A 54,294-nucleotide genomic window follows, 5' to 3' on the forward strand; every position below is an offset into this window, starting at 1 on the left:
CACTAGTCACCACCTTGACGGGTGACGGATTATGCTGCCATCAACCTCGAGCTCGGCGGCGTGGACGAGCAACCGGACGGCGGGCGGGGCGACACGTCGCGTCTGCCGCTCCCGGAGGGTGAGCTCTCCGTCAAGGCGACGCGAGCTTGCTGGCGCGCAGGTGGGCGATGCCCATGTCCAGGGCGGCTTCCAGATGGTCGGTCTGGCCGGTGGACATCTGGATCAGTACGCCGCCCTGGATGCCGGCGAGCAGGGCGGCCGCCGCGCGGTCGGGGTCCAGGCCCGGGTCGATCTCACCGGCGTCCTGCATGTGCCGCACGCCGGTGGCGATCTCGGCCTGCCAGCGGTGCATCAGCTCGGTGACCACGGCCTGGGCGCCGGGCGTGCGGCTGCCCAGCTGTGACGTGACGGAGTTGAGCGGGCACAGGCGGCCCTGCCGCCGGTAGCGGTCGACGACCTTGTCGCGCCACGACTGCCAGGCGGGCCAGGAGGTGAGGTCGCCGAGCTGGGGCCGCTGGTCCTCCAGCACCCGGTCGGCCTCGAAGCGGGCCACGGCCAGCAGCAGCTCCTCCCGTCCGGTGGGGAAGTAGTGGAAGAGCTGGCTCTTGCTCGTCGCCGTCCTGGCCAGCACGTCGTCGAGCGTCATGTCGGCCACGCCGTGCTCGCGGATGTGCGCCGCCGCGCCCTCGAGAATGCGCTGCCGCGTCGCGGCCCCCTTGCGGGTCAGAGTGCGCATGACCGCCCTCCAGACTGGACTTGCCAGTCCATCGTAGCTGGAGTGCACATCAAGCGGGGCGCACATCGGCGAGCGGCGAACAGAAGCAGCCGCCCCCTGACTGAAAAAGGTCACGCCAGCAGGTCCGCCAGCCGGTCGATCTGCTCGATGTCGTCGGACCAGCAGCTGAGCATCACCTCGTGCGCTCCGAGGTCCCGATAGGCGGCGACGGTTTCCCGGATCTCCTTGGCGGTCGTCGCCATCGCCTGCAGGGACTGCGCGGCGAGCTCCGGTGCGAACGCGTAATAGCGCAGCAGTGACGCCCGCGCCTCCGCCACGGTGGACTCAGGCCCCAGCGCGACGTTGATCTGGGCGACGAGCAGCGGCTCACCCGGCCGGCCCGCGTCCTTCCACTGCCGTCTGACGAACTCGAACAACGCCCCCGCATATCCCGGCGGAGCCGGGCATATGTAACCGGCGCCCCAGCGAGCGACCCGGGCCAGCGCCGGCGGCGCGAAGCCGCCGAAGAGGAGCTCGGGACCGCCCGCCTTCACCGGGGACGGACCGACTGGTCCGAGGCTCGGGGCGACCGGTTCGCCGGCCCAGACCTGGCGCATGGTCGCCAGCTGCTCGTCCATCCGCCGCCCCCGGGAGGCATGATCGGCGCCCACGGCCTGGAAGTCGTCCTCCCGCGCGCCGACCCCGAGACCCAGGGTGAATCGGCCACCGGACAACCTGTCGAGTGTCGCGCTCTGCTTGGCCAGCAGCACCGGATCGCGCAGGGGCGCGAGCACCACCTCCGACTGCACCCGGATCCGCTCGGTCACCGCCGTCATCGCGCCCAGCATGACCATGGTCTCGGGATTGTCGTACACGATCCGGTCCGGCACACCGACCCTGCCGTACGGACCGGCGTCCGCGCGCCGCGCCCACGCGACCAACGCGGCAGGATCGACGAAGGGCACCGCGAGTCCGAGTGTCACGTGCGCTCAGCCTTCCGTGTCGCCGGACAGAACCGCGAGGGCGGCGTGCGCCTGGGCACGCATCGCGGGCACGAACTGCTGCGCGGGCTTCGGCAGGCCGGACAGGACGAGCTCGACCTCCTCCGGCGTGCCGACCTGGTCGAGGAAGCCCACGACCAGGTGCGCCGCCTCGGTCGGCGAGGTCGCGACGACCGCGCCCGAGAACGCCGTCCACTCGTCCGGTGAGATGTGTTCGCGCAATGCCGGGAACAGTAGCGGCTCTTCGTGCTCGAGATGCCGGTGCACCAGGGCACAGACCGCTTCGGCTGCCTGCTGGAGCCCCGGACGGTCACCGTCCTCGCGGATCGGCACGGCCTTGAGGGCGTCGAGCGCGGCGTCGAGTTCGTCGTGTTCCTCACTCAGTGCGGCGAGCGGTGCCGCCGCCTTCGGCGCCACCGCTGCGATCATCGGCCACAGCTGGTGGTCCTCGGTCTCGTGATGGTGGCGCAGGTTCTTGACGAGGAACTCGCGCAGCTCGGCCAGGGCCGAGAGGGGGACGGAGGGCCGGAGGGCGGCCTCGAACAACAACGTCGTGGCGCGCCGGTGGAATGCGTGAATGAGGCGGGTCTCAGTGACGGCCACGGCCTCAGCGTTGGTCGACATGCCGGGGAGCGTAGAAGCAACGGGAGGAGGTTTCGTTGACGAACGGTTGGCGTCTGAGGCAGGCGTCTATCTCAAACGTATACGTCCACTTGCCCGACGGCGCCGCACGATCAGCATTGACGAGCCCCGATATACGTTCCGCACACGCTGGTGAAACGTCGTATCCGGGCGCTTCGGTAGGGTCGCGGCAGGACTCGCGCGCGGCTGGGGGAGACAGCCGAGGACACCGAGGTAGGAGTGCCGCACCATGCCGCTTTTCGGACGGGAAGCCGAGCTGAAGGCACTGGCCGAGCTAGTCGACGACCCCGGAGACCGCAGCGGCGTTCTCATTCGGGGGGAGGCCGGCATCGGGAAGTCCGCGCTCGTGGCGGAGGCCGTCTCCGCGGCGTCGGCCGCGGGCCTGCGCGTGCTGACGACGACCGGCGTGGAGGCCGAGCAGAACCTCGTTTACGCCGGGTTGCACCAACTGCTGTATCCGGTCCGGGCAGGCGTGGACGCGCTGCCGGCCCCGCAGCGTGAGGCCCTGCGCAGCGCGTTGGGCCTCGCCGAAGCGGCCGAACCCAGCGTCTACCTCGTCGGCCTGGCCACGCTGACCCTGCTGGCCGAGGCGGCCGCCGTCCGGCCGTCGCTGGTCGTCGCCGAGGACGTGCACTGGCTCGATCGCGCCAGCGCCGACGTCCTCGCCTTCGTGGCGCGCCGGATCGAGTCCGAGCCCATAGTCATGGTCGCGACGCTCCGGGAAGGCGAGCGCTCGCATGTGCAGGATGCCGGCCTGTCCCCGATGCCCGTTGACCGGCTCTCCGACGAGGTCGCCGCCGAGCTCCTGGACTCGATCGCCCCCGGCCTCACCCCAGCGGTCCGGGTGCGGCTGCTGGAGGAGGCCGCCGGGAACCCGTTGGCGCTGACCGAGCTGTCGGCGGCCATGGGACACCACGGCGGCCCAGGCCCGGTGCTGTCGCTGAGCGATCGCCTGGGCGGGCTGGGTCCGGTGCTGCCGCTGAGCGAGCGTCTTGAGCGCGCGTTCACGTCCCGGGTAGCGGCCCTGCCGACTCCGGCCCGCACCGCCCTGCTGGTCGCGGCGCTCAACCAGAGCGATTCGGTCTCCGAAACGCTCGCGGCCACGGGCCTGATCCTGGGAACGACGGCCGAGCCGGAGATCCTCGCACCTGCCGCCGAGGTCCGGTTGATCGAGCTCGCCATCGACACGGTGACGTTCCGTCATCCCCTGATGCGGTCGGCCATCGCGGCGGCTTCGACGCTCGCCGAGCGCCGACAGGCCCACCTGGCTCTCGCAGAGACGCTGCACGAACAACCGGACCGGCGGGCCTGGCATCGGGCCGCCGCGACGGCCGGAGCCGACGAGGGCGTGGCGGCCGAGCTGGACTGCGCGGCCGACCGGGCCCGGCACCGGGGTGGGGTCGCCGCCGCGATCGCGGCGCTGGAGCAGGCGGCCCGGCTGAGCGAGGGGCAGGACCGGAAGGCGCTCAGGTTGCTGAGAGCGGCCGAGCTCGCGGTCGAATCCGGCAGCCGCGCCACGGCCGAGCGTCTGGTGGGCGACGCACAGGCCCTCGAACTCTCGCCGCGCCGGCGCGCCACTGCCGCCTGGTTGCTCAGCGGCTTCGAGGACGGGGTGCGCGAGGACGTCTCCCGCGTGTCAGAGCTGGCCGAGCTGGCCGCGTCGGTGGCCGCCGACGGGGAGGTGGAGCCGGCTGTCCGGATCCTGTGGGGCGCCGCAATGCGCTGCTTCTGGTCCGAACCGGGTCCGGCCGCGCGCCGCTCGCTGCTGGGCGTGGCCGACCGGCTGCCCGTTCCTGCCGACGATCCGCGCATGGTCGCGGTCGCCGCGTACGTCGCGCCGTTCGAGCGGGGCGGCATCGCGCTCGACCTGCTGCGCAAACTGGCCGGCGTGGCCGGCGCCGCCCCCGAGATCGATCGCTACCTGGGCAGCGCGGCACTGCAGGTCGGGGCGTTCGACCTGGCTGCCCGCTTCTCCGCGGCGGCCGCGCCCGGCCTGCGCGCCCAGGGCCGGCTCGGGCTGCTGCCCCGGGCGCTGGCCGTTCAGGCGTGGAGCCGGGTCCGGCTCGGCGACCTGGCCGCGGCCGTGCCGGTTGCGGCGGAGGCCGCCAAGCTCGCCCAGGAGACCGGTCAGTCGTTCATGTACGGGCTGGCCACGGCCGTCCAGGCCGAGATCGCCGCGCTGAGGGGCGACCATGGGCGGGCCAGAACACTCGCCGATGAGGCCGAACGGGTCGCACTTCCCGCCGGTGCCCGGCCCGTCCTGGCCACCGTCCAGCTCGCGCGCGGGCTCGCGGCCTTGAGCGAGGAGCGCTTCGGCGACGCGTTCGCTGCGCTGAGCCGGATGCTCGATCCCTCGGACCCCGCCTACCAACTGGCCCTGCGCGCTTACTGCCTCGCAGAGCTCACCGAGGCCGCCGTGCGTGCCGGGCGGATCGACACCATGCGGGACATCCTGCGCGACGTAGAGCCCCTGGCCGCATCGACGCCGTCACCGGCGTTGCACATCGGGTTGCGCTACGCGCGCGCCGTGCTCGCCCCGAACGGGGAGGCGGAGGAGCTGTTCACGGCCGCGCTGCGGGCGGACCTGACCGGGTGGCCCGCCGAACGCGGACGCCTCCATCTGGCGTTCGGCGAATGGTTGCGGCGGCGGCGCCGGGCCGCGGAATCCCGGACGCACCTGCGCACGGCCAGGGAGACCTTCGACGCGCTCGGCATGGCAGCATGGGGCGAGCGCGCACGACGGGAGCTGCGCAGTGCGGGGGAGTCGAGCCCGAACCGGGACCCCGACGCGCGCGAGAAGCTCACCCCGCAAGAGCTGAACATCGCGCAGTTGGCCGCCGAGGGGCTGACGAACCGGGAGATCGGACAACGGCTGTACCTTTCTCCCCGGACCGTCAGCACCCACCTGCACCGGATCTTCCCCAAGCTCGGGGTGAGCTCTCGGGCCGATCTCGCGCGGATGCTCAAGACCCTCGAGGAAAGGTCGTCCCGATAAGGGCTGTCTGTCGGCGATCACACCGCCAGACTGGGGTCCTGATCCTGCCTACGGCGTTGGCGGACGGGTGCGGCCCGTGGAGTGGCTCAGACGAGTGAGGCGTCGGCCGCCGTCCTGATCCGGGCGTACATCCCCCGCAGGCCGGGACCAGGCTCCAGTCCCAGATCATCGTCCAGCAGCCGGGCGATCCGGTGATAGGCCGACAGAGCCTCCACGCGGCGGCCGTCGCGATCGAGGGCCCACATCAGCAACTCCCACAACCGCTCGCGATAAGGCTCCCGCGCCGTCGCAAGCATCAGCTCGGCGATCGCCTCGCCACAGTCGCCCTGCGCGACGTCGAGCGCCCAGCGCTCCTCCATGGCTGACGCGCGCAGCTGCTCCAGCCAGGCGCGGCGGCCCTCGAAGAAGGCCCCGCTCAGCCCCTCGAACGCCGGTCCGCGCCACAGTGCCAGCGCGCCGCGCAGCAGCCGGGAGGCCTCTGCGACCTCCCCCCGCTCGCGGGTCTCCCGCGCGGCGGCGGTGGTCTGCCGGAACACCGTCACGTCGACCGCGCCGGGGTCCACGACCAGCTGGTAGCCGCCGCCCGCCGACCTGATCTCCGCCTCGGTGCCCAGCCCGGCGGCACCGCCGGCGGTCAGCACCCGGCGCAGACGGGAGACGTAGGTGCGGGTGCTCACGACGGCGCTGCGCGGCGCCTCCCGGCCCCACAACGCGCTCACGATCTCGTCGAGCGTGACCTGACGCCCCTCGCTCAGGAGCAGCAGGGCCAGCACTCCCCGCTGTTGCGGAGACCCGACCTCCAGATCTTCCCCACCGCTCCAGACCCTGATCGGACCCAACAACCCAAAGCTCACCCCGGCCATCGAGGTTCCCCCACCCTCTCGCGTAGCGCCGCGACCCGTCACCGATGCCCCCGAAGCAGTGCCCGGGCGTCTCTGGGACCCTACTGACGCTGCGTCGGGACTGTTGACGCATTGTCGGGCTTATCGGTGGTCTGTACGTTTTCCGGCATGTCTGTCCCGGACGCCGGCCATGCTCGCCCTGGAATGACGTACACGCACAGCGTCACGTGACGCTCGCGAAGGCGGTCCGGGCGAACCTACCTTCTTGGGATGTCCTACCGCAGGCCCGTACGAGGGGTCGGCCGCCGTGCACTCTCGCAAGGAAAGCGCCCCCGATCGTGATTGGACAGCCGAACGTCGTCTCGGCTCCCTGCAGGTTCACCGTTCTAGGACCGCCCGGTCTCCATTGCGGTGAGACGCGACTGGATCTCGGCGCACCGCAACAACAGGCCGTCCTGATGTTGCTACTGGCCAACAGCGGCAGCTTCGTGCGGATCGGTGAGCTGGTCGACGGCCTGTGGGGCGAGCGGGCACCGGCCACCGGCGAAGCCGTCATACGGACCTACATCTCCCGTACCCGGCGGCTGCTGTCCGAGCACGGACTGGGCTCGGCGATCAGCTCCCAGTCCGGGGGGTACATGCTCGATCCGTCGCTGTTCGCGCTGGACGCCACCGAGTTCGCCGATCTGCTCGAAACCGCCAGGCAGGAGCGCGCGAGTGGGCAGATCTCGGTGGCCGCGAATCGTATGGAGCAGGCGCTCGGCCTGTGGACGGGAACGGCGCTGGCGGGGGTCCCGGGCGAGGCCGCCGAACGTGAGCGGTTCCGGCTGGAACGACTGAAGCTGATCGCCACCCAGGAGTTGCTGCAGCTCCGCCTGGAACTGGGCGAGCACGCCGAGGTGGTGGCCGAGGTCCCGCTCCTCATCGAGCAGAACCGACTCGAAGAGCCGTTGTACGAGATCTATCTCCTCGCCCTGTACCGCAGCGGCAGGCGGGCAGAGGCACTCGAGATCTACCGGACGGTCTACGACCTGCTGGGCAAGGAACTGGGCGTCGGCCCGGGACCGCGGCTACGGGCGATCCACGACAAGATCCTCCGGGCCGACGCAGAACACGACGACGAATTCGCCCCCGCCCCATGGGCCGAGCGGCCCGCCGCACGCTCCCCACAGGAGTCCGCTTCGCCAGTGGACACGAAGCCGGAGCGGCCTCCCGGTGGGCAGTTCGTCGGCAGGGGCACGGAACGCGCCGCCTTCCAGGACCTGCTGAAGAGCCGTGGCGAACGTCTGGGTCTTCTCTTCGTCCGCGGACCCGCCGGCATCGGCAAATCGACGCTGCTGCGTAAACTCGCCGCCGACGCGACCGCCGCGGGCCGGCAGGTCTGGCACCTCCACGGCTCGGCGACCACGGAAGCGCGCGAACGCCTCGAGCGATTCGCGGAAGAGCTCTCCGGCGTCTCCGGCCCGGTTCTCCTCATCGACTCCTTCGAGGAACTGGGAGACCTCGAACCGTGGCTGCGCGACGAATACCTCCGCAAGCTGCCCGGCAACGCGATCATCGTGGTAGCGGGCCGGACCGGGCCGAGTGCCACCTGGCTCACCGATCCGGCCTGGTCCGGGACGATCGTGATCCGGCACCTCGAAGCCCTCACCGTCCAGGAGTCCACCGCGCTGGTCGAAGCCCGCGGCGTCGACCCCGGCCTCCGGAAGTCCATCGTGGACTTCGCCGCAGGCAACCCCTTTGCCCTGTCGCTCGCCGCAGAGGTCGGCAGGAGCATGTCGGCCACGGGACAGCCGTCGCGCCGTGACGCCGTACGGTACGTGGTCGACAACGTGCTCGCGCTCCTGGCCGGTAGCGTGCCGACGGATATGCACCGATGGGCGCTGTACGTGTGCGCGCACGCCCGCCACACCACCGAAGATCTCCTCAGCGCTGTGGTGCCGGGCGGTGAGGCGGTGGAACTGTTCGACTGGCTCCGAGCGCGACCATATGTCGAAACCGCCGCCCACGGCCTGGACGTCAACGGTGTGCTGCGCGAAGCCCTCGACTATCACCTGCGGTGGCGGGACCCCGTCGGCTATGAGCGGATGCACCGGCGGATTCGCCGTTACGTCATGGACGAGCTGCTGCGCGACGCCCGCGACCCGCACGCGTGCGTGGCGGTCATGCGGACCATCAGTCATCTGCGCCGGCGCGGCGGGGTCGTGTGCCGGTACGTCTCGAGGGTGGGTGAGGAGGATGTGCGGGCGTCTGGGGCGACCCCCGCCGACCACGATGAACTCGTCACCATGGCGCGCGAGAGCCACGGCGAGTCCACGGCCGCGTCCGTCCGGTTCTGGCTGGGCCGTCAGCCGGGGGCGTTCTCCCTGCTCCGGTGCCGCAAGAGCAACCGCCTGCGTGCTTTCATGAGCTGGCTGACCCTGCGGACGCCGGAGAGGGAAGGACTGGAGGCCGACCCTGTCGTGGGGGAGATCTGGCACGACGTGAGCCGGCGCATGGCGGTGCCCCCCGGGGCGCACATCGCGATCGCGCGGCATCTGATCTGTCCGGACTTCGAGGCCAAGCCGTCTCCCATCACGGACGTGTTCCATGCGCGGATGATGCGCGGCTGGCTGCACGAACCGAGGCTGGCGGCCTCGTACCTGGTCGTGGCGAACGGACAGTTGTGGCGGCCGTTGATGGATTATCTGGGCCAGTACGAGCTGGAGTGCGTGCGCGCGAACTATCCATACGCGATCTTCGGCCACGACTGGCTGGCCGACCCGCCAGAGCAATGGCGAGACCACCATCTGGAGGAGGAGCTGTGGGCGGAACGGGACCTGAACCTGTTCCTCCGCCAGGACGTGTCCGGCGTGGACGGCTGACGAAAGCGATGATCCCCGGCATCTCTTCGTCCACCGGGCTGCTGCCCAACCCCAGCGGCTTCCGCTACTACAGCGTGGCGGCCTCGGTGCCGAGGAAGACCGCGGCCGACTACCGGCTGGAGATAGGCGGCCTGGTCGAGCGCCCTGGGACGTACACGCTGGACGAGTTGCGCGCGCTGCGGCGAGGCGCGGTGCAGTGCGCCTCGAAGTCACCTGTCAAAATGGTGATGTGAAGCACGTGTTTCTGTGCGGCAACCCCGCGCTCGACCTCGCCTGCACGCTCCGCGCGCGCCGCACGGAACGCGTGGAGACGCTCGACGTCCCCGACCGACTCGACGCCTGGTACCTGGAGTCCGGCATCGTCGACGCCGTCACCCCCTGTCAGGAAGCGGATCTGGCCCAGGCGGTGGCGGTACGCGAGGCCATCTACGCGCTGGTCACCGCCCGGCTCGCCGGTGACGGATACGACGACGAGGCGCTCGCCCTGGTGAACGACATCGCGCGCAGGCCCTCGGCGGCGCCCCGGCTCACGGCCAAGGGGCGGTGGGTCGAGGCGACCCCCGTGCAGGCGCTGTCCACCGTGGCCCGGCACGCCATCGAGCTGCTCAGCGGGCCCGAGGTGCCGCTGATGAAGGAGTGCGCCAACCCCGAGTGCACCAAGATCTTCATCGATCGGTCGCGTGGCGGGCGCCGGGAGTGGTGCGGCATGGAGTCGTGCGGCAACAAGATCAAGGCGGCTGCTTACCGGGCGCGCAAGAAGGACGCTCAGGTGGCCGGCACGCGCTGATCCCGGCGGCTGCTATGGTGAAAGACGCTTGAGATCGGAAGCTAGGAGACCAGACGTGGCAGGTGACGACGACATCTCCGGGTGATACCGGAGATTGATCGGCCCCGGCAGGCGCACATGACCGCCGCCGATGTGGCCTTGGTCGTCGTTCCCCAAATCCCTGTCCCCTTGCCGGGCGGCTTCGGCGCGCCCGCGTTCTCGTACGAGGTCTTCTCGCATGTCCGACGCGTCCATCGTCTGCTCCAACCTGTCCTTCTCCTGGCCCGACGACACCCCGGTCTTCCGTGACCTGTCCTTCAGTGTGGGCGGCGGCCGTACCGGGCTCGTCGCCCCGAACGGCGCGGGCAAGAGCACGCTGCTCAAGCTGATCGTCGGCGAATACCGGCCTGGTGGCGGCAGCGTCACCGTTGAGGGTGTGCTCGGCTACCTGCCGCAGAGCCTGCCGCTCGCCGGCGGCCTGACCGTGGCCGAGGTCCTCGGCATCGCCCCGGTGATCGCCGCGCTGGACGCCATCGAATCGGGCGACGCCGGCGAGGAGCACTTCACCACGATCGGCAACGACTGGGACATCGAGGAGCGCACCCGTGCCCAGCTCGACCGGCTCGGGCTCGGCGACCTCGCGTTCGACCGCACGCTGGGCACGCTGAGCGGCGGCCAGGTCGTCTCGCTCGGCCTGGCCGCGCAGCTCCTCAAGCGGCCCGACGTCCTGCTGCTCGACGAGCCGACGAACAACCTCGACCTCGGCGCGCGCCGCAGGCTCTACGACGTGCTCGGCGACTGGAACGGCTGCCTGCTCGTGGTCAGCCACGACCGGGCCCTGCTCGACCGCATGGACCGCATCGCCGAGCTCGACCGGGGCGAGGTCCGCTTCTACGGCGGCGACTTCACCGCGTACGAGGAAGCCGTGCGCGCCGAGCGGGAGGCCGCCGAACGCAACGTACGCAGCGCCGAGCAGGAGCTCAAGCGCGAGAAGCGGGAGATGCAGCAGGCCCGCGAGCGCGCCGAGCGCCGGGCGAGCAACGCCGCCCGCAACCTCAAGAACGCAGGCCTGCCGCGGATCTTCGCAGGGAACATGAAGCGCGGCGCCCAGGAGTCGGCCGGGCGGGCGGGCCAGACGCACGCCGCCCGCGTCGGCGACGCCAAGGCCAGGCTCGACGAGGCGGGCCGCGCCGTACGCGACGAGCAGAAGATCGCGCTGCAACTGCCCGGGACCAACGTCCCCGCGGGGCGCACCGTCTTCCTCGGCGAACACCTGCAGGCCCGCGGCCTGTTCGCCGAGCCCGGCATCGACCTGACGATCCGCGGACCCGAGCGCATCGCGCTGACCGGCCCCAACGGCGCGGGCAAGTCCACTTTGCTGCGCCTGATCAGCGGCGACCTGGAGCCCGACGGCGGCACGACCAGGCGGGCCGACGGCCGGGTCGCCTACCTGTCGCAGCGGCTCGACCTGCTCGACGTCGAGCGCACCGTGGCCGAGAACCTGGCCGCGTTCGCCCCCGGCATGCTGGAACCGGAGCGGATGAACCTGCTGGCCCGCTTCCTGTTCCGCGGCGCGCGTGCGCACCTGCCGGTGGGCGTGTTGTCGGGCGGCGAACGGCTGCGCGCCACCCTGGCTTGCGTGTTGTGCGCCGAGCCGGCGCCCCAGCTCCTGCTGCTCGACGAGCCCACCAACAACCTCGACCTCGTCAGCGTGGGGCAGCTGGAGAGCGCGCTCGGCGCGTACGAGGGGGCGTTCGTGGTGGTCAGCCACGATGAACGGTTCCTCGCGGAGATCAAGGTGGAGCGCTGGCTGGAGCTGTCCGGCGGGCGGCTGCTGGAGACCGGGGGGCCCGCCGGTGAGTGACGCGCTGCTCGCCCGCGATCTCGTACGGACGCTGGGCGCGCGGCGCGTGCTCGACGGCGTCTCGCTCACCGCCGCACCCGGCCACCGGATCGGGCTGATCGGCGAGAACGGTGCGGGCAAGTCCACCCTGCTGCGGCTGCTGGCCGGAGTGGACGAGCCGGACTCCGGCACCGTCGTGCGGCCCGCCGACCTGGGCTTCCTGCATCAGGAGGCGCCGTTCGCCGGCGACGCCACGGTCGCTGACGTGCTCGACGACGCCCTGCGAGAGGCCCGTACGGACCTGGCCGAGCTCGACCGGCTCACCCGGGCGCTCACCGAGGCCCCGGACGACGCCGCTCTGCTCGAAGCGTACGGGGCCCGGCTCGACCAGGCGCAACAGCGCGACTCCTGGGACGCCGACCGGCGCGCAGAGATCATCCTCGGCCGGCTCGGCCTGGGGGGCGTGCCGCACGGGCGCGCGCTTGCGTCGTTGTCGGGCGGGCAGCGCGGGCGGCTCGCCCTGGCGGCGCTGCTGATCAGACGGCCCGCCGCGCTGCTGCTGGACGAGCCCACCAACCACCTGGACGATGCCGCCGCGGTGTTCGTAGAGGAGCAGCTCCGCGGCATGACGGGAGTGGTGGTCGTGGCGAGCCACGACCGGGCGTTCCTGGACGCGGTCTGCACGGACCTGGTCGATCTCGACCCGGCGGTGGACGGGCCCGTCCGGTACGGGGGCGGATACGGCGCGTACCTGGCCGAGAAGCGCGCCGAGCGCGAGCGCTGGGAGCGACGCCACGCGGAAGAGCAGGAGGAGCTCGGCGAGCTGCGCCACGCCGTCGCGGTGACGTCGCGGCAGGTGGCATTGGACGGGTTGCGACGCGACAACGAGAAGATGGGGTACGGGCACCGCGGAGGACGCGTGCAGCACCAGATCTCGCGGCGGGTGCGCAATGCCGCCCGCCGGCTCGCCGAGCTGGAACGCGAGCAGGTCCCCGCCCCCACCGCCCCCGCTCCGCTTCCGCCCCCGCACCCTGGTCACCGTCGCCGCCGATGTCGTGGGGGCCACCCACGCCACCCCCACCGCCGACGCCGCCGGTGTCGCGGAGGGCGTAGCCGCCCACTCCTGCGATCCCCACGACGAAACCTTGCTGTCACTGCGGGACGTGCGCGTGCCGGGACGGCTCTCGATCGACCGGCTCGACGTGGCGCCGGGGGAGCGGCTGCTGGTCACCGGGCCGAACGGTGCGGGCAAGTCCACGCTTCTGGCGGTGCTGGCCGGACGGCTGGACGCGGAGGGAGAGGTGCGGCGACGGCGCGGGCTGACCGTCGGACTGCTGGCCCAGGACACCGTGTTCGAGCGGCCGGACCGCACGGTCCGGGAGACGTACGAGCGGGCGCTCGGTCCGGAGCGCGCCGAGTCCGTGCCGCTGCGCTCGCTCGGCCTGATCGGCTCGCGTGACGAGGACCTGCGAGTGGGGGAGCTGTCGGTCGGCCAGCGCCGCCGGCTCGCGCTGGCGCTGCTGGTGGCCGATCCACCCGAGGTGCTCCTGCTCGACGAGCCCACCAACCACCTCTCACCCCGCCTCTCCGACGAGCTGGAAGAGGCCCTGGGCACCGACGGGCCCGGCGCGATTCTGATCGCCAGCCACGACCGCTGGTTGCGCGCCCGCTGGCAGGGCCGCCACATCCGCCTGCCATGAAACCCTTCGTGCGTCACCGCCTTGACAGGTGACGCATAGGCTTGCCAATATCGTCACCAGTTGAACCGGTGACGCACGATGCGTTCCCGGCGTGTTTCCACCTGCAGAAGGGAAAAAGCCATGGCTGTCAGCTACACCGGGGTCGTCACCGTCACGGGGGAGGGCCGCAATGGAGGCCGGGTCCAGGCCGACGACGGCCTCCTCGACACCACGCTCGCCATCCCGAAGGAGCTCGGGGGAGCGGGCGGGGCGACCAACCCCGAGCAGTTGTTCGCCGCGGGCTGGGGCTCCTGTTTCCTGGGCGCGGTCAGAAGGGCGGCGGCGCAGCGCAAGATCACGCTGAAGAGCACGGCCATCACAGCGGAGGTGACCCTGCACCACGGCGACGATGGCGAATTCAGCCTCAGCGCCGTGCTCAACCTGGAGCTCGGAGGCGTGGACCAGCAGACGGCCGACGAGCTCGGCGCCGCGGCCCACCAGATCTGCCCGTATTCCAAGGCGACCCGTGGCAACATCCCGGTCACCATCAACGCGAAAGCCGCCTGAGGTGCGGCCGGCGAAGGACGCCGCCGAGACCGCGAGGCATGCCCGCTTCGGCCGGCTGCCCGAGCGGGTCCGGCTCGAGGACACGGTCGAAGAGCGCGCAGCCACCGCGCCGGACCCCGCGCAGAGGGCCTACGACGCGGACGAATGGCTCGTGAGGTACTGCTTGTGAAACCGGAGGGGCATCGTGGTGCGCATACCCAAATCCCTGAGAGCGCTGGCGGTGGCCGCGATCGTGGTGGCCGTCGCGCTGGGGTGCCTGGCTCAAGTGTTCTGATCGGACGCCATCAGGCCGGTCACCGCAGCCCGGCGATTCGCTGAGCCATTGATCTCCGTAGGAGCGACACTCGACGCAGGACCACGGTGTGCCGGCCGCAAGAGCCGAACCGTGCTGAAGCGCACCATGTCGCCCTCGGCGACCCCGTCCTGCAGGAATGGAATGTTCGCCACACGGGCGGTGTCCCGACCCAAGCGCGCGGCCCAGAGCCCTTCGGTGTCGTAGGGAAGCCAGCCTTCTCGAGGCGTGAACTGGAACCACACCTTGATCAGGCCTGGCTCTGTGGGGAGGCGTTCCGAGGGGGTTGCAGAGACCATGCTTACATGATCGCGCAGTCTGCTAAGTGTCCCTGTGTTAGCAAGATCCCGGGATTGTCCTGACAAACACAAAGGCCCGCTCCCAGATTTCCCTGGTAGCGGGCCTTTCGAGTGAGCGCGGCCGAGAGGACTCGAACCCCTAACCTTCTGATCCGTAGTCAGATGCTCTATCCATTGAGCTACGGCCGCTCGCTGCGTAAGCAAGCATAGCGGACCCCGAGCCATGCCTCGAACCAGATTTTCGCGAATCCCCGGAAGCCCGCCCCCTGTGTACAACCTTTTGTGTATCCACAGGCAGGTCCCAGGGGTGAACTACTTCCCCATTCGCGATGATGAGATGGGGGGATGAGGCGAGACATCCTGGGAGCCGTAGGCGCGTTCGCCGTGGGTGTCGTCCTGCTCGTCGGCGGGGCCTACTACCACCGCAGCGGCGTCCCCGCCTGGTTCCCAGGGGTCCCGTTGGCGATCACCTGCGCCGGCGTCGCCGTACGGCGGAGCGCGCCCCTGATGTCGCTGGCACTCGGGGTGGTGGCGCTGAGCCTCGACGTCGCCTACAGCGGCCCTTCGCTGCCGACCGCGCTGGTGTTCACCGACAACCTCTACGCGGCCGCCCTGTACGGCCCCGCCCGATTGTCGCGCTGGCTGCTGGGGATCACCACGGCGGCTGCGGTGATCATCGGTGCGGTCATCGGCGTCATCGACCGGAACTGGTGGGCGCTGGCGGTGTTCGGGGTGCAGGCGGCCCTCGTGCTCGTCGTGCCCGTGACGACCGCGATGGTCCTGCGGCAGCAGCGCGACCAGGCGATCGCCGAGCGGGCGAGGGCCGAGCAGGTGGCGCATCTGGCCGAGCTCGACCGCAGCGCGGCGATCGTCGCGGAGCGGACGCGGATGGCGAGGGAACTGCACGACATGATCGCCAATCACTTCAGCGCGATCGCGATCCAGTCCACGGCCGTGCTGTCGCGCAAGGATCTCGACGCCGCCGCCGTGCAGCAGATCATGGCTTCCATCAGGGAGAACAGCGTTCAGGGGATGGCCGAGATGCGCACGATGATCGGATTGTTACGGCAGGAGGGAGAGGACGGCGACGCCACCAGGCCGCGCCTGGCCGACGCGGGCGGGCTGGTGGAGCGGGCGCGGCAGGCAGGCATGGAGATGGTCATGACGATCGAGGGCACCCCGTACGACGTGCCGGTATCGGTTGATCTGGCCGGTTACCGCATCGTGCAGGAGGCGTTGACGAACGCGATGAAGCACGGCGACGACCGGGCGGAGCTCACGATCACCTACGCGCCCGGGCAGGTGAGCGTGGTGGTCGACAACCCGCTGAACGGGGCGGGCACGCAACTGCCGGGGGCCGGCGCCGGGCTGGTCGGGATGCGGGAGCGGGCGACGCTGGTGGGCGGCGCGTTCGAGGCCGGGCCGTACGAGGAGAAGGGGTGGCGCGTGCGCGCCACGCTGCCGACGGGCAACGAGCAGTGATCACGACGGCGGGGCGGCGGAGCGAGGAGGAACGGTGACGATCAGGGTGCTGGTCGCCGACGACCATGCGGCGGTCAGGGCGGGCATCGTGCTGGTCCTGGGCGGCGCCGGCGACATCGAGGTGGTCGGGCAGGCGGGCGACGGCGAGGAGGCCGTCGCGATGGCCCGCGAGCTCCGGCCCGACGTGGTGCTGATGGACGTCAGGATGCCGAAGATGGACGGCATCTCGGCCACCAGGGAACTGGCCGGCGTGACCGACGTGCTGATCCTGACGACGTTCGACGTCGACGAGTACGTCTTCGGCGCGTTGCGGGCGGGCGCGGCGGGGTTCCTGCTCAAGAACACCGACGCCGAGTCGCTGGTGGACGCGGTGCGCCTGGTGGCGAGGGGCGACGGGCTGATCTCTCCCGCGGTGACCCGCCGGTTGATCTCCGCCTTCGCCGAGCAGCCCGTACGGCGCGAGCCGCCGACCGACCTGCTGACTCCCCGAGAGCGCGAGGTGCTCGCATGCGTGGCCAGGGGCCTGTCGAATGCGGAGATCGCCAAAGAGCTCGACATGGCCGAGGCGACGACCAAGACTCATGTCAGCAGGGTGCTCAACAAGCTCGGGCTGAGAAGTCGCGTGCAGGCCGCCATCTACTACTCCGAGGGGAACTGACGTGGTCGTTGGCATGGCGTTCGCCGGCATCGGCATCTACCTGGTCGTCAACGTACCCAGTGCCGCGTGCACGTGGGCACCCGCCGTGAGGAGCGCGACCAGTGGGCGCCGTTCTGCGCCGTCCAGGCATGGCCTGAGCTGCGATGACCGATCCGCTGAGGTTGTGCGTCTACGCCACGGTCGCGCTGCTCGCCTGGCTGCTCGGGCCGTGGGCGGTGCTCGGGTTCGCCGTGCTTGGGGTTCGTGAAGTACTGGAAAACGCGCAGAGCCGGGCTGTCCCGGAGCAAGTGCGTGCTCAGGGACACCCGGCTCATGCTGGCCTATCTGGGGCTGATCGCGCTCGCCGCGCTGGCGGCGATCGTCTACTCGCTGACCGGTACGTAGAGCAGCAGCGCCTCGGCGACGCACACGGGCCGTCGCTCGCCCTCCACCTCGACCGAGACCTTGATGGTGGCCAGCTGGCCGGCGGGGCTGTTCTTGACGTCGACCAGCTCGCCGCTGGCCCGCACCCGTGAGCCGACCGGCACCGGCTTCGGGAAGCGGACCTTGTTGAGGCCGAAGTTGACCGCCATCTGGATCTGGCCGACGCTCATCAGCTCGGTCAGGAACGACGGGAGCAGCGACAGCGTCAGGAAGCCGTGGGCGATCGTGCCGCCGAACGGGGTCTCCTTCGCCCGCTCGGGGTCGACGTGGATCCACTGGTGGTCGTCGGTGGCGTCGGCGAAGAGGTTGACCTGCTCCTGAGTGACCGTGCGCCACTCGGTCGGGCCGACCGTCTCGCCGACCGCCGCCTTCAACTCCTGGACGTTCGCAAAGCTCCGCATGGGTGGAACCCTATTGCGCCGCTCTCAGGTTGACCATTCGGAACTCGTCGGGCTCGTCGCCCTTGGTGGCTCCCCAGTATCTGATCGTGCTGGGTGCGGACGAGATGCCGACGCCTGACCAGCTTGTCGGGTTCTCGGGGAAGGTCAGCTTCGTGCCGGTCTCCAGATCGAGGACCTCCTTAACCAAGCCGACGTACCGGTCGAGGACCGGATAGCCCGACAGGGGAGTGGAGACGTATGCCCTGGTCGCCCTCGTCCCATCCACGCGCTGGACCAGGCCTTGCCCCACACACCAGGTGGGCCCGCAGCGCAGGCCCTCGGCCCCGGCCGCGGCCGCGACCTGCCGGGTCTCGCCGGTCTCCAGGTTGACGACCTTCGTCTGGTTCTTCTCGTGTTCCAGCTCGCCGACGTCGCTCGCCCACGGCCAGTCGACCAGGTGCAGGCCGGCGGCGATCATCTTGGGCGTGCCGCCCGCGCTCGGCAGCCGCCAGACCGTGCCGTCCCGCTCGGACCAGTAGATGTGCTCGCCGTTCACCGCGATCGCCTCGATGCCCTGGTGCTCGCCGGTGAAGGTGGCGACCAGCCGTGCCTCGCCCCCTGCCAGCGCGCGTACGCCTCGGGGCTGTCGACCTTGTCCCAGCGGTCGGCGAGCTTGAGCAGGATCTCCTGCACCAGATCGGCGGCGTCGTGCGCGCTGCCGGTCAGCACGTAGCCGTAGCGCAACAGCGCCGAACCCCTGGCACGGACGAACTCTTCGAACTCCACGAACAGGGGACGCATGGGGGCTCGGACTGTTGCAAAGATCTTTACTCGAATCTCTCGCGCACGTGTTCGATGGCGCGCTACAGTTCTGGGTAGCCACTCGAACAGAGGTTCGGCCAGGTGAGAGGGGGTGCCATGCTCGTCCAGACACGCCGTAGGTGTTTCTTCCCAACTCTAAGACGGCCGCTATACCCCGCTATAAAGTCCGAGAGCGTGGACCCTGTGCGCAATCCCTATGCCCCCGGCGCCGGGCAGCGCCCGCCCGAGCTCGCCGGCCGTGATCGTGAGCTCCAGCAGTTCGAGGTCGTCCTGGAGCGAGTGGCCCGTGGCCGTCCCGAGCGCAGCATGGTCGTGACCGGCCTGCGCGGCGTCGGCAAGACCGTCCTCCTCAACACCTTCAAGTCCATGGCGATGCAGCGGCTGTGGGGCACCGGCAAGATCGAGGCCAGGCCCGACCAGTCGATCCGCCGGCCCGTCGCCGCGGCGCTGCACATGGCGATCCGCGAGCTGGCCCCCCGGCACCGCGGGCCCGAGCGCATCGAGGAGTTCCTCGGCGTGCTCAAGGCCTTCGCGATGCGCGACCCAGCCGCGGCGAAGGGCACCTCCCACTGGTCGCCCGGCATCGACGTGCCCGCGAGCCGCGGCCGGGCCGACTCCGGCGACCTCGAGATCGACCTCACCGAGCTGTTCGTCGACGCGGCGAGCGTGGCCACCGACCTCGGGGTGGGTGTCGCGCTCTTCATCGACGAGATGCAGGACGTGCAGGCGACCGACATCTCCGCGCTCTGCGCCGCCTGTCACGAGCTGTCGCAGACCGGCGGGCCGCTGATCGTGGTCGGCGCGGGTCTACCGCACCTGCCGAGCGTGCTGTCGGCCAGCAAGAGCTACTCCGAGCGCCTGTTCCGCTACGCGCGGCTCGACAAGCTCGACCGCGACGCGGCCGACATGGCGCTCCTCGTCCCCGCGCGGGAGGAGGGCGTGGAGTTCACCCAGGAGGCGCTCGACGCGCTCTACGAGGCCGCCGACGGCTACCCCTACTTCGTGCAGGCCTACGGCAAGGTCGCGTGGGACTACGCGCCGCGCACCCCGATCACCCTCGACGACGTCAAGGTGTCCGCGCCCGAGGCGGAGGAGGAGCTCGCGGTGGGCTTCTTCGGCAGCCGCTACGAGCGGGCCACGCCCGCTGAGCGCGACTACATGCACGCCATGGCCGCGATCGGCGACGAGCCGGTGGCGACCTCCGACGTGGCGGACTCTCTCGGCCGCAAGCCGTCGAGCCTGTCACCCGCTCGCGACAGCCTCATCAAGAAGGGGCTCATCTACTCCGCCGAGCGCGGTCTGATCGCGTTCACGGTGCCGCACTTCGGGAGGTTCCTTCGGGCTCAGCCCATCTGACTCTCTCTAGCCGTGTCTAGAGGGGAAGCTAGGCACGGCTAGAGAGACCAATATGCCGTCGTATAACGCTATCTAGCGTCAGGCCGATACAGCCGTATATTCCGGCATGGACCCGCTGTCATCCCTGCCGACCACCGCCACGCGCACCGCCGGATGCCGTCCTGTCAGGTAGACCGCGAAGACCACGTCGTCCTTGTCCCGGTTCTCGAAGACGAAGAAGCGCCAGCACATCTCCCGCCAGCTGTCGTACGGCTCGGCCGCCGCCAGCTGGTCCACATAGGAGCGCCAGGTCGCGCTCGCCTTGAGCCTGGCCAGGCCCACGCTCTCGGCCGCGGGCCGCTGCTCGCAGGGAGCGCGGTAGCGCAGCCGGTCGACGGCCTCCTCCAGCTCGGGCGAGAGCGCCGCGAGCACCACCACGCCCGCCAGCGTCCACCACGACAGACCGGGCGCGGGAGCCCATACCGACATCAGGGCCATGCCGGTCAGCACGACCGTACGCCCGATCGAACGCAGTCCGACGGGCGCCGAGCTGACCTCGCCGAAGCAGCCGCAGCCGGCGTCAGGCCGTCGCCTGCGCAGTTCCAGCAGCACGTAGGTCGAGAGTGCGAAGAAGACGACCGTTCCCCACCTGAACAGCGGATGCGTGGTGAGCAGCAGCCCCGTGGCGAGCACCAGCTCGCCGACGGCGCAGCTGATCATCGCGGGTGTGCGAAGCGGACCGGGCACGAGCACGGCGGGGCCGAGCCTGGTCAAGGCGCCAGGCTCCCCTTCCGAGTGCACGGTGGCGAGCTTCGCGAAGGTTCCCAGGACCAGCAGCACGATTAAGATCGGCAGCTGCGATTCGAGCATGCGTGATACCCCTATCCGACCCGGGCATTGAAGCACCCCTTGGTCAGTTCCCCGCCCAGTTCCACGAACGATGAGGGCGACAGCTCCACGATGCGGCCTCTCGGCGAGGTGCCACATTCGACGCACCTGTCGCAGAAGCGCCCGGCCATGCAGCCGCACGCCACGACAGGAAGGTTCGCCGCCCGTTCGGCGCAGACATTACGGACTTTCAATAAAGAACCAATAGCCAGGTACGGCAGGCCGACACACGACACCTCGGCGTCGGGGCAGGCCGCGTCGGAGCGCTCCACCATGGGATAGGCCACGCCGCGTTCGTCGCAGTCGAAGGCGTCGGACCAGATGGCGGTTCCTGAGATGCGTTGCTGTGGCCCGCCGTACACGGGGGGAGGGGTTGGTACGGCGCGCGCGGGATAGGCGGGCTGCGACGTGGCCGGCAACAGAGCGTGGGCCACGCCGTCCTCTCGGACGCCGATCGCGTCGAAGAGGAAGCCGGGTTCGAGCTGGGGGTGGCGGACACGGATGCGTCCGGTGGTCCGGTAAGGGATCACCACGCTGCGGCGCCCGCGATGCGGGCCGCAGTCGAGCTCCAGGTGGAGGTCGCGGCGCCCTTCGACGGACAGGATGGCGCCGGTCATGCGGGTGAGGTCCGCCCAGACCCGCTCGACGACCTTGCCGTCGCGCAGGGCCCTAATGATGACGGAGGCGCCGATGGGGAGGTCGCCAGGCGCGACGTCGCCGCCGTGCCAGGCGGTCGCCCACGGCGCGACGACCAGCCGCTCTTCCGCTCCCTGTTCGGTCTCGACGATGATCAGGTGCGGGCTGACGTCGACGATCTGCCCGGTCACCGCGTGCAGCGGATCGCCGTTCTCGAGATCTGGTCCCGCATGCCCTGGTGCGCGGCCGAGCGCCGCCGCCGCGAGGATTCGGCGGCGTTCCGTGCTGTTCACACCCCTAGCGTCACATAGCTCCCGGCTCCTCCCCGCCGAGGAGAGCAAAATACGCATCCTCGGTGGAACGCATTGACAACCGATGCGTGGCAGACCTTGACAGCACTTTGCTGTTGTCGGGACGAATCCTGGATTCCGGTTCAGCCGCAATCGAGGCTGCGGCTGCGATTCTGGCCACGATGCAGACTGCCAGGACTGACGAGGAGTTCCGCGAGTACGTGAGGTCCCGCGGACCTGCACTCCTGCGCGCGGCACACCAGCTCACCGGGCATCCGTGCGACGCCGAGGACCTGCTGCAGACCGCCCTCGCCAAGACCTACCTGGCCTGGGACCGCATCAAGGATCGTTCGGCCCTGGACGGCTACGTCAGGCGGACGATGGTCAACATCAACATCTCGCAGTGGCGCCAGCGGAAGCTGGAGGAGTTCCCCGCCGACGAGCTGCCGGACATCCCGGTGACCCTCGAGGCGCCCGGCGAATGGGAGGAATCCCTCGAACGGGCGTTGAACGGCCTGCCCGCCCGCATGCGCGCCGCGATCGTGTTGCGCTACTACGAGGACATGTCCGAACCCGAGATCGCCAGGACGCTCGGCATCAGCGTCGGCACCGTCAAGAGCACGGTCTCGCGCGCGATGGCCAAGCTCAGGGGCGAACTGTCTGTCCCGGCTCAACCGCACCCGCGGTAGCGCAGGGGTGCACGACGTCTCTAATGATCCGCAGGGTGGACAGGAACGACTCGAGCTGCTTGGGGGTGAGCAGCCCGGTGAAGGACTCCTCGATGTCGTTGAGGTGCTGGGGCAGCACCTCCTGCACCTTTTCCAGGCCCTTGTCGGTCAGGGCCGCATAGGAGGCCCGGCGATCGGTTGCACAGGCCTGGCGCGTCACGAGCCCCTCGCGCTCCAACCGGTCGACCACCCGCGTCACGCCGCTCGTGGACAGGCCGGTTTGCGCCGCGAGGTCGCCCATCCGCAGGCTGTGCTGCGGCGAGCGGGCCAGCCTGATCAGCGTTCCGAAGTCGACTTCGGACAGGCCGGCCGTGGTGAGAGCCGGCATCATCCTCGCCGTCAACCCGGCGTGGACCTCCGCGAGCAGGCCGAAGGCCGTCAGCCGCGGGTCGTCAAAGGGGATCACGTTCACATCGTAGACGACGATAGTTGACGTGAGGAATATTCCTCGTGTAGAAATCTGTTGAAGCAAACGTCCGCAGCGCAAGCATCACTGTCGAGGGAGCAAGACATGAGCACTCGTACCTGGGAAGGCCTCACCATCCCCGCCGCCGGCACCTACGCCATCGACGTGAACCACACGGTCGTCGGCTTCGTCGCCAAGCACATGATGGTGAGCAAGGTCCGCGGCCGCTTCGAGAAGTTCACCGGCTCGGTCACGATCGCCGAGAACCCGCTCGAGTCGTCCGCCGAGCTGACGATCGACGCCTCCAGCATCAGCACCAACGCCGGCGACCGCGACAACCACCTGCGCAGCGGCGACTTCCTGGACACCGAGACGCACCCCGAGATCACCTTCAGGAGCACCCGCGTCGTCGGCCACCAGGGCGACGAGTTCACCGTCGCCGGTGACCTCACCATCCGTGGCGCCACCAAGGAGGTCGAGCTCACGGTCGAGTACGGCGGCGTTGGCACCAACCCGTGGGGCCAGCAGGTGTGGGGCTTCTCCATCATCACCGAGTTCGACCGCGAGGAGTTCGGACTGACCTGGAACGCCGCGCTGGAGACCGGTGGCGTGCTGGTGGGCAAGAAGGTCAAGATCGAGATCGAGGGCGAGGCCAACCCCGCCGCCTGACCCCGCTGTCCACAGCCCGCTGAGACCTGGGCGGGCTGTCATCCACAGGGTTGACGACGTTACCCACAGGCAGTGGATAACTCTTGGTGACGACGCTGGAGTGAACCACTTTGCCGCGCCGCCTGAAGGCCGGTACTCTGTCCTGAGCCGGATGGCTGCCGGGAGGATTCGCCTAGTCAGGTCTATGGCGCCGCACTGCTAATGCGGTTTGGTGGCAACACCATCCGGGGTTCAAATCCCCGATCCTCCGCAGTAAAGAGGCCCTCTCCGTTTCGACGGGGAGGGCCTTTCTTGTGTCCCGGGCCGTCGTAGTTGCAGACCTAGTTGCAACGGCCTAGTCCCACAGGGCGGGGGCCAGGCGTTCGCCATCGTCGCGCATAAGTTGTGTGGACGCGCTCCCACGTGGGGTGGCAGCCGTAGCTGTAGGAGTTCCAAGCCGTCTACGCGGCCACACGCGGTCTGAGGCGTCGGCGCTCCCTCCATCTCGGTCGTGCCGCCCAGACGCGGATGAGGGAGGACGACCGCGCCGACCGCGAGGGCCAGGCCCTGGGTCTTCGCACTGGTGCTTCCACTCTTGGCGGTGCGCCTGGAACCACGCCCTGATTGGAATCCGGATCATCTCGGCAGTATCGCTCCAGGACAAGCGCTTCCCTGGCGGGTGGGACGGCGGCGACGGGATATCCGGCGGGGAGGTGAGGGCAGGTTCCCCAAGCCTTCAAGAGGCAGCGAGTGAGCTTCTGGGGTTACTTCCGTCCCACTCCGCCAAGGGAGCACAGTGCCATCTCCACCCAACCTGCCGCTCTTGGCCCGGCAGGTCCGCACGACCGTTGGCCCACAGCAACGTCAGCCAGGGGTCCGTGTCCGTCGGCGCCCATGGAAACAGGCGCCGCAGTGTGGCCGCCGCGATCTCCGTGGAAGGAAGAAAGGGTTGATTGACGCCTGTCCCCACATCGGCGGTATGCACGAGCATCTCGTCGCATGCCATGGCCGCAAAGCCGGTAGCGTCGGCTCTGCCGTACGGGTGCCATCCCCGGGCCTCAGGCGATGTTCCATTGACAACATGCGCGAGGACTGTGGCGAAGGTGTTCACCGTTGCGATCAGGTCCTCCGGCTCGGATTCCGGGCGAACGCCCATCTCCAGGGTGCCGAGTTCCCTGTCGCCGGCGACAAGGTCCGTGGCGTACCAGAGGAGGCAGTCACCGATGTGGGCCACGACGCCCGCCACGGTCCAGTCCATCCCTGGGATCTGAGTCTCTGCCCACTTCTGATCTGCCACTGAACGCAGGTAACTCCCGCATTCGTTTGCCGTGCGCAGAATGATATTCGAATCCATATGCGAATCTTTGCATGAAAGGATGGACGACAACCGGTAAAGCGGCCCCGTCTCTGGGAGGCGGCGCCGTCTCGCGTTTGAGGAGCGCAGGCCGCTGGCTCTGCGCCCCTCAGCGACCGGGCCGGACCAGGCTACTTGCGGGTTATTGACCATGCCCCATCGGCTGTGATGGTGGCGTATCGGCTTCCGGGAGGTAGGGCGACGCTGCCCCGATAGTCGCCGACCTTGTTGACGAGCAGGTGCTTGAGGCGTCCGTCGTTGCTCAGCGCCCATACTGCGAAGTGTCCCTCACCGCTGTGGCGGATCGTCAGACGGCGCAGGCCGGTGCTGGGCTTGGCGAGCCTGATGACGTCGGCACCGGCTCCCTTGGCGTTGACCGCCCAACTGCGGGCGCTGGTGATCGGAAGAACCTGCAGAGTCCAGACGCCGTCAGCGGTGACGCTCAGCGCGCGAACCTTGCCGCCCGATCGGGTGTTGAACGCCGAGGTGCCTTTGTGGTCTCCAACTGTGTTGGCTACCAGATCCTGCTTGTCTCCGGACGGCTTGAGCGTCCAGACGGCGAAGTGCCCTTCACCCTGGTGGGTGATCTTCACGATGCTCGGCTTCGTCGTGACTGGTATGCGAACCAGGCTGTCGCCCTCGCCGCGGTAGGTCCCCGCCGAGGAACTGGTCGAGTGAGCGGTGGCCGGCGCCTGGACGAGGAACGCTCCAATAAGGGCGGCCATGCCGACGAGAGCGTGTAGACGGAGACGCATGTGTGACTCCTGAGGAGGGAGGTGTGGACGGGATAGGACGCCCAAGTCTGTGGTGAGGTGTACGGGATTGCCGAGAGGATTCAGCGGCCGACGCCTGTCACGACGTTGTCGTTCCAGCGGGCGATGATCCTTGAGCTCTAGCCCGGAGCGGGGTCCGTGCGCGGTGCGGCCAGGCGGGTCGGCACGCTTGGCAACTCGAGTAACGATGTCGTCGACAGAGTCGGGCCTCCCAGCAGTCGTCCGTGGCGATCCACGGGGTCGCCCGCGAGACCGTCCGTCAGGCGCTGGCGTTGCTGCGCGAGGAGGGATGGGTGTTCACGGTCAGGCGCTCGGCACCGGATGGCATGCTGGGAGGCTGGCGATCACAGGGAGACCAGCGATGACCCATCCCCTCAGCACACAGCCCGCGCCCCGGCACACCCCTCTCAGCGCGGAGGAGATGGCCCGGGGTGAGGCGAACTTCGCGCCTCTCGTCGCGCAGGAGCTTGTCGCCAATGGACGGTTCAGGGTGAGCGCCGACACGCAGGAGATGGTGGAGCCGTTCCAGGCGGTCGCGCGCCGGGTGGGCGAGATGCTCCAGCGGCCTGTGGTCAGCTACGCCAACGGCAGGTACATCGTGATCGCCTTCGGCCAGGAGGAGGCTTCCGGCCTCATCGGCCGAGGCGCCCACGCATCACAGGAGTGACTGCCGGGCGTCGTCCATGTAGCCGCCCCTCCGTATGGAGGCGGGGGCTTCTGGTGTCAGGTTGCGGTTATTCCCAGAGGGCTCGACAGGTGAGCAACCGCCATTCGGGGGGCGGGCGTCGCGTGCTCGCGCAGGCCCGTGTTGATCCCAAGGTGGATGGTCGCTGAAGAAATTTTCGCTGCCCTGTCACACTCACGCGCCACGGCGGGTCTACACAGTGAAGCACTCACAACACCGGCCGGAGCGACCCGCACCGGCACCCCCGCTGAGGAGCATGTCTGATGTCCACCGCCTACATCGTCGTCACCATTCTGGCCGCAGCCATGGCGGGCTTCTCGGCCGGCTCGATCTTCTTCCACGCCAAGTGGGTCGTGCAGCCCCTGGCCGACTACAGCGTCCCCCGCGCGCTATGGCCCTGGCTCGGTGCCGCCAAGGCAGCGGGTGCCGTCGGCCTGCTGGTCGGCCTGGCCGTGCCGGCCGTCGGTGTCGCGGCGGGGATCGGCCTGGTGCTGTACTTCAGCGGGGCCGTCGTCACCGTGGCCAGGGCGCGCTGGTTCTCGCACATCCCGTTCCCGCTGGTGTACATGGCGCCGGTGGTCGGCTCGCTGGTGCTGGGGTTCACCGCCTGAACGCCCCACCACCTCCATGGCCGGGCATCCCACCAACGGGAGCCCGGCCATCACGCTGTCCGGCCCACACCTGGAGGGCTCCATGGCCACCATGTGATGGCCGCCTTTCAGATCGCCCGCCGCGGACGGGCGTCACTCGGGAGCATGAGCGGCTCGTACCCGCGAACCTCTGCGCCGGCGGACGCTCCCGATGAGGTGGTGCTCCAAGGAATGCTTCGCGGTCCAGGGGAACGAGGAGAGCGCAGCCCTTGACAGGAGGTATCCCCCATGAGCCTCGTCACGCGGACCGCCGCAGCTCTGCTGATCGTCCTCGCCGCCGGGACGGCCTGCGGTACCAAGCCCGATCCGGCCGCTCCTCCGCCGGCCCAGAACCCGCCTGCCGACCAAACCGTCCCCGCTGTCCGGCCTGACCTCGAATTCGGTCAGACGGGCAGCGTCATCGGGGAGAACGGCACCAAGCTCACCATGACCCCGTACGCGATCATGTACACCAAGGACGCCAAGGAGAGCACCGCGCCCGCCAACGGCTGGTACGTCGTCATCGCGATTCGTGGCGAGGCCACCGGCGGGATCGACCGCGTCGCACCCCCCATCAGCGGAAACGGCTTCTACTGGCGGGGCGAGGAAGTCACTCTCGACCCGTCCGAAGGCAACGCGTCCAACACCTCCTGGACGGGTACGGTCAACGAGTTCGGATCGCCGATGGAACCCGGCCATCCCGAAGCGGTCCTGGAGACGTTCGACGTTCCCGCGAAGGGTGGCCGTCTGATCTACATCAACGCGGACGGGACGATCACCGCGTGGCGGCTTCCGTCCAGTGACAGTGGTGATCAAAAGGTGTTCGAGCGTGTGCGTGCGCGCATGACGGAGTTCGGCGGCGAGCGTCCTTAAGGCGAGCGTCCTAAAGGCGAGCGTCCTTAAGAGGACCAGCCGTCCGCATGACCGCTTCGACGGGTGAAGCTCTGGCGATAGGCGCCGACCAGGGCTGCGATGATCACCAGGTCGAAGCCCATCTGTACGGTGACCAGCGCGCGAGCCACCTGCCCCGCCGCATACACATCGCCGTACCCCACCGTGGCCATCGTCGCCACGGTGAAGTACAGGGCATCCGTCCGCGTGTGCAGGTTCGCGAACTGCCGTCCGTCCATTCCGGCCACCGCGAAGTAGCTCAACGCGAAGAAGGCCGTCACCGCGTAGAACGTCCCCAGTCGCGCCTGTCTGTCCCGGCGGGCCACGGCAAGGGTGTGGCGTACGGCAGGCGACACCTCGCGCCGGCCGTACCCGATGAGCGGTCACACGGTGATGACGATCTTCGCTCGCGCGTGCTCTTCCACGAAGTAACGGAGGGCCTCGGCGGCCTCGCTCAGCGGGTAGGTCCTGTCGATGGCCGGGGTGACCTTCCCGGCTTCGATGAGCTCCGTCAGGACGGCCAGGTCGTCCTTGCTGCGGGTCGCCGTGTGCGGGCGCAGGCTCTGGCGGACGAATGGTGACACCGCGAGCGCGCTCACGATCCGGCGCAGCGGACCGAACCAGCGACCGCCGCCCCCGGACGAGAGCACGAGGGTTCCGGTGGGCGTGAGCGCGCGCCTGCAGGCTGACAACGGACGGTTCCCGGCCAGATCCACGATGAGGTCGTAACGCCGGCCGCCCGTGGTGAAGTCCTCGCGCGAGTAGTCGACGACGTGGTCGGCGCCGATCGACCGGACCAGGTCCAGGTTCCTCGTGCTGCACACGCCGGTCACCTCGGCGCCCAACGCCTTGGCGAGCTGCACGGCGAACGTGCCCACGCCTCCGGACGCGCCGTTGATCAGGACCCGCTGCCCCGGCCGCACCTTTCCTCGATCGCGAAGAGCCTGGAGGGCGGCGATCGCCGCCACGGGCACCGCGGCCGCCTGCTCGAACGTCAGGTTGGCCGGCTTCAGCGCCAACAGGCCTTCGGGGACGCGGGTGTACTCGGCGAAGCTCCCCGCGTCGGTCTCGGCGTACACCTCGTCGCCGGGACGGAACCGGGTCACCTTCGCGCCCACGGCCTCGACCTGCCCGGCGACGTCCCTGCCCCGTACCGTGGTCGTCGGCCGGCGCAGCCCGAACGCCAGGCGGGCGGCGTACGGCATGCCTCGCGTCATGACCCAGTCGGCGTGGTTGACGGCGGCCGCGCGGACGCGGACCAGCACCTCGTCGTCCTTGACCGCCGGGAGGTCGACGTCCGTGAACTCCAGGACATCGGGTGAGCCGTACCTGTGCTGGACGATCGCCTTCATCGTGTTCCCTTGTTCGTGGTCGGGCGGGGTCGGTGGCGGAGCGCTCGGACGAAGCCCTTGCCGGCGTCCTGGAGGCCGATCAGAATGACGCCGATCACGACGATCGTGGTGATCACGCCGGGCGCCGCCGCGCCCTCCGGCCAGCCCACCGCCGCGAAGAACGCGTCGTTCAGGAGCAGGCCGGCGGCGGTGACCCAGACGGCCGGCACCATGAAGAGGAGGCTGAGCACGGCGTTCGCGACGGCCTGCGGAACGCCCCAGCCCACGTAGTAGCCCACCAGGTCGAAGCCGATCCGCGCGACGGCGAAGAGGACGGCGAGGTAGAGCGCTCCCGACTCCCAGAGTGCGGGGGCGATCACGCCGATCGGCTCGCCTTCGGCGTCCGTCACCGGGCTGAGCGTCTGTGACAGGAGCAGCAGGCACGCGCCGAGCGTCACGGCCACCACCCCGCCGATGAGCTCGGCGAAGTCGACACGCCGTCCGGGCAGGTCGGGGAGGGCGGCGGGGTCCCACTTCCCGAACGGCTTCTCACGCAGGGACGGTGACCGCTGGATGACGGCGAACACCAGCGTCACCCAGAACACGATGTGCAGGACGGCCGTCGGGACGGTGACCATCGCGTCCCGCAACGCCTCGAACGCCGTGCCGCCACCGAGGAACCGCACGAGGCCGACGGCGACGAACAACACCGGCACGACGGTCGACAGGAGCACCTTGAGCAGCCGGACGTAGTCGAGGAACAGCGCGGGGCCGATGAGGTGGAGCGGCCGATCGGTGTAACCGGCGGCGAGCCGTACGGGATCGCCGAGTTCGGTGAGCACCTGCATCTCGGCGATGCCGGCGTCGGCCCCCGCCTGGCGCCGGTCGTCGATCGCGTCGGCGATCGACGCGCGCAGCTCGCGTTCGATGTCGGGGCGCTGTTCCCTGGAGATGCCGCGCAGCGCCGCCGCGACGTAACGGTCGGTGAGGGTGCCCGTCATGGCTGGTCCTTCAGGGTGAGGAAGGCGGCGTGCAGGTCGTTCCAGTCGCGGGTGAGGGTCTCGGCGAGGGCGGCGCCGTCGGGGCTCGTGAGGTAGAACTTGCGCGGCCGTGATTCCTCCGTGTTCCACTCGCTCGTCAGCAGCCCCTGCTTCTCGAGGCGGCGCAGGAGCGGGTACAGGGTGTTGGCGTCGACCGCGAAACCGCTGCTCTCCAACGCCTCCAGCAGCGCGTACCCGTAGTTCGGCCGCTCCAGGATCAGCAGGCAGGCCAGCACGATGGTGCCGCGCCGGAGTTCCTGGCGGTGCGTGGCGAGCGCGTCATCGTCGATCACAGGTGTGACGATAGTGTGTGACACACACTATGGCAAGTGACACATCATTGTGATGAAGCCCCTTGCTCGACAGTCGACCAGGGCATAACGGACAATAGGGACGGAAGGGCTGCCCACCGCGTGACGCTGTTCCCGGATAGTGCGGGGGCGGGAGGATTATGGAGAGCAGCTACCGATCTCCTCTGCGTGTCGATCTTCTGGGCGGGTTCCGGCTCCAGGCGGGGAACGACCAGGTCACCCTGTCGAACGGGGCGGAACGCCTGCTGGCCTTCGTTGCTCTGTGCCGCCCGAGGGTCCCGAGGAACCTGATCGCCGGCACCCTCTGGCCCAACGCGCCGGAGCGGCGCGCCGCCGCGAGCCTCCGGTCCGCGCTCGCCCGCCTCAACGGGGCCGGACGGCAGATGCTGGACGTCGGCGCGACCGAGATCCGGCTCTCGCCCGACACCGAGGTGGACATCGACCACGCCCGGTCCCTGGCGCACCGAATCCTCGACCGTGACGCGCCGACCAGGGACGACGACCTGAGCCCTGCGGCCGTGTCGGTGCTGTCGTCGAGCCTGCTGCCCGGCTGGTACGACGACTGGGTCCTGGTCACCGCGGAGGAATGGCACCAGCAACGCCTGCACGCCCTGGAAGCACTGGCGGCCGACTTCGTCAGGGCGGGCCGCCACGCCGACGCCGTGGCCGCGGCCACCGTCGCCGTCCACGCTGATCCGCTGCGTGAGAGCGCCTGCGCCGCGCTCATCCAGGCACACCTCGCGGAAGGCAACCAGGCCGAGGCGCTGCATCACTTCAAGCGCTACGAACAGCGTCTCCAGAGCGAACTCCGCCTCCAGCCGACGCCGCGGCTGCGCGCCCTGGTGGCGGATCTGCAGACGGCAGGCCGGCAGGCCATAAGATCACCCACCATGCCGAACGAGCTCCTCTTAGCCGCCTTGGGTGTCGGCTCCGTCGCCCTTGTCGCCGGTGGAATCCAGTCCGGGGGCAACCGAGCGTGGCGCCACCTCGGGCGACCGGTCACGATGGCTCTCGTGGGAGCCGGCTTCATGGCCTCCGCCGCCGTCGTCGCCCTTGCCGACCTCCCGGATTCGGAACTGCTGCCACCGGCGAGAGCGCTCCGCCTCCACGTTCATCGCGAGGCGATGGTGCCCGGTGGCCGTCGTCCATGGCGTCGCCGGAGCTGGGTGGGAGCGCGATAATCACGTGCCGCCCACTGGATGGGTTGGCATACTCCGCCAACATGACGACTGATCAAGGTTCCGGTTTCACGCTGGCCACCGGCGACCGCGACGCGGAGCTCAACCGGCGGCTGACCGAAGAACTGACCACCTTCAACTCCGCCGCCACGGGAGCGGCCGACAGGGGCACGCTGTCGGTCAAGGTCACCGATGAGAAGGGCGAACTCGTCGGCGGGCTGGCCGCGTGGACCTGGGGCGGCCTGTGCGGCATCGATCTGCTGTGGGTGCGTGAAGACTGCCGCAAGGACGGGTGGGGGAGCCAGATCCTTCGGGCGGCAGAGGAGGAGGCGCGCCGACGCGGCTGCGATCGCATCGTGGTCTCCTCCTTCACCTTCCAGGCGCCGGGTTTCTACCAGCGCCACGGCTACGTCGAAACCGGCCGGACGCTGGGCATCCCCGGCGGGAACGAGGACGTTCACATGTTCAAGTCGCTGACCGAGTGACCAGACAGAGCCGCTCTGTTCCGGAGCCCCATGCCGGTCAGGGGGGACATGCCCATGCGTTTGTAGTACGGCTGGAGCGGCTCGTCGCACATGAGGTCGACGGAGTAGAACCGCTCGCGGCCGTCCAGGATTCTCCGCATCAGCTCGGCGCCGATTCCCTTGGACTGGTGGGCCGGTAGCACCTCCAGCCACGGGACGAACGCGGTCAGCACGCCGTCGCTGATCATGTTGACGAAACCGACGACCTGGCCGTTCCCCTCGTCCACGGCGACGATCGCTCGGTAGCTCCCCCGGAGGACCGCGAGATGCTGCTCCGGTGAGGGAGCCGCGGGCCAGCCGGCGAAGAACCCGCCTCGCAGCTGCTCCTCGCTGATGGAGTTCATGTCGTCGGTGTATTGAGTCATCTCCACATTCTGCGGCCCTCGGCGAGACCTTCTGCGCCTTCTCTGCGAGGCGGCCGCCGATGCGCGCGCCCCGAGGGGCGTTCCCCGGCTGAGCCGTCGTCCGATCGGCGCGGCGACGTAGATGGCCCGGCGGGCCGGCGGGTGAGCACGTGGCGTGCCTGGTCCTGCGTCGTCGTCGACCGAGCGCGCTTGACCTGGAGTGCGCTCCACGTCCCAGACTCCCGTCCGGGGCCCGAGAGACGACGGGCCGAACGGGAGTGAACCATGAAGTACCGCACCATCGGCACCGACCCGAAGACCCGCCGCGAGGTGAGCGTGCTCGCTCTCGGCGCCATGCTCTTCGGTTCGGTGACCGACGAGAAGACCTCCTTCGCCATTCTCGACCGCTATGTCGAGGCCGGAGGGACGTTCATCGACACCTCCAACAACTACGCCTTCTGGATCGACGGCAGCCAGGGCGGCCAGAGCGAGGAGCTGCTCGGCCGGTGGCGGCGCAGCCGTGGTGTCGGCGACGAGATCGTCATCGCCACCAAGCTCGGCGCCCGGCCGCTCGCGCCCGGCACCGGCTACGTCGAGAACGCCGAGGGCCTGTCGGCGAAGGCGATCAGGGAGTCGGTCGAGCGCAGCAGGGAACGGCTCGGCGTGGACCGGATCGACCTGCTGTACGCGCACATCGAGGACAGGACCGTCCCGCTGGGGGAAACCGTGGAGGGCTTCGCCGAACTGGTGGCGGAGGGCACGGTCGGGCTGCTCGGGGTGAGCAACCACGCGATCTGGCGGGTGGAGCGGGCCCGCGCCCTCGCGGCGGCGGCCGGGCTGCCGGGCTACGAGGTGCTGCAGTACCAGCACAGCCACCTGCGCCCGCGCTTCGACGTGCCCGAGTCGATCTTCGAGGACGGCAGCCTCGGACACGCGGGGGCCGAGCTGCTGAGCTACCTGCGGGCCGAGCCTGGCCTGATCCTCGTCGCCTACTCACCGCTGCTCGGCGGCGCCTACGCGCGCGAGGACAAGCCGCTGCCGCGCGACTACGACCACCCGGGGACGCCCGCCCGGCTGGCGGTGCTGCGCGAGGTCGCCAAGGAGACCGGCGCGAGCGTGAACCAGGTGGTGCTGGCCTGGCAGATCGGCGGGCAGCTGCCGGTGATCCCACTGGCGGGGGCCTCCTCGGTGGCGCAGCTGGAGGAGAACCTGGCCGCGGTGGATCTGGAGCTGACGAAGGACCAGCGGGCCAGACTCGACGCCGTGAACTAGCCGCCTTCGACCGGCCGAGACCGGGCGCTTCCGAGGACCAGGGCGCGGGACTCGGCGTAGCGGTCGCGAAGGCCGGGCGTCTGTTCGGCCTCGTGGACCTCGGGGGAGTCGGTCGGCCATTCGGGCGGCTCTGGTCCTCCGCTCAGCAGCCAGGCGGCCTGGCGGGCGGCCCCGTCCGCGACGTACTCGCCGGGAGGGGGCACCACGACGGGCCGTCCGAAGACGGTGGGGGCGATCCGCCGTACGGCCTCGGATCTGGCGCCGCCGCCGATCAGCAGCACCCGGTCGGGCGTCAGCCCGAGCGCCTCGAGGGCGTCGGCGAGGCCGCAGAGCATGCCCTCCACCGCCGCCCTGGCCAGGTGCGCCGGGGTGGAGGTGGACAGGCGGAGGCCGTGGATCGCGCCCGTGGCGTGGGGCAGGTTGGGGGTCCGCTCACCCTCCAGGTACGGCACCAGCGTCAGCCCGTCGGCGCCGGGCGGAGCCTGCAGGGCGAGTTCGCCCAGCCGGTCGAGCGGGACGCCGAGCATGGCGGCGGCCGCGTCGAGGACCCTGGCCGCGTTGAGCGTGCAGACCAGCGGCAGGAAGCGCCCCGTGGCGTCGGCGAACCCCGCCACCGCGCCCCCGGCGTCGCGGCTCGGCGCGTCGGCGACCGCGAAGGCGGTGCCGGAGGTCCCGACCGAGACCACCACGTCACCGGGTCGCGCGCCCACGCCGAGCGCGGCGGCCATGTTGTCCCCGGTACCGGGAGCCAGCCGAATCCCCGCGGGAATGACGGCAGGCCCGACGCCGCCACCCGAACCGGTCCCGGGTGGGCCGACGGGAGAGCCGGTGGCGGGGGTGCCGGTGGGGGAGCCTCCGGGGGTGCCGGTGGCGGGCGAGCCGGATGGAGGTGCGGAGTCGGTCGGGGAAGGGCCGGGGGTGATGCCCGCCTGGTCGGTCGGGCCGAGGACTCTGGGCAGCAGGGGAATCGTGCCGAAGGCCAGTTTGAGCAGATCCTCGCGGTAGGCGCCGGTGATCGGTGACCAGTAGCCGGTGCCCGAGGCGTCGCCCCTGTCCGTGGTCAGCCGGTCGAGCCCCGGTGACCCCGCCAGCCGCCAGGTGAGCCAGTCGTGGGGCAGGCACACCGCCGCCGTGCGGGCGGCGTTCAGCGGCTCGTGCGTCGCCAGCCACCGCAGCTTGCTGATCGTGAACGATGCCACGGGCACGCTGCCCACCGCCTCGGCCCAGGCGCGCGCCCCCAGCGCCGACACCAGCTCCGCGGCCGCCTCGGCGGAGCGGGTGTCGTTCCAGAGCAGCGCGTCGCGCACCACCCGCCCGTCGACGTCGAGGCAGACCATGCCGTGCTGCTGGCCCGCGACGCTGAGGGCGGCCACGTCGTCGAGGCCGCCCGCCGCGTCGATCGCCGCCAGCAGGGCGTTCCACCAGTGCGCGGGATCCACCGAGGTGCCGCCGGGGTGGTCGGCGCGGCCCTGCCGTACCAGGGCGCCGGTTTCGGCGGATCTGATGACGACCTTGCAGCTCTGGGTGGAGGAGTCGACCCCCGCGACGAGCGTCACCCCCGCACGCCCAGCAGGTGCTCGAGGGCGAGCTGGTTGAGGCGGGTGAAGTGGAATCCGCGCAGGGCGGCGGCCTCGGGGTCGAAGACGTCGGCGGCCAGGTCGGCCAGGGTCTCGCCGGGCGCCATGGTGGGCTGGGCCAGCTCGTCCACGCGGGAGGCGGCCAGCGCCTCCTGGACCTCGGGGTCGGCCCGGAAGGCCCTGGCCTTGTCGCGCAGGATCAGGTAGGTGCGCATGTTGGCGGCGGCGGAGTGCCAGACGTCGTCGGCGTCTTCGGTGCGCAGCGGCTTGTAGTCGAAGTGCCTGGGGCCGTCGTAGCCGCCGTGCTCCAGGAGGTCGACCAGGAAGAAGGCGCTCTTCACGTCGCCGTGGCCGAAGATCAGGTCCTGGTCGTACTTGGGGCCGTGCTGGCCGTTGAGGTCGATGTGGAAGAGCTTGCCGTGCCACAGCGCCTGGGCGACGCCGTGGACGAAGTTGAGCCCGGCCATCTGCTCGTGCCCGACCTCGGGGTTGAGCCCCACCATCTCGGGGTGCTCGAGGGAGTTGATGAACGCCAGCGCGTGCCCGATGGTCGGCAGCAGGATGTCGCCGCGCGGCTCGTTCGGCTTGGGCTCGATCGCGAACCTGATGCCGTAGCCCTTGTCGATGACGTACGAGGCCAGGATGTCCATGGCCTCCTTGTAGCGGGCCAGCGCCGACCTGATGTCCTTGGCCGCGTCGGACTCCGCGCCCTCGCGCCCTCCCCAGCACACGTAGGTCGTCGCGCCGAGCTCGGCGGCCAGGTCGAGATTGCGGATCACCTTGCGGATGGCGTGGCGGCGCACGTCGCGGTCGTTGCTGGTGAAGGCGCCGTCCTTGAACACCGGGTGGGTGAACAGGTTCGTGGTCGCCATTGGCACCTTCATGCCGGTCTCGCCGAGCGCCTTCTTGAAGGCGGCGATCGCGGTGTCGCGGTCGGGCTCGGTGGCCAGCAGGTCGTCGTCGTGGAAGGTGACGCCGTAGGCGCCCAGCTCGGCCAGCCGGTGCACGCTCTCCGCCGGGTCGAGCGGCGCCCTGGACGCGTCGCCGAACGGGTCGCGCGCCTGCCAGCCGACCGTCCACAGGCCGAAGGTGAAGCGGTCGTCAGGGGTGGGCTCGTACATGGCGTCTCCCAATTAGTTTGGACTACAGCCTAATCGTGTGACGAGACCACCCTGAGGTCAAGCGTTCACAGCCCCGAGGGGTCGCGGCCGACGCTGATCTCCTCGGCGATCCGGCGGATCTCCAGCGCCGAGATGCCGGGCGCCTGCGGCAGATGCCTGGTCAGCGCCTCCATTACCACCGGCACCGGCTGCCCCGCGAACCTGCTCGCGATGATGTGAACCGCCCTGAAGAGCTGTGTGTCGTCGTGCATGCCCGTCCCTCGTCTCGATTCCCCGGGGTACGGTACGGCCTGCCGCCGACAGATTCGCGCTACGACTCAAGCGTGTTCCGCACCGCCGCGCAGATCTCGTCGAGCTGGGTCACCTGCTCGGGGGTGAGGGCGTCGAACAGGCTGCGCCGTACCTCCTCGACGTGACCGGGCGCGGCGGCGGCGAGGGCGGCGAACCCCGCGTCGGTCAGCTCGGCGATGTTGCCGCGCTTGTCGGCCGCGCACGGGTTGCGGCACACCCACCCGCGCTCCTCCAGGCGGGCGACCGCGTGGGAGAGGCGGGACTGGGAGGCCTGGGCCCTGCGCGCCAGCTCGTGCATCCGCATCGAGCGGCCGGGCGCCTCGGAGAGCGCCACCAAGATCATGTAATAGGTGTGCGGCATACCCGCCTCGCGCTGGAGCTGCCGGTCGAGCGCCTCCTGGACGAGCTGCGTCACAGCCAGGTAGTTGCGCCAGGTGCGTTGCTCGTCGTCGTCCAGCCATCGCGTCATGCGCTCCAGTTTAGTTGAACTCTCATATACATTGGTGGCATGCCGGTACAACGTCTGAACCACGCCGTCCTCTACGTGCGCGACGTCGAGCGCAGCGTCGCCTTCTACCGCGAGGCCCTGGGCTTCGAGGTGGTCATGAGCATGCGGGGAGCCGCCTTCCTGCAGGCCGAGGGGTCGGCCAACGACCACGATCTCGGGCTGTTCGAGGTCGGCGAGCAGGCCGGGCCCTCGCCCGCAGGGCGCACCACCGTGGGCCTGTACCACCTGGCCTGGGAGGTCGACACGCTGGAGGAGCTGCGGCGCGTCGCGGCCAAGCTGGGCGAGCTCGGCGCGCTCGTGGGCGCCTCCGACCACTCCACGACCAAGGCCCTCTACGCCAAGGACCCCGACGGGCTGGAGTTCGAGGTCTCGTGGCTGGTTCCGGCCGCGCTGATCAGCGAGGAGGTGCTGGAGGCACGCGCCTCCATCAGGCCCTTGGACCTGGCCGCGGAAATCGAGCGTTATGGGGCCACGACGCGCGGGGGCGTGGGCGTCTCCTTCGCGTAACCTGGTGGTATCCGAACCGCTGCGTTTGGAGCGCGACCATGCGAAGCGACCCTGATCACGTACTCGACGCCATCGACGGCGTGGTGGAGGACTGGGAGAGTCTGAGCGCGGATGCGATGCGCTGGGCGCCCCCCGAGGACAAGCCCGACACGCCGCCCGAGTTCCTGCGGGAGGTGTCCGAGACCTTCGGTCCCCTCGCGGCCTCCTTCGTGCAGGCCCTGCGCCCGCTGGGCGAGGCGGTGCTGCGGCCCATCGCCGACTTCCTCGACCAGCAGCTGTTCCAGGAGCCGCCGTCGGAGGGCGTCTGGGAGGTCGAGGAGGCCACCACCTCGTGCCAGTGCCTGTGCTTCAGGCACCCTGACAGCCCCGACATCTGCACGGGGACGGCGGAGCCCGGCGCCGCCATGTGCGCCGCCTGCAGGTCCCACTCCGAGTACGGCACGCCCGCCTGACCCCACCGCGGTCACCGCCCGCCGTCCGTCCTTCACGCTCCTCCAGCCGACTCCGGCCGCCCGCCGTCACGACGCCCGTGACCACCCCGTGGGGGCGACCTCAGGGACGGGCTCGGGGGCGTCTCAGGGCTGCTGCCGGATGGCGGGGAGAACGCGGAAGGCCATGCTCGGATCATGGCCCCCTCCAAGTGGTTCTACCCGCTCCTCTCCTGCTCGCTGATCATGTTCTCCGTCGTCGCGATCGTGGTCGGCCAGTTCGACCCCGACCCCTACCTCGACCCGATGAACGTGACCATCAGCGAGTACGCCGTGGCCGACCGCGGGGGCGTCACGGAGGTGGCGATGGTGGCGATGGGCCTGGGGTCGTTCGCGCTGCTGGCGGGGTTGCGGGCGGCGGGGGCGCCGATCAGGGGGCTGCCCGAGCGGCTGCTGATGGTGTGGAGCGGGGCGCTGATCGTCGCCGCGATCATCCCCACCTCGCCGATCGGCACGGACCTGACGCTGACCGCCGAGATCCACAGGTACGTGTCGGTGGCGGCGTTCGTCAGCCTTCCGGCGGCGGGGGCGCTGCTGGTGCCCAGGCTGGCGGCCGACGAGCGGTGGAAGGCCATCGCCAGGCCGGTGGAGTGGGTGGCGCTGGCCGGGGGGCTGGGGCTGCTGGCGATCACCTACGTGGCACTGCCGGGGGACCGGGTCTTGATCGGGTTGGTCGAGCGGGGTCTGCTGGCGGCCGAGGTGGCGCTGCTCGCGGTGCTCGCGGCGCGGCTGGTGCGGCTCCAGTGGGTCAGGGCGACCCGCACCTCACTAGCCCCTATTTCCTGACATGTCACAAATTTCTCACGAATGAGAGAAGATATCTGCCGACCCCAGTGCTATTCTCTCCCGCGATCTCTCAACGGGAGCGGGTGTCATGGCATCGGGCAGATCCATACGATTCAAGATCGCCACTCTGCTCGTCGTCCCCCTGGTGTCGCTGGTGGCGCTATGGGGGTTCGCGGCCAGCACCACCGCCGGTGAGGCTTTCAACCTGCTGAAAGTCGACACCATCTGGTCCGGCGTGATCAACGACGCCGACATCCTGGTGTACAACCTCCAGCAGGAGCGGCTCGCCTCCGCCGAGCGGATGGCGGGCGGCGCGACGGCGCGCGGCGCCCTGGCCGCCGCGCGCGCGAACACCGACAAGGTCCGCAGATCCCTCACGCGGAGCGCGAACTCCGACGACACCCAGGCCGTGCTCACCCATGACATGCAGGCGCAGCTCAGGGTGGCCTTCGCGCAGGCCGACCGGCTGGGCGAGATCAGGCGCCTGGTGGACGAGGGCAGGCAGACGCCCTCGCGGCTGGTGGCCGACTACGCGGCGATCTCCGACGCGATCTACCGCCTCTACGGAACCTTCGCCCTCAGCACCGACGTCACCCTCTACCAGCAGGCCACCGGCCTGATCGCGGCGGACCAGGCGCGGGAGCTGCTGCACCGCCAGCACACGCTCGTCGTCGCCTCGGGCGGCGTCCTGGCCCCCGCTGACCGCGAGCTCATGGCCAAGCTGGAGGGCGCGCGCACGCTGCAGTTCGAGCGGGCGAGGATCGAGCTCGACGGCGAGCTGCGCAGGCCGTTCGACACGCTGGCGGGCTCGGCGCCGTACCTCACGATGCAGGGCGCGATCAGCTCGCTCCTCTCCGGCGGCACGACGGACGTGGCGGAGTGGCGCGCCCCGGCCGACCTCGTGCTCAAGAACTACACCAACGGCACCTGGGACGCCGGCGACCTGCTGCTGGCCAGGATGGAGCCGGCCGGCATGTCGATCCTGACGCGCGCGGTCGTGGCGGGCGTGCTGGGGCTCATCGCGGTCGCCTTCTCGATCTTCATCTCCATCAGGGTCGGCAGGGTCGTCACCACCGAGCTGGCGACGCTCCGCCGTACCGCTCTGGAGCTGGCGGAGATCCGGCTGCCGCGGGTGGTGGCGCGGCTGCGCGGAGGGGAGAGCGTCGACGTGGCGGCGGAGGCGCCGCCGATCGACGTCCCGCCCACGGCCACCAGCGAGATCAGGGACCTGGCCACCGCCTTCGACACCGTGCAGAGCACCGCGGTGGAGGCCGCCGTCGAGCAGGCCAGGTTGCGCGAGGGCGTCGCGCTGGCCCTGCGTAACCTCGCCAGGCGCAGCCAGGGGCTGCTCCAGCGCCAGCTCAAGCTCCTGGACGGCATGCAGCGCGAGGCCGAGGACCCCGACGCGCTGGAGAGCCTGTTCAAGCTCGACCACCTCACCACCCGCATGCGCCGCCACGCCGAGGGCCTGGTGCTGCTGTCCGGCGGTACGGCGGGCCGCAAGTGGCGCGGCACCATTCCCGTCGAGGACGTGCTGAACGGCGCCGCCGCCCAGGTCGAGGACTACACCAGGGTCCGCGTCTACCCGATGCCCGAGTGCGGCGTCTCGGGCGCCGCCGTCGCCGACCTGATGCACCTGTTCGCCGAGCTCATCGAGAACGCCGCCCAGTTCTCCTCGCCGGAGAACGAGGTCTCGATCAGGGGCGAGCTGGTCGGCAGGGGCTACGCGATCGAGATCGAGGACCGCGGGCTCGGCCTGTCCGTGCAGGAGCGGCAGGCGATCAACGAACGGCTGGCCGGCCCGCAGCAGTTCGACGCCTCGCAGACCGAGCGGCTCGGCTTCGCGGTGGTCGGCCTGCTGGCCGCCAGGCACGGTGTCGCGGTGACGCTCAAGCAGTCGCCGTACGGGGGAACGACGGCGATCGTGCTGCTGCCCAACGCGCTCACCGAGCCGCTGGCGGCGATCGAGGGGCCGCCGGATCGGGTGGTGAGCCCGATCAACAAGAGGGAGGGCGCGGCGGACCTGCCGCGCAGGACGCGCACCTCCCGCCGGGTGGACGTCAAGGTCGAGCGCGTCGACCGGCAGGAGCCGGTGGTCGTCAGGGGGCCGTTCGAGGACGCCAAGCCCAGGGGCCCGTTCGAGGCGGTCACGAGCATGCCGCTGAACGCCCCGGTCGTCGAGGAGGCTCCCGCGGTGCTGCCCCGCAGGATCCGGCGCACCAACCTGCCTTCTCGCCTGGCCTCTTCCACGTCCCCCCAGCAGGAACCCGCAGGGGAGCGCGCCGCCGACGAGCGCTCGCCCGAGGAGACCAGGGCGCTGCTGTCGTCCCTGCAGTCGGGTTGGCAGCGCGGGCGTCAGGACAGCGAACAGGATGGGGGAGCATGAGCGAGATGGAGTGGGTGGACGAGGAGGCCGGGCCCGTCGTCCGGCCGTACGCGATGACCAGGGGCCGGACGAGGCCCTCCTCCACCGCACTCGACCTGCTGGCAGTGATCTCCTCGACGGGCGCGCCCGTCCCCTCCCAGGCCGACCTGGGCTCGCAGCACCGGCGGCTGCTCGATCACGTGACGCTGGGCCGTACCGGGCCGCTCGTGGAGGTCGCGTCGGAGACGGGGCTGCCGGTCGGCGTGGTGCGGGTGCTGCTGAGCGACCTGATGGACCACGGGCTGATCCTGGTGCGGCCGCCGGTGCCGGCGGCCGCCTCTCCGACGGAGAGCCTGCTGCGCGAGGTGATCAGCGGGCTCCGGGCGCTGTGAGGGTCCTGAGTGAGTGCTCGACCAGCGCGATCATGACCTCCTTGGCGGAGGCGCGCCTGCGGACGTCACAGAGGAGCACGGGGACGTCGTCGTCCAGATCGAGCGCGATCCGCACGTCCTCGACGCTGTGGGTGGCCGCGCCGTCGAAGCAGTTGACCGCCACCACGAACGGTGTGCCGCGCTGCTCGAAATAGTCGATCGAGGGGAAGCAGTCGGTGAGCCGCCTGGTGTCGGCGATCACGACGGCGCCGAGCGCGCCGTAGGACAGCTCGTCCCACATGAACCAGAAGCGTTCCTGCCCCGGCGTGCCGAACAGGTAGACCACCAGGCCGTCGCGGATGGTGATCCGGCCGAAGTCCATCGCCACCGTGGTGGTGGTCTTGCCCTCCACGCCGTCGAGGTCGTCGACGCCGACACCGATGTCGGACAGCACCTCTTCCGTGCGCAGCGGCTTGATCTCGCTGATCGCGCCGACCAGGGTGGTCTTCCCCACGCCGAAGCCGCCGGCGATGAGGATCTTCAGCGCAACGGGATCCTCAGAGAGCCCGGAGTCCATTGATCACTTCCTTGAGAATGCGCTCGCTCGGGCGCGGCCCTGCCGAGGAGGGGGACGATACCGATACGAGGCCGTTGTCACGCAGGTCGCCGAGTAAGACCCGGACGACGCCGACCGGCAGGTCGAGTTCGGCGGCCACGTCGGCCACCGAGATGGGGGTGTTGGCCGCGCGCAGGATCGCCTCCTGCTCGGGCCCGAGGCCCGCGACGGGCGGCTCGCCCGTCGCGGTCACCATGGCGATGAGGTCGAGCTTCTCCCCCGAGGAGCGCGTCCGCCCGCGGATGAGAGCATACGGGCGGACGAAGGGTCCTGCCTCCTCGTCCATCCACTGGTTCATGACACGCGAGGATTAGTCGAGATGTGCTGCCCGACCCGCTTGACCAGCATCGCCATCTCGTAGGCCACGTGGCCGACGTCGGCGTCCGAGTTGGCCAGGACGGCCAGGCAGGTGCCCTGCCCCGCGGCGGTGACGAACAGGAACGCCGACTCCATCTCCACGATGGTCTGGCGCACGTCACCTCCGCCGAAGTGCCGCCCCGCGCCGCGGGCGAGGCTCTGGAATCCGGCCGCGACCGCCGACAGGTGCTCGGCGTCCTCGCGGGTGAGCCCGCGTGAGTAGCCGACGGCCAGGCCGTCGGTGGACAGGATCACCGCCTGCCTGACGGCGCCCACCCTGGTCGTGAGGTCGTCGAGGAGCCAGCTCAGCTCGCCGCTGTTCGTGGTGGGTGTCGTCATAGGTCCCCCTCCTGGGCTTCTTCTTCTCTGCCGCGCTGCGTGCCCCGCTGGAAGGCGGAGAACAGGTCGCGCACCTCGTCGGGCGATCTCTCGGGGCGCGGCTCCTGCTCGGGGGCCTTCAGCTGCGGGGCCAGGTTGGCCTGCCGTACCCGCCTTGGCAGGCCCTTGTGGGTCGTGGTCGTGCCGCCGACCAGCGCGAGCGGCTTCCTGTCACGTTTCGGAGCGTCGGCGGGCGGCAGCGCGGGCTGTTCCACCAGCAGTCCACGCGGGATCAGCACGATAGCGGTGGTTCCGCCGAACGGCGAGGCCCTGACGGTCACGCTCACACCGTGCCTGGCCGCGAGCCTCGCCACGACGAACAGTCCGAGCCTGTCGCTGTCGGCGAGGTCGAACTCCGGCGGGTCCACGAGCAGCGCGTTGAGCCGGTCGTACTCCTCGGGGGCCAGTCCGAGGCCGCGGTCCTCGATCTCGATGGCGTAGCCGTTGCTGACCGAGTCGCCGCGGACCTGGACCGTGGTGTTGGGCGGGGAGTAGATGGTGGCGTTCTCCAGCAGCTCGGCCACCAGGTGGACCAGGTCGGCCGCGGCCGAGCCGTCCAGGGCGGCCGTGGGCATCGGCTGGACGCTGATCCTGGTGTAGTCCTCCACCTCGGCGGTCGCGGCCCTGACCACGTCGAGCGCGGGCACCGGCTGCCGCCACACCCGGCCCGGCGCGGAGCCCGACAGGATGATCAGGCCCTCCGCGTGCCTCCGCATGCGGGTGGTCAGGTGGTCGAGGCGGAAGAGGTCGTCCAGCTCGCCGGGGTCGTGGGTACGGCGCTGCATGCCGTCCAGGAGGGTGAGCTGGCGGTGCAGCAGGCCCTGCTTGCGCCTGGCCAGGTTGAGGAAGACCTGGCCGATGCCGCGCCGCAGGTTCGCCTGGCCGACGGCGGCCTCGACCGCGGTGCGCTGGACCGAGCCGAACGCCTTGGCCACGTCGAGGATCTCCGCCGCGCCGCTGACCTTGAGCGGGGGCGCTTCCTTCCTGACGTTGACCTCCTCGCCGCCGCGCAGTCTGGTGACGACGTGCGGGAGCCGTACCTCCGCCAGGTCGAGGGCGGCCGAGCGCAGGCCCGCGAGCTCCGACGAGAGGCGGCGCCCGAACCTCACGGAGATGACGATCGAGGCGATGACGGCCAGCAGGCCGACCCCGCCCGCCACCGCGATGCGGATCATGACCGTCGTGGCCACCGCGTCGGAACGCTCGGCGAGGATCTTCGCCGAGGCCGCGCCGAGCCTGTCCAGCTGCGCCGTCACGTCGGCGACCGGCTTGGTCCACTGCTCGGCGCGCGGGGGCGGCCCGCCGGTCGCGGCGACGCGCGCCTCCGCCAGCGCGAAGGCGGAGAAGGCCGCTCCCGCGAAGAACCTGTCGTACGGCCCGCGGAGCTCGGCGTCGAGCGTGGACAGCGCGCGGGCGTGCAGGAACTTGCGGGTGGCGACATACTCGGTGAAGGCCGCGGACTCGGCCTCGGTCATCTCGCCGTCGGCGAGCACGCCGCCGATCAGCGCGTTCTCCCTGGCGATGATCTCGCGGGCGTTGCTCATCGCCTGTATCGCGCCGGCCTGCTGGAAGATCGGCAGGTCGGGGACGGAGGTCAGCTGCTCGTACAGGCGGAACAGCGCGTCCATGAGCCTGTTGTAGCCGTTGAGGTTGGTCAGGCGGCTTTCGAGGCCGGTGTCGACCGAGGCGCGGATGGAGTCGAGCCTGTCGAGCTCCTGGGTGGTCTCGCGCAGGGCCGGGCGCAGCTGCTCGTCGTCGGCCTCGGCGACGGCCGCGGTGAAGGCCTGGAGCGCGGTGTCGGTGCGCTCGCGCTGCGCGCCCAGGCTCTTGGCCCGCTTGCCGGAGGCCAGCGCGGAGTCGGCCCGCTCGGCCTGGAGCTGGAGTCCGAGGTCGGTGGAGGTGACGCCGAGGGTTTGGTACAGCCTGCCGGCACGAAGGAGGGCCTGGCCGTCGCCCACGGTCAGGTTGAGGACGAAGCCCCAGAGCGCGCTCAGGGACAGGAGCGGCAGGAGCAGCAATAAAAAGATCTTGAACCGAATCGACCGGTTTCTCGAGCGCATGTCCCAACCTCGGAGTACCGAGGCGATTCCCACGCTTTGTGGAAATACGCCTCGGAAGATCGCACAGGAGACTAGCACCGATAGTGGTGGTGGCGCAGTGGTGGAAGGTGATGTTTGGTGCGCCGATCCGCCCGCAAGGGTTCGGCCGCGCGTCACCCGGTGTTCTCCGTGGCCTGGCTAGGGTCCGTGGGCTGTGAGCGACAGGGATCCCTACTTCGACAACGCCAAGTTCCTCGCCATCGTGCTCGTCGTCTGCGGGCACATGATCGAGGACCTGCGCGACGATCCGATCGCCCACGCGCTCTACTTCTACGTCTACGTCTTCCACATGCCGCTCTTCATCACGCTCAGCGGCTACCTGTCGAGGAACTTCACCTTCTCCAGCGGCAAGGCGCGCAAGCTGATCGCCACGCTCGCGGTGCCGTACGTGCTCTTCGAGCTGGCCTACTCGCTGCCCAGGCTGCTGCTGTACGGCAAGCTCGAGATCAGCCTGCTCGACCCGTACTACCTCACGTGGTTCCTGATGTCGCTGTTCCTGTGGCGGCTGTCCACGCCGGTCTGGCAGCAGCTGCGCTGGCCCCTGGTCGTGGCGGTGGGGCTGTCGCTGCTGTCGGGCACGAGCGCGCTGCCCGACGAGCTGTCGATGAACCGCACGCTCGGCCTGCTGCCGTTCTACGTGCTGGGGCTGATGCTGCGGCCCGAGCACGTCGAGGTGTTGCGCAGGCCGTACCTGAAGGTCGTCGGGGCGGTCACGCTCGCGGCGGGGCTGGTGGCCGCGCTGCTGCTGCACGACGGCATCGCCACGGAGTGGATCAGGTGGCGGCACGCGAACGCGGCGATCGGGGTGGACGACCTGACCGGCAGCCTGGCCAGGCTCGGGATGCTGGCGGCGGGCGCGGTGCTGGTCGCCGCGTTCATGGCGGTGACGCCCTCGCGGCGGACCTGGTTCTCGGGGCTGGGCGCCGCGACGATGTACGCCTACCTGCTCCACGGGTTCGTGGTGAAGGCCGCCGAGCGGCTCGACCTCGGCGTGCCCGTGTCGATCGCGCTCGGCGTGGTCGTGGCGACCGTGCTGTGCACGCCGTCGGTGCGCGCGGCCTTCCACTGGGCGGTGGAGCCCAGGCTGTCGTGGGCGTTCACCGCTCTTCGACGACCCGTACGGTAGGACCGCGGGCGATGGCGCGCAGCCACAGCAGCCCGAGCACCGAGATGAGCAGCAGCCCGCCCCAGTCGATCGCGGTGTACAGGTGCACCTGCCCCTCGGTGACCCGCGGGACCCTGCCGATGCGCAGCTGGCTGAACTGCCACGGCTTACCGGTGAACACCAGGGTGAGCCCGATGGCGATGGCGTGCATCGAGTCCCAGAGCGCGTGGAGCAGCGAGACACCGAGGTAGGTCGTGATCACCTTCCCGGTGAGGCGCTTGCCCGCCCCGAACAACACGCCGCCGATGATCGCCGTCCACAGGCCGTGGCCCACCGGCGCCAGGATGCCGCGCAGCACCTCGGTCTCCACCAGCTGGCGCAGCGACAGGCCGTCATTCGCGAACAGCGCGTTGAAGGCGTACCCCGCGCTCTCGAACGACGCGAACCCGAAGCCGACCGTCGCGCCGAGGACCAGACCGTCTCTCGTGGTGCGGGTCAGCATCTGCCTGGTCACGAAGAGCAGCGCGGCCAGCTTCACGCCCTCCTCGATGAGCCCGACGCCGATGTAGATCACCAAGGACGGCTTGAGCAGCCAGGTCTCCAGGATCGAGGCCCCGAGCACGCCGAGCACGCCGCCGACGACGAAGCAGTTGAACAGCAGCTCGACCGTGATGTCGGCCGAGCGGGCCCGTGCGTAGGCCCAGACCACGAACGTTACGGGCACCAGGAAGCTGCCCAGCAGCACCAGCGTCGGGATGAGGGTGGAGTTGGCCGTCACCGTGGTGACGACGACCGTGGCCACCCAGAGTCCGAACCCGATCAGGAAGATCCTCAGCCACGGCGTCACTGCGCCATCAGCCCCGAGACCGCTCGGTGCCCCGCGGTGATCGCCGCGTCGGCGTAGGCGGCGGGGACCGAGTCGGAGTTGGCGATCGCGATCCTGCCGAACTGCCTGCGGGCCGCCTCGGCGGGGAAGGGCCCGTCGGGGTAGAAACTGTTCCACGGCCTGCAGTACTCGGGGGCGTACCCGTGGCCCCACCGGTTGACCGTGATCGCCTCGATGTCCCGCTCGGGATCGAAGCCCGCCGGTCCGAGCAGCCTGGTGAGCTGGTCGCGGATCGTGTACTCCATGTAGGTGAAGGGCGTCCTGATCAGCGCGTGCCGGCCGGCGACGGCGCCCTGCGCGGGCGACATGCCACCCAGGGCGGGGGTGGCGATCAGGTGCACGTTGATCGGCTCCGCCGGGGTCCCGGGGAACAGGTAGCCCGGCATGCTGACCGGGTGGTCGAGCTCGGAGACGCACCAGTAGGCGCCGGTCCACCGCACGTGGTTGACGCCGGTCCGGTGCCAGGCCTGCCAGTCGCGCAGCTGGACCGTGGCGTACAGCAGGGGGATCTTGACCGCCTGGCGCAGCGCCGCGCGCTGGTCGGCGGGCAGCTCGGGGACGAGGTAGGGGATCACCATGTTCCAGCAGGCCATGATCACCGCGCCCGCGCGGACGGTCCTGATCGCGGTGCCGTCGAAGTAGCCGACCGTGGCGCTGGTGGCGCTCTCGGGCGGTCCGTCGTTGGCGACGGACACCACGGGGCTGGACAGCCTGAAGCGCACCTGGTTGCCGCTCAGGTCGAGCTTGCCGTAGTCGAAGGAGGCGGTGGTGATCGAGTCCATGTCGGTCGCGCTGGCGAAGCCGGGGACCATCCTGCCGACCATCATCCGCACGAGCGCCTGGTTGCCCTCGGGGAAGTGGTAGATGTGCGGATCCTCCGCACCCCACTCCTTGATCACGGTGGGCGAGTTGAACCTCGAGGGCTTGTCACGGTCGAGGCCGAGCCCCTGGAAGCCCGGGTAGTCCCAGCCGCCCGCGCTGCCCCACGCGTCGATGGCGCCGAAGGTGGTGGTGTCGTAGGCCCAGTCGTCGCTCGACATGGTCCTGCAGAAGCGCTCCACGTCGGGGTGGACCCTGGCGACGTCCAGCAGGTAGCGCGAGTAGGTGAGCGCGGCGAGCCGCTCCTCCTTCTCCCTCCTCGACATCCCCTTCAGGTAGTCGGGCGGGTTGTTGTAGAGCATGACCAAATCCCTTTTGGCCTGCTCGGCGATCGGCAGCTGGGCGGCCAGCCGCTCGGGCGTGAGGCCCTCGGTGAGCCGGACCAGCGTCTCGGTCGCGAAGCTCTCCCTGTCGCACATGACGCCGCCGGACATCCCGAGCCCGGTGTAGAGCGTCCGGTCGAAGTACCTCTCGAACCTGCGCACCTTGACGCCGAGCTGGTCGAGCAGGGCCTTGCCCTCCGCCGTCCAGACCGAGGGGGCCTCGATCGACTGGGAGCCGCCGTAGCCGATCAGCGGGCCGACGCGGCCCCTGGGCGCGAACTCGTTGCGCCGGGCGTGCCCGCCGATCTCGTCGTGGTTGTCGAGGATGAGCACGCGGGCGCCGGGGTCGAGCCGCAGCCACTCGAAGGCGGCGCTGACGCCGCTGATGCCGCCGCCGACCACCACCAGGTCGTACGTCTCGCCGGTGGCCTGCGGCGCGCCCGCGTACTGCCAGAACCTGTCGTCGCGCAGCGCGTGGGGCACGCTCAGCGCGGCGGGGGTGTTGCCCTGCAGCCCGGTCAGCGCGGGGGGGAAGCGCACCTCGTAGGGGACCTCGAGGTGGTCGGTTCCGATCGCGCCGGGTCTCGCGCCGGCGCCGCAGCCCGCGAGACCGGCGAGCGCGGCGGCTCCCGCTGCCATGGCCACGCCGTCGAAGAAGTCGCGGCGGGAGATGGGGCGGCCCATGCCGAGTTCGCGCGAACGGCGCGGATCGATCTCCATGGCCTGAGCATTACGAGCGGCCCGAATTGCCGTCTTGGGGCGCGCAGCGCGTCGGCAAACATTTTACGCGCTATTCGTGAACGGGAACGTTCCGCTGACCATCGCGGATGGCTCGTGCCATTGCCCTAGAAAGGAGGGGAGTCAGGAAATGGAGAAAGCATGTTGAAAGCATTTTCCGGAATATGCGCGGCGGCGACGCTTATTTCAGGATGCGCTGTGACACAAGGAGCCGCGCCCGCGCCCAAGCCGGCTCCCGTGCCCGCGCCGGACCTCGGCGCCGCGCTCCTTCCGGCGCCGCCCGGCATGCGCGTCGCCTACGGTCCCGAGTCCGGACCGTACGGCACGCTCCGCGCCACGAAGGCGGGCCTGGCCGCCATGCGCCGCTCGTCCCCCTGCGCGACCACCCCGACGATCGACGCCGCGGCACCCGAGGTGCGCGCCGCCCCCGCGGCCGTCGTGGCCTACACCTCCGCCGCGGGCTCCGTCACCCAGGCCCTCGTCGAGCTGCCCGCCGCCTTCCCCGCCGAACTGCCGGACAGGTGCGCCTCGTACCGCGCGATCGTGGAGGGCGAGCAGGTCACCTACACCACCAGGAAGGTGGACCTGCCGCCGCTCGGCGACCAGTCGCGCGCCTACGTCACGGCGGTCTCGGGCGGCGGCCAGAGCCTGGAGGTCGGATCGGTGGCGGTCAGGAGAGGCAGAGTGGTGATGAGCCTGCTGGTCATCGCGCGAAAAGTGAGAAACGCCGGACTGGCCGACCAGAGCCGTAAAGCCTACGAAAGGCTCGAACTGGCGACGAGAACGCCACGGTGACGGCCACACCGGTGCGCGAGCGGTGCGTGGCTCGTCAGGGGGGCGGGCGAACCTCCCCTCATGACGAACACCACCAAGCACGTGCTGATCTCCGGCGCCGGTCTCGCGGGGCCCGCCATGGCGTACTGGCTCGTCGGGACCGGCCACACCGTCACCGTCGTCGAGCGGGCGCCCGCGCTGCGGGAGGGCGGCCAGGCCGTCGACTTCCGCGGCGCGGCGCACATGACGATGCTGGAGCGGATGGGGATCCTGGAGGAGGTCCACCGGCGCAGGACCGAGGGAGGGCCGCTGGTCCTCATCGACGGCGACGGCGTCGAGCAGCTCAGGCTGCCGGCCTCCTTCACGGGCGGCGCCGTCGAGATCACCCGTGGCGACCTGTCCCACCTGCTCCACGACCTGACCAGGGAGCGCGCCGAGTACGTCTTCGGCGACTCCATCGCCGCCATGACCGAGACCGCCGACGGCGTGGACGTCGTCTTCGACAGCGGCACGAGGCGCACGTTCGACCTGGTGATCGGCGCCGACGGCCTGCACTCCAACGTACGCGGGCTCGCCTTCGGCGAGGAGTCGCGGTTCCTGAAGTCCTCGGGCTACCACGCGGGGCTCTTCGACGCGCCCAACCACCTCGGCCTCGTGGGCAGGTCGCTGATGTACAGCGAGCCGGGCCGCGGCGCGCTCGTCTACCCCTCGGAGCACGACAGCGGCTCCGTCACCGTCATGTGCGTCTTCGCCTCGGGAGGGCTCGAGGTGCACCACCGCGACGTCGACGCCCAGAAGCGGCTGCTCGCCGCCGCCTACGAGGGGGCGGGCTGGGAGCTGCCCAAGCTCCTGGCCCATCTGGAGAGCTCGAACGGCTTCTACTTCGACTCCATCAGCCAGATCCGCATGGACCACTTCACCAGCGGCCGCGTCGCGCTCGTCGGCGACGCGGGCTACGGCGCGACCATGGGCGGGATGGGCGCCGGCATGTCGCTCATCGCCGCCTATGTCCTGGCGGGGGAGCTCGCCGAGGCGGGCGGCGACCACCGCGTCGCCTTCGCCCGCTACGAGGAGCGGATCCGCGGCTACGCCAAGGCCTGCCAGCGGGTCGCCGAGGGCGCGGGCGGGTTCTTCGCGCCGAAGAACGTCCGCCGCCGCAACCGCATCTACAAGATCCTCGCGTCGAGTTTCCTGGTCGGCTTCCTCGACCGGCTGACCACCAAGGCCGCCGACTCCATCGAGCTCAAGGATTACCGTTTTTCTTGACTGACCCGGTCTTTCATGGAAGAAACGCGCGTATGCGAACCCTAGCCCGCGCTTTCGTGGCGGTCGTCGCCGCGGCCCTCACCACCCTCACCCTCGCCTTACCCGCTCAGGCCATCACCGGCGGCGAGCCCGACGGCGAGCGCCACCCGAACGTCGGCCTGATCCTCTACTACATGCCCGACGGACGCTTCCGCTGCTCGGCCACGCTGGTCTCGCCGACCGTCCTGGTCACGGCGGCGCACTGCACCAGCGGCACGCTCGGCAAGACACTCGTGACCTTCGACTCGGTCATCGCCGAGCAGCCGCCCTCGCCCTTCCCCGTCGCCGCCGACCCCTCCGCCGGTTACACCGCCGCGGAGCTGGCCGCCGCCGGATACCTGTCGGGCACCGCCTACACGCACCCGGCCTACTCCGACTTCACCGACCTCGACAACTGGAACGACGTCGGCGTGATCGTCCTCGACCGGCCGGTCACCGGGATCACCCCGGCCAAGATCGCGCCCTCGCGCTACCTCGACGCCTTCGGCCAGCCCGTGCTGAACAAGACGCTGTTCGAGTTCATCGGCTACGGCACCGAGGTCCGCAAGCCGCTCACCGGGCCCCAGAAGCCCCAGCCGATGAGCTATCCGCTGATGCGCCGCTACACCACCCAGCCGGGGCAGAAGCTCACCGAGCAGATCCTGCAGGCCAACGGCAACTACCACGACACCCGTGGCGGCGGCGGCACCTGCTTCGGCGACTCGGGCGGCCCGGTCTTCCACAACGGATACCTGGTCGCGGTGACCAGCTACGGCTACACGCAGAACTGCCGTTACCTGGGCGGGTACCAGCGCATCGACATCCCCGTCGTGCAGGACTGGCTGGAAGAGCACGTGTAACTTTCAGAGGTCCCGGACCACTTCTTCATGTCAACGAACACCGGGACATGAGGAGTTGGGGCGGTGACGGATGAACGAGAACGATTCACCACCATGTACGACGAATGCCGCCAGCGCGTGTGGGCCTACGTGGTCGCCCGCGCTGGACGGCAGGTCGCCGACGAGGTGGTGAGCGAGACGTTCGCCATCGCCTGGCGAAAGTTCGACCAGGTGCCGCGTCATGCCCTGCCATACCTGCTGGGGATCGCCAGGAACGTCCTGCGCGACTCCATCAGGGAGGAGGTCAGGCGCGAGGGGCTCAGCAGGGAACTGCGTGAATGGGTCGCCGGTGACGTCGCCGACCAGGTGGCCGAGCGCCTGGGAGTCCTCAAGGCCATGGCCAGGCTGACCCAGGACGAGCGGGAGCTGCTCATCCTGGTGGCCTGGCAGGGACTCTCCTCGCGCGACGCCGCCAGGGTCGTCGGCTGTTCGGTTCCCGCCTTCAAGGTGCGGCTGCACAGGGCGCGCAAACGCCTGCAGCAGGAGATGGAACCGACCGCCCCCGCCATGTCCCGGCTCGGCCTCACGGAGGAGTGGTCATGAACCCCATCGAAGAGCTACGCGCGGCCCGTCCCGCCCACCTCGGCGACGCCCCTGTGGACGAGCGGACCAGGCAGTCCGAGCTGGCCTACGCCATGGCGCAGGGTGCGCCCGCCCGCCGTCGCAGGAACCTTCGGCCCGTGTGGGGGCTGAGCCTCGCGGGCGCGGCGGCCGCCGTCACGGCCGTCGCCGTGTTCACGGCCGGCACCGGCGGCGGTACGGCGCCGCGGGCGCCCGCTCGTGTCGCGCAGCCCGCCAGCCCCGCGATCAAGCTGTCGGCCCAGGAGGTGCTGCTCGTCGCGGCCGCCAACGCCGAGCGCGCGCCCGCGACCTCGGGCACCTACTGGCACACCGAGACGCTGGGCAGGAATCTCTTCAGGGCGCCGGGCGGCTACGTGATGGTGACGGAGCAGCGCGACGAGATGTGGGTCAGCAAGAACGGGCAGTGGTCCCGATCCCAGTACCTCGGCGCCAAGCCCGCCACCGACGAGGACAGGGCCAGGTGGGCGGCCGCGGGATCCCCCGCCGAGATCGAGCTCACCGTGCCGGGCAAGGGGGTGGGGCAGCTGGTCCCCATCGCCGCCAAGAAGCCGCACACCGGCCACCACGCCGGCAAGGAGGTGTTCTGGCTCGGCCGTAACGTCACCCTCGCCGACCTGGCCGCGCTGCCGGACGACGAGGTGGGGCTGAAGGGCTGGCTGCTGAAGTACTACGAGGGCAAGAGCACCGAGTCCGACGCGCCCATGGCGGAGGACGCGTGGCTGTTCCAGGTGACCGCCGGGCTCATCACCGACATGCCGGTCAGCGCCAAGGTGCGCGGCGCGGCCTTCAGGATGCTGGCCGCGCTGCCGTCCGTGACCTCTGTCGGTCAGGTCACCGACTCCGAGGGCCGTCCTGGTACCGCCATCGCGATCGAGCACGACTCGAAGGTGAACAACGCCGACGCCACCGGCGGCGTCCTGCAGGATCGCCTGATCATCGACGAGAGCACCGGCCAGGCCCTCGCGAGGGAGGGCGTCGTGGTGAAGCCCGGCGGACTCCAGACCGGCCTGGAGCCAGGCACGGTGTCGCACACCGTCACCATCCTCGAGGCGGGCTGGACCGACACCCGCGACTGATCACCTCACCTCGCGGTCCTGCGGGACCGCGAGGCCGACGCCGGGCCGGCCTTCGTGCCGAGCCCGGCGTCGGCGTGCTCGTCCCCTCGTACGGCGCGGCCACCGCTTCACGCCCGGTTCGCCGACGCCTGCGCGACCTCGGTGACCTCGGCTGCCGTCAGGGCGGGCACCGCGGCGGGATGGGCGGCTTCGGCCCGCAGTCCGTCCAGGAAGAAGCCGAGACACCGGCGCCAGGCCTCCGGCGCGGTCCCCATCGACTCCCTGATGACCTGGGACATGGCCCACACCAGAGTGGCGAGGTCCTGCGGCTCGAAGTCGGCGCGCAGCTGCCCGCTCTCCTTGGCACGCCCGATGATCCGGTCGAGATGGGTGAGGCCGCGGTTGCAGTCGGCGACCTCGCTGCCGGCGGGGAAGCGTCGCGCCAGCGTGTCGTTGAGCCCGTGGTCCTCCGCCTGCAGTGTGAACCACTCCTGGAGGAAGCCGGCGAACCCGTTCCAGGGGTCGGGATCGGCCAGGGCCCGCGCGGCGATCCTGTCGAGGGCCGCCAGCCGCTCGGGGAAGATCGCGTCGAAGAACGCCTGCCGGGTCGGGAAGTGGTTGTAGAGCGTGCCGATGCTGACCTTCGCGCGGCGGGCGATCTCCTCGAGTGGCGCGTCGAGACCGCGTTCGCCGAACACCTGGGTGGCCGCGACCAGCAGCTTGTCCCGATTGCGTGCGGCGTCGGCCCGCAGCGGCCTGGTTCCAGTCACTC

General features: G+C 70.2%; 59 protein-coding genes, 2 tRNA genes and 1 pseudogene. 32 read left to right on the forward strand and 30 right to left on the reverse strand.

Going from position 1 to position 54,294, the window contains the following annotated elements:
* Positions 1-130: 130 nt before the first annotated feature.
* The 3 genes from H4W81_RS36580 to H4W81_RS36590 all read right to left on the reverse strand — a co-directional run bounded on the left by H4W81_RS36580 (position 131) and on the right by H4W81_RS36590 (position 2,340).
* Positions 131-736 (reverse strand): TetR/AcrR family transcriptional regulator, encoded by a 606-nt coding sequence (locus tag H4W81_RS36580; RefSeq protein WP_192778971.1) that lies wholly within the window; start codon positions 734-736, stop codon positions 131-133.
* Between the two features lie 110 nt (positions 737-846).
* A complete protein-coding gene (locus H4W81_RS36585; protein WP_192778972.1) occupies positions 847-1,698 on the reverse strand; it encodes an LLM class flavin-dependent oxidoreductase in 852 nt (283 codons plus the stop codon).
* Between the two features lie 6 nt (positions 1,699-1,704).
* Positions 1,705-2,340: a hemerythrin domain-containing protein gene (locus tag H4W81_RS36590; RefSeq protein ID WP_192778973.1), complete on the reverse strand. Its 636-nt coding sequence runs from the start codon at positions 2,338-2,340 to the stop codon at positions 1,705-1,707.
* A 247-nt stretch (positions 2,341-2,587) separates the two neighbouring features.
* On the opposite strand from H4W81_RS36590, the gene H4W81_RS36595 reads away from it, so the two are divergent.
* Positions 2,588-5,353 carry an ATP-binding protein gene (locus H4W81_RS36595; RefSeq protein ID WP_192778974.1) on the forward strand — a complete coding sequence of 922 codons (2,766 nt, stop codon included), beginning with the start codon at positions 2,588-2,590 and terminating at the stop codon, positions 5,351-5,353.
* A gap of 86 nt (positions 5,354-5,439) precedes the next feature.
* Here the strand turns inward: H4W81_RS36595 and H4W81_RS36600 are convergent, their stop codons facing one another.
* The gene (locus H4W81_RS36600) at positions 5,440-6,216 is read right to left on the reverse strand and encodes an AfsR/SARP family transcriptional regulator (protein ID WP_192778975.1); all 777 of its coding nucleotides are present in this window, start codon (positions 6,214-6,216) and stop codon (positions 5,440-5,442) included.
* A gap of 437 nt (positions 6,217-6,653) precedes the next feature.
* Between H4W81_RS36600 and H4W81_RS36605 the strand changes: the two genes are divergently transcribed.
* The 7 genes and pseudogenes from H4W81_RS36605 to H4W81_RS36630 all read left to right on the forward strand — a co-directional run bounded on the left by H4W81_RS36605 (position 6,654) and on the right by H4W81_RS36630 (position 13,914).
* Positions 6,654-9,059 (forward strand): BTAD domain-containing putative transcriptional regulator, encoded by a 2,406-nt coding sequence (locus H4W81_RS36605; protein ID WP_192778976.1) that lies wholly within the window; start codon positions 6,654-6,656, stop codon positions 9,057-9,059.
* 8 nt (positions 9,060-9,067) lie between these two features.
* Positions 9,068-9,292, forward strand: coding sequence for a molybdopterin-dependent oxidoreductase (locus H4W81_RS36610; RefSeq protein ID WP_225958968.1), 225 nt, complete (start codon positions 9,068-9,070; stop codon positions 9,290-9,292).
* Positions 9,289-9,846 carry a CGNR zinc finger domain-containing protein gene (locus H4W81_RS36615; RefSeq protein WP_318782237.1) on the forward strand — a complete coding sequence of 186 codons (558 nt, stop codon included), beginning with the start codon at positions 9,289-9,291 and terminating at the stop codon, positions 9,844-9,846. Before H4W81_RS36610 ends, H4W81_RS36615 begins: the two co-directional genes overlap by 4 nt.
* Positions 9,847-10,063: 217 nt before the next feature.
* Positions 10,064-11,689, forward strand: a complete 1,626-nt coding sequence (locus H4W81_RS36620) for an ABC-F family ATP-binding cassette domain-containing protein (RefSeq protein WP_192778978.1) — start codon at positions 10,064-10,066, stop codon at positions 11,687-11,689.
* A pseudogene (locus H4W81_RS49765) lies at positions 11,598-12,185 on the forward strand (ATP-binding cassette domain-containing protein); the annotation flags it as partial. The gene H4W81_RS36620 and the pseudogene H4W81_RS49765, both read left to right, overlap by 92 nt.
* A gap of 433 nt (positions 12,186-12,618) precedes the next feature.
* A complete protein-coding gene (locus tag H4W81_RS49770) occupies positions 12,619-13,368 on the forward strand; it encodes an ATP-binding cassette domain-containing protein (RefSeq protein ID WP_337959979.1) in 750 nt (249 codons plus the stop codon).
* 120 nt (positions 13,369-13,488) lie between these two features.
* Entirely contained in the window at positions 13,489-13,914 is a 426-nt protein-coding gene (locus H4W81_RS36630) for an organic hydroperoxide resistance protein (RefSeq protein ID WP_192778979.1), read from the forward strand.
* A gap of 261 nt (positions 13,915-14,175) precedes the next feature.
* Here the strand turns inward: H4W81_RS36630 and H4W81_RS36635 are convergent, their stop codons facing one another.
* Complete coding sequence (locus H4W81_RS36635) at positions 14,176-14,505, reverse strand: DUF4265 domain-containing protein (protein ID WP_192778980.1); 330 nt, start codon at positions 14,503-14,505, stop codon at positions 14,176-14,178.
* A gap of 116 nt (positions 14,506-14,621) precedes the next feature.
* Positions 14,622-14,694: transfer RNA gene (locus H4W81_RS36640), tRNA-Arg, on the reverse strand.
* Between the two features lie 156 nt (positions 14,695-14,850).
* Here H4W81_RS36640 and H4W81_RS36645 point away from each other — a divergent pair.
* From H4W81_RS36645 to H4W81_RS48000, 3 genes are all read left to right on the forward strand, one after another.
* A complete protein-coding gene (locus tag H4W81_RS36645; protein ID WP_225958969.1) occupies positions 14,851-15,987 on the forward strand; it encodes a sensor histidine kinase in 1,137 nt (378 codons plus the stop codon).
* A gap of 34 nt (positions 15,988-16,021) precedes the next feature.
* Positions 16,022-16,645 (forward strand): response regulator, encoded by a 624-nt coding sequence (locus H4W81_RS36650; RefSeq protein WP_192778981.1) that lies wholly within the window; start codon positions 16,022-16,024, stop codon positions 16,643-16,645.
* A gap of 243 nt (positions 16,646-16,888) precedes the next feature.
* Positions 16,889-17,029: a hypothetical protein gene (locus H4W81_RS48000; protein ID WP_225958970.1), complete on the forward strand. Its 141-nt coding sequence runs from the start codon at positions 16,889-16,891 to the stop codon at positions 17,027-17,029.
* Here the strand turns inward: H4W81_RS48000 and H4W81_RS36660 are convergent.
* From H4W81_RS36660 to H4W81_RS36670, 3 genes are read right to left on the reverse strand one after another with little or no spacing between them, the layout of a single operon-like run.
* Positions 17,008-17,469 (reverse strand): MaoC family dehydratase, encoded by a 462-nt coding sequence (locus H4W81_RS36660; RefSeq protein ID WP_192778982.1) that lies wholly within the window; start codon positions 17,467-17,469, stop codon positions 17,008-17,010. The genes H4W81_RS48000 and H4W81_RS36660 overlap by 22 nt on opposite strands.
* A gap of 10 nt (positions 17,470-17,479) precedes the next feature.
* Complete coding sequence (locus H4W81_RS36665; protein WP_192778983.1) at positions 17,480-18,004, reverse strand: hypothetical protein; 525 nt, start codon at positions 18,002-18,004, stop codon at positions 17,480-17,482.
* Positions 18,001-18,249 carry a sigma factor gene (locus H4W81_RS36670; RefSeq protein WP_192778984.1) on the reverse strand — a complete coding sequence of 83 codons (249 nt, stop codon included), beginning with the start codon at positions 18,247-18,249 and terminating at the stop codon, positions 18,001-18,003. The genes H4W81_RS36665 and H4W81_RS36670 overlap by 4 nt, the downstream gene beginning before the upstream one ends.
* Before the next feature lie 195 nt (positions 18,250-18,444).
* Between H4W81_RS36670 and H4W81_RS36675 the strand changes: the two genes are divergently transcribed.
* On the forward strand, positions 18,445-19,626 hold the full coding sequence (locus H4W81_RS36675) for an AAA family ATPase (protein WP_192778985.1): 1,182 nt from the start codon (positions 18,445-18,447) through the stop codon (positions 19,624-19,626).
* Between the two features lie 78 nt (positions 19,627-19,704).
* Here H4W81_RS36675 and H4W81_RS36680 read toward each other — a convergent pair whose 3' ends face one another.
* Entirely contained in the window at positions 19,705-20,475 is a 771-nt protein-coding gene (locus H4W81_RS36680) for a MauE/DoxX family redox-associated membrane protein (protein ID WP_192778986.1), read from the reverse strand.
* 11 nt (positions 20,476-20,486) lie between these two features.
* Positions 20,487-21,422, reverse strand: coding sequence for a hypothetical protein (locus tag H4W81_RS36685; protein WP_192778987.1), 936 nt, complete (start codon positions 21,420-21,422; stop codon positions 20,487-20,489).
* A gap of 179 nt (positions 21,423-21,601) precedes the next feature.
* On the opposite strand from H4W81_RS36685, the gene H4W81_RS36690 reads away from it, so the two are divergent.
* Positions 21,602-22,108 (forward strand): SigE family RNA polymerase sigma factor, encoded by a 507-nt coding sequence (locus tag H4W81_RS36690; RefSeq protein ID WP_192778988.1) that lies wholly within the window; start codon positions 21,602-21,604, stop codon positions 22,106-22,108.
* Here H4W81_RS36690 and H4W81_RS36695 read toward each other — a convergent pair.
* The gene (locus H4W81_RS36695) at positions 22,065-22,559 is read right to left on the reverse strand and encodes a MarR family winged helix-turn-helix transcriptional regulator (RefSeq protein WP_318782239.1); all 495 of its coding nucleotides are present in this window, start codon (positions 22,557-22,559) and stop codon (positions 22,065-22,067) included. The genes H4W81_RS36690 and H4W81_RS36695 overlap by 44 nt on opposite strands.
* A 99-nt stretch (positions 22,560-22,658) precedes the next feature.
* Between H4W81_RS36695 and H4W81_RS36700 the strand changes: the two genes are divergently transcribed.
* The gene (locus H4W81_RS36700; RefSeq protein ID WP_192778989.1) at positions 22,659-23,222 is read left to right on the forward strand and encodes a YceI family protein; all 564 of its coding nucleotides are present in this window, start codon (positions 22,659-22,661) and stop codon (positions 23,220-23,222) included.
* A gap of 161 nt (positions 23,223-23,383) precedes the next feature.
* A tRNA-Ser gene (locus H4W81_RS36705) sits at positions 23,384-23,472 on the forward strand.
* A 465-nt stretch (positions 23,473-23,937) separates the two neighbouring features.
* On the opposite strand, the gene H4W81_RS36710 is transcribed toward H4W81_RS36705, so the two are convergent.
* Together H4W81_RS36710 and H4W81_RS36715 are read right to left on the reverse strand one after the other, a co-directional pair.
* A complete protein-coding gene (locus H4W81_RS36710) occupies positions 23,938-24,555 on the reverse strand; it encodes a maleylpyruvate isomerase N-terminal domain-containing protein (protein ID WP_192778990.1) in 618 nt (205 codons plus the stop codon).
* 131 nt (positions 24,556-24,686) lie between these two features.
* A complete protein-coding gene (locus H4W81_RS36715) occupies positions 24,687-25,280 on the reverse strand; it encodes a hypothetical protein (protein ID WP_192778991.1) in 594 nt (197 codons plus the stop codon).
* A 409-nt stretch (positions 25,281-25,689) separates the two neighbouring features.
* Between H4W81_RS36715 and H4W81_RS36725 the strand changes: the two genes are divergently transcribed.
* The 3 genes from H4W81_RS36725 to H4W81_RS36735 all read left to right on the forward strand — a co-directional run bounded on the left by H4W81_RS36725 (position 25,690) and on the right by H4W81_RS36735 (position 27,515).
* Positions 25,690-25,995, forward strand: coding sequence for a hypothetical protein (locus H4W81_RS36725; RefSeq protein ID WP_192778993.1), 306 nt, complete (start codon positions 25,690-25,692; stop codon positions 25,993-25,995).
* Positions 25,996-26,276: 281 nt separating this feature from the next.
* A complete protein-coding gene (locus H4W81_RS36730) occupies positions 26,277-26,624 on the forward strand; it encodes a DoxX family protein (RefSeq protein WP_192778994.1) in 348 nt (115 codons plus the stop codon).
* A gap of 267 nt (positions 26,625-26,891) precedes the next feature.
* Positions 26,892-27,515, forward strand: coding sequence for a hypothetical protein (locus tag H4W81_RS36735; RefSeq protein ID WP_192778995.1), 624 nt, complete (start codon positions 26,892-26,894; stop codon positions 27,513-27,515).
* 26 nt (positions 27,516-27,541) lie between these two features.
* Here the strand turns inward: H4W81_RS36735 and H4W81_RS36740 are convergent, their stop codons facing one another.
* The 4 genes from H4W81_RS36740 to H4W81_RS36755 all read right to left on the reverse strand — a co-directional run bounded on the left by H4W81_RS36740 (position 27,542) and on the right by H4W81_RS36755 (position 30,197).
* Positions 27,542-27,814, reverse strand: coding sequence for an ion channel (locus tag H4W81_RS36740; RefSeq protein ID WP_318782241.1), 273 nt, complete (start codon positions 27,812-27,814; stop codon positions 27,542-27,544).
* A 102-nt stretch (positions 27,815-27,916) separates the two neighbouring features.
* Positions 27,917-28,885, reverse strand: coding sequence for an NAD(P)-dependent alcohol dehydrogenase (locus H4W81_RS36745; RefSeq protein ID WP_192778996.1), 969 nt, complete (start codon positions 28,883-28,885; stop codon positions 27,917-27,919).
* Positions 28,882-29,865, reverse strand: a complete 984-nt coding sequence (locus tag H4W81_RS36750; protein WP_192778997.1) for a permease prefix domain 1-containing protein — start codon at positions 29,863-29,865, stop codon at positions 28,882-28,884. Before H4W81_RS36750 ends, H4W81_RS36745 begins: the two co-directional genes overlap by 4 nt.
* A complete protein-coding gene (locus H4W81_RS36755; protein ID WP_192778998.1) occupies positions 29,862-30,197 on the reverse strand; it encodes a PadR family transcriptional regulator in 336 nt (111 codons plus the stop codon). The genes H4W81_RS36750 and H4W81_RS36755 overlap by 4 nt, the downstream gene beginning before the upstream one ends.
* A gap of 158 nt (positions 30,198-30,355) precedes the next feature.
* Between H4W81_RS36755 and H4W81_RS36760 the strand changes: the two genes are divergently transcribed.
* Positions 30,356-31,396 (forward strand): AfsR/SARP family transcriptional regulator, encoded by a 1,041-nt coding sequence (locus tag H4W81_RS36760; protein WP_192778999.1) that lies wholly within the window; start codon positions 30,356-30,358, stop codon positions 31,394-31,396.
* A 41-nt stretch (positions 31,397-31,437) separates the two neighbouring features.
* Positions 31,438-31,878 (forward strand): GNAT family N-acetyltransferase, encoded by a 441-nt coding sequence (locus H4W81_RS36765; RefSeq protein WP_192779000.1) that lies wholly within the window; start codon positions 31,438-31,440, stop codon positions 31,876-31,878.
* On the opposite strand, the gene H4W81_RS36770 is transcribed toward H4W81_RS36765, so the two are convergent.
* Complete coding sequence (locus tag H4W81_RS36770) at positions 31,851-32,282, reverse strand: GNAT family N-acetyltransferase (protein WP_192779001.1); 432 nt, start codon at positions 32,280-32,282, stop codon at positions 31,851-31,853. The genes H4W81_RS36765 and H4W81_RS36770 overlap by 28 nt on opposite strands.
* Positions 32,283-32,546: 264 nt before the next feature.
* Here H4W81_RS36770 and H4W81_RS36775 point away from each other — a divergent pair, with 264 nt between their 5' ends.
* The gene (locus tag H4W81_RS36775; RefSeq protein ID WP_192779002.1) at positions 32,547-33,533 is read left to right on the forward strand and encodes an aldo/keto reductase; all 987 of its coding nucleotides are present in this window, start codon (positions 32,547-32,549) and stop codon (positions 33,531-33,533) included.
* On the opposite strand, the gene H4W81_RS36780 is transcribed toward H4W81_RS36775, so the two are convergent.
* From H4W81_RS36780 to H4W81_RS36795, 4 genes are all read right to left on the reverse strand, one after another.
* Positions 33,530-35,089: a xylulokinase gene (locus tag H4W81_RS36780; protein ID WP_192779003.1), complete on the reverse strand. Its 1,560-nt coding sequence runs from the start codon at positions 35,087-35,089 to the stop codon at positions 33,530-33,532. The two genes, H4W81_RS36775 and H4W81_RS36780, sit on opposite strands and share 4 nt — an antisense overlap.
* Positions 35,086-36,231 (reverse strand): xylose isomerase, encoded by a 1,146-nt coding sequence (gene xylA / locus H4W81_RS36785; RefSeq protein ID WP_192779004.1) that lies wholly within the window; start codon positions 36,229-36,231, stop codon positions 35,086-35,088. Before xylA ends, H4W81_RS36780 begins: the two co-directional genes overlap by 4 nt.
* 65 nt (positions 36,232-36,296) lie before the next feature.
* Positions 36,297-36,482 carry a hypothetical protein gene (locus tag H4W81_RS36790; RefSeq protein WP_192779005.1) on the reverse strand — a complete coding sequence of 62 codons (186 nt, stop codon included), beginning with the start codon at positions 36,480-36,482 and terminating at the stop codon, positions 36,297-36,299.
* 59 nt (positions 36,483-36,541) lie between these two features.
* Positions 36,542-36,991 (reverse strand): MarR family winged helix-turn-helix transcriptional regulator, encoded by a 450-nt coding sequence (locus H4W81_RS36795; RefSeq protein WP_192779006.1) that lies wholly within the window; start codon positions 36,989-36,991, stop codon positions 36,542-36,544.
* Between the two features lie 39 nt (positions 36,992-37,030).
* On the opposite strand from H4W81_RS36795, the gene H4W81_RS36800 reads away from it, so the two are divergent.
* The 5 genes from H4W81_RS36800 to H4W81_RS36820 all read left to right on the forward strand — a co-directional run bounded on the left by H4W81_RS36800 (position 37,031) and on the right by H4W81_RS36820 (position 41,568).
* On the forward strand, positions 37,031-37,537 hold the full coding sequence (locus H4W81_RS36800) for a VOC family protein (RefSeq protein ID WP_192779007.1): 507 nt from the start codon (positions 37,031-37,033) through the stop codon (positions 37,535-37,537).
* 38 nt (positions 37,538-37,575) lie between these two features.
* Complete coding sequence (locus tag H4W81_RS36805; protein WP_192779008.1) at positions 37,576-37,989, forward strand: hypothetical protein; 414 nt, start codon at positions 37,576-37,578, stop codon at positions 37,987-37,989.
* Positions 37,990-38,163: 174 nt separating this feature from the next.
* Positions 38,164-38,811, forward strand: coding sequence for a DUF998 domain-containing protein (locus tag H4W81_RS36810; RefSeq protein ID WP_192779009.1), 648 nt, complete (start codon positions 38,164-38,166; stop codon positions 38,809-38,811).
* 88 nt (positions 38,812-38,899) lie between these two features.
* On the forward strand, positions 38,900-41,197 hold the full coding sequence (locus tag H4W81_RS36815) for a sensor histidine kinase (RefSeq protein WP_192779010.1): 2,298 nt from the start codon (positions 38,900-38,902) through the stop codon (positions 41,195-41,197).
* The gene (locus H4W81_RS36820; protein ID WP_192779011.1) at positions 41,194-41,568 is read left to right on the forward strand and encodes a DUF742 domain-containing protein; all 375 of its coding nucleotides are present in this window, start codon (positions 41,194-41,196) and stop codon (positions 41,566-41,568) included. Before H4W81_RS36815 ends, H4W81_RS36820 begins: the two co-directional genes overlap by 4 nt.
* Here the strand turns inward: H4W81_RS36820 and H4W81_RS36825 are convergent.
* The 4 genes from H4W81_RS36825 to H4W81_RS36840 are packed head-to-tail and all read right to left on the reverse strand — an operon-like array spanning position 41,546 to position 44,958.
* The gene (locus tag H4W81_RS36825) at positions 41,546-42,124 is read right to left on the reverse strand and encodes a GTP-binding protein (protein WP_192779012.1); all 579 of its coding nucleotides are present in this window, start codon (positions 42,122-42,124) and stop codon (positions 41,546-41,548) included. The two genes, H4W81_RS36820 and H4W81_RS36825, sit on opposite strands and share 23 nt — an antisense overlap.
* Positions 42,105-42,461, reverse strand: coding sequence for a DUF742 domain-containing protein (locus H4W81_RS36830; RefSeq protein ID WP_192779013.1), 357 nt, complete (start codon positions 42,459-42,461; stop codon positions 42,105-42,107). Before H4W81_RS36830 ends, H4W81_RS36825 begins: the two co-directional genes overlap by 20 nt.
* Positions 42,458-42,859, reverse strand: a complete 402-nt coding sequence (locus tag H4W81_RS36835) for a roadblock/LC7 domain-containing protein (protein WP_192779014.1) — start codon at positions 42,857-42,859, stop codon at positions 42,458-42,460. The genes H4W81_RS36830 and H4W81_RS36835 overlap by 4 nt, the downstream gene beginning before the upstream one ends.
* Complete coding sequence (locus H4W81_RS36840) at positions 42,856-44,958, reverse strand: sensor histidine kinase (RefSeq protein WP_192779015.1); 2,103 nt, start codon at positions 44,956-44,958, stop codon at positions 42,856-42,858. The genes H4W81_RS36835 and H4W81_RS36840 overlap by 4 nt, the downstream gene beginning before the upstream one ends.
* A gap of 193 nt (positions 44,959-45,151) precedes the next feature.
* Here H4W81_RS36840 and H4W81_RS36845 point away from each other — a divergent pair, with 193 nt between their 5' ends.
* Positions 45,152-46,123, forward strand: coding sequence for an acyltransferase family protein (locus H4W81_RS36845; protein ID WP_192779016.1), 972 nt, complete (start codon positions 45,152-45,154; stop codon positions 46,121-46,123).
* Here the strand turns inward: H4W81_RS36845 and H4W81_RS36850 are convergent.
* Both H4W81_RS36850 and H4W81_RS36855 read right to left on the reverse strand, forming a co-directional pair.
* Positions 46,095-46,949, reverse strand: a complete 855-nt coding sequence (locus H4W81_RS36850; RefSeq protein ID WP_192779017.1) for a PrsW family glutamic-type intramembrane protease — start codon at positions 46,947-46,949, stop codon at positions 46,095-46,097. The genes H4W81_RS36845 and H4W81_RS36850 overlap by 29 nt on opposite strands.
* Positions 46,946-48,910 (reverse strand): NAD(P)-binding protein, encoded by a 1,965-nt coding sequence (locus tag H4W81_RS36855; protein WP_225958971.1) that lies wholly within the window; start codon positions 48,908-48,910, stop codon positions 46,946-46,948. Before H4W81_RS36855 ends, H4W81_RS36850 begins: the two co-directional genes overlap by 4 nt.
* A 216-nt stretch (positions 48,911-49,126) precedes the next feature.
* On the opposite strand from H4W81_RS36855, the gene H4W81_RS36860 reads away from it, so the two are divergent.
* From H4W81_RS36860 to H4W81_RS36880, 5 genes are all read left to right on the forward strand, one after another.
* Complete coding sequence (locus tag H4W81_RS36860; RefSeq protein WP_192779018.1) at positions 49,127-49,723, forward strand: hypothetical protein; 597 nt, start codon at positions 49,127-49,129, stop codon at positions 49,721-49,723.
* 60 nt (positions 49,724-49,783) lie between these two features.
* On the forward strand, positions 49,784-50,968 hold the full coding sequence (locus H4W81_RS36865) for an FAD-dependent monooxygenase (RefSeq protein WP_192779019.1): 1,185 nt from the start codon (positions 49,784-49,786) through the stop codon (positions 50,966-50,968).
* Between the two features lie 32 nt (positions 50,969-51,000).
* On the forward strand, positions 51,001-51,846 hold the full coding sequence (locus tag H4W81_RS36870) for a S1 family peptidase (protein ID WP_192779020.1): 846 nt from the start codon (positions 51,001-51,003) through the stop codon (positions 51,844-51,846).
* Positions 51,847-51,909: 63 nt separating this feature from the next.
* Positions 51,910-52,428, forward strand: coding sequence for an RNA polymerase sigma factor (locus H4W81_RS36875; RefSeq protein ID WP_318782245.1), 519 nt, complete (start codon positions 51,910-51,912; stop codon positions 52,426-52,428).
* Positions 52,425-53,543 (forward strand): CU044_5270 family protein, encoded by a 1,119-nt coding sequence (locus tag H4W81_RS36880; RefSeq protein ID WP_192779021.1) that lies wholly within the window; start codon positions 52,425-52,427, stop codon positions 53,541-53,543. Before H4W81_RS36875 ends, H4W81_RS36880 begins: the two co-directional genes overlap by 4 nt.
* Before the next feature lie 107 nt (positions 53,544-53,650).
* On the opposite strand, the gene H4W81_RS36885 is transcribed toward H4W81_RS36880, so the two are convergent.
* Positions 53,651-54,292 carry a TetR/AcrR family transcriptional regulator gene (locus H4W81_RS36885; RefSeq protein WP_192779022.1) on the reverse strand — a complete coding sequence of 214 codons (642 nt, stop codon included), beginning with the start codon at positions 54,290-54,292 and terminating at the stop codon, positions 53,651-53,653.
* Between the last annotated feature and the right edge of the window lie 2 nt (positions 54,293-54,294).

It is taken from the genome of Nonomuraea africana (assembly GCF_014873535.1).
GTDB classification, from domain to species: Bacteria; Actinomycetota; Actinomycetes; order Streptosporangiales; family Streptosporangiaceae; genus Nonomuraea; species Nonomuraea africana.

Bases quoted from the DNA above. Each gene is read 5' to 3' on its own strand.
- H4W81_RS36580 (WP_192778971.1), bottom strand. From the start codon at position 736: ATGCGCACTCTGACCCGCAAGGGGGCCGCGACGCGGCAGCGCATTCTC.
- H4W81_RS36590 (WP_192778973.1), bottom strand. From the start codon at position 2,340: ATGTCGACCAACGCTGAGGCCGTGGCCGTCACTGAGACCCGCCTCATT.
- H4W81_RS36595 (WP_192778974.1), top strand. From the start codon at position 2,588: ATGCCGCTTTTCGGACGGGAAGCCGAGCTGAAGGCACTGGCCGAGCTA.
- H4W81_RS36600 (WP_192778975.1), bottom strand. From the start codon at position 6,216: ATGGCCGGGGTGAGCTTTGGGTTGTTGGGTCCGATCAGGGTCTGGAGC.
- H4W81_RS36605 (WP_192778976.1), top strand. From the start codon at position 6,654: ATGTTGCTACTGGCCAACAGCGGCAGCTTCGTGCGGATCGGTGAGCTG.
- H4W81_RS36610 (WP_225958968.1), top strand. From the start codon at position 9,068: ATGATCCCCGGCATCTCTTCGTCCACCGGGCTGCTGCCCAACCCCAGC.
- H4W81_RS36620 (WP_192778978.1), top strand. From the start codon at position 10,064: ATGTCCGACGCGTCCATCGTCTGCTCCAACCTGTCCTTCTCCTGGCCC.
- H4W81_RS49770 (WP_337959979.1), top strand. From the start codon at position 12,619: ATGCCGCCCGCCGGCTCGCCGAGCTGGAACGCGAGCAGGTCCCCGCCC.
- H4W81_RS36630 (WP_192778979.1), top strand. From the start codon at position 13,489: ATGGCTGTCAGCTACACCGGGGTCGTCACCGTCACGGGGGAGGGCCGC.
- H4W81_RS36635 (WP_192778980.1), bottom strand. From the start codon at position 14,505: ATGGTCTCTGCAACCCCCTCGGAACGCCTCCCCACAGAGCCAGGCCTG.
- H4W81_RS36645 (WP_225958969.1), top strand. From the start codon at position 14,851: ATGAGGCGAGACATCCTGGGAGCCGTAGGCGCGTTCGCCGTGGGTGTC.
- H4W81_RS36660 (WP_192778982.1), bottom strand. From the start codon at position 17,469: ATGCGGAGCTTTGCGAACGTCCAGGAGTTGAAGGCGGCGGTCGGCGAG.
- H4W81_RS36670 (WP_192778984.1), bottom strand. From the start codon at position 18,249: ATGCGTCCCCTGTTCGTGGAGTTCGAAGAGTTCGTCCGTGCCAGGGGT.
- H4W81_RS36680 (WP_192778986.1), bottom strand. From the start codon at position 20,475: ATGCTCGAATCGCAGCTGCCGATCTTAATCGTGCTGCTGGTCCTGGGA.
- H4W81_RS36690 (WP_192778988.1), top strand. From the start codon at position 21,602: ATGCAGACTGCCAGGACTGACGAGGAGTTCCGCGAGTACGTGAGGTCC.
- H4W81_RS36700 (WP_192778989.1), top strand. From the start codon at position 22,659: ATGAGCACTCGTACCTGGGAAGGCCTCACCATCCCCGCCGCCGGCACC.
- H4W81_RS36710 (WP_192778990.1), bottom strand. From the start codon at position 24,555: ATGGATTCGAATATCATTCTGCGCACGGCAAACGAATGCGGGAGTTAC.
- H4W81_RS36715 (WP_192778991.1), bottom strand. From the start codon at position 25,280: ATGGCCGCCCTTATTGGAGCGTTCCTCGTCCAGGCGCCGGCCACCGCT.
- H4W81_RS36725 (WP_192778993.1), top strand. From the start codon at position 25,690: ATGACCCATCCCCTCAGCACACAGCCCGCGCCCCGGCACACCCCTCTC.
- H4W81_RS36730 (WP_192778994.1), top strand. From the start codon at position 26,277: ATGTCCACCGCCTACATCGTCGTCACCATTCTGGCCGCAGCCATGGCG.
- H4W81_RS36735 (WP_192778995.1), top strand. From the start codon at position 26,892: ATGAGCCTCGTCACGCGGACCGCCGCAGCTCTGCTGATCGTCCTCGCC.
- H4W81_RS36745 (WP_192778996.1), bottom strand. From the start codon at position 28,885: ATGAAGGCGATCGTCCAGCACAGGTACGGCTCACCCGATGTCCTGGAG.
- H4W81_RS36750 (WP_192778997.1), bottom strand. From the start codon at position 29,865: ATGACGGGCACCCTCACCGACCGTTACGTCGCGGCGGCGCTGCGCGGC.
- H4W81_RS36760 (WP_192778999.1), top strand. From the start codon at position 30,356: ATGGAGAGCAGCTACCGATCTCCTCTGCGTGTCGATCTTCTGGGCGGG.
- H4W81_RS36765 (WP_192779000.1), top strand. From the start codon at position 31,438: ATGACGACTGATCAAGGTTCCGGTTTCACGCTGGCCACCGGCGACCGC.
- H4W81_RS36770 (WP_192779001.1), bottom strand. From the start codon at position 32,282: ATGACTCAATACACCGACGACATGAACTCCATCAGCGAGGAGCAGCTG.
- H4W81_RS36775 (WP_192779002.1), top strand. From the start codon at position 32,547: ATGAAGTACCGCACCATCGGCACCGACCCGAAGACCCGCCGCGAGGTG.
- xylA (WP_192779004.1), bottom strand. From the start codon at position 36,231: ATGTACGAGCCCACCCCTGACGACCGCTTCACCTTCGGCCTGTGGACG.
- H4W81_RS36790 (WP_192779005.1), bottom strand. From the start codon at position 36,482: ATGCACGACGACACACAGCTCTTCAGGGCGGTTCACATCATCGCGAGC.
- H4W81_RS36795 (WP_192779006.1), bottom strand. From the start codon at position 36,991: ATGACGCGATGGCTGGACGACGACGAGCAACGCACCTGGCGCAACTAC.
- H4W81_RS36800 (WP_192779007.1), top strand. From the start codon at position 37,031: ATGCCGGTACAACGTCTGAACCACGCCGTCCTCTACGTGCGCGACGTC.
- H4W81_RS36805 (WP_192779008.1), top strand. From the start codon at position 37,576: ATGCGAAGCGACCCTGATCACGTACTCGACGCCATCGACGGCGTGGTG.
- H4W81_RS36810 (WP_192779009.1), top strand. From the start codon at position 38,164: ATGGCCCCCTCCAAGTGGTTCTACCCGCTCCTCTCCTGCTCGCTGATC.
- H4W81_RS36815 (WP_192779010.1), top strand. From the start codon at position 38,900: ATGGCATCGGGCAGATCCATACGATTCAAGATCGCCACTCTGCTCGTC.
- H4W81_RS36820 (WP_192779011.1), top strand. From the start codon at position 41,194: ATGAGCGAGATGGAGTGGGTGGACGAGGAGGCCGGGCCCGTCGTCCGG.
- H4W81_RS36825 (WP_192779012.1), bottom strand. From the start codon at position 42,124: ATGGACTCCGGGCTCTCTGAGGATCCCGTTGCGCTGAAGATCCTCATC.
- H4W81_RS36830 (WP_192779013.1), bottom strand. From the start codon at position 42,461: ATGAACCAGTGGATGGACGAGGAGGCAGGACCCTTCGTCCGCCCGTAT.
- H4W81_RS36835 (WP_192779014.1), bottom strand. From the start codon at position 42,859: ATGACGACACCCACCACGAACAGCGGCGAGCTGAGCTGGCTCCTCGAC.
- H4W81_RS36840 (WP_192779015.1), bottom strand. From the start codon at position 44,958: ATGCGCTCGAGAAACCGGTCGATTCGGTTCAAGATCTTTTTATTGCTG.
- H4W81_RS36855 (WP_225958971.1), bottom strand. From the start codon at position 48,910: ATGGAGATCGATCCGCGCCGTTCGCGCGAACTCGGCATGGGCCGCCCC.
- H4W81_RS36865 (WP_192779019.1), top strand. From the start codon at position 49,784: ATGACGAACACCACCAAGCACGTGCTGATCTCCGGCGCCGGTCTCGCG.
- H4W81_RS36870 (WP_192779020.1), top strand. From the start codon at position 51,001: ATGCGAACCCTAGCCCGCGCTTTCGTGGCGGTCGTCGCCGCGGCCCTC.
- H4W81_RS36880 (WP_192779021.1), top strand. From the start codon at position 52,425: ATGAACCCCATCGAAGAGCTACGCGCGGCCCGTCCCGCCCACCTCGGC.